Source organism: Hydrogeniiclostridium mannosilyticum, from assembly GCF_003268275.1.
In the GTDB taxonomy this organism is placed as follows: domain Bacteria; phylum Bacillota; class Clostridia; order Oscillospirales; family Acutalibacteraceae; genus Hydrogeniiclostridium; species Hydrogeniiclostridium mannosilyticum.
Map to the genome: position 1 here is coordinate 1 of NZ_QLYR01000012.1, position 57,671 is coordinate 57,671.

The window sequence follows — 57,671 nt, forward strand, 5'->3', positions numbered from 1 at the left end:
CAGTATGGTCAGAACGCTTCCAACCGCTGCCAGGGCCGTGCAAATCTGAGTGATATTCCCGATTAATTCCATTTGCGCCTCCCTTATACGGCCTGCACGCCGCTCAGGGGGACCCAGGAATAAATCTCCTTCAGCAGTACCCGGCCGCTCTTGACCTGCTGGACCGTGTAGGTGTTCCCTTTAACATAGGAGGGAATCGCCGCGCCGTTGATGTATTGGCTGCCGGTTACCTTCACCTTGCCGCCTACCTCGATCTTTTTCGGCTCGGAAGGAGCGGGCGCGGCGCCTGGAAGATGGACAACCTGTCCGGCATAAATTAGGTTCGGGTCTGTAATCTGAGGATTGGCAGAAAGCAGCGCCTTGAGGGAAATACCGGCTTTTTGTGCAATCCCACTGAGCGTATCTCCGGATTTTACGGTATAGCCTGTAGCAGAATTGTCCGGCTTTACAGGCTTTGCGGGTTCTTCTTTCCTTCCATATTCTTTAAAGCAGGTGTCCAGGTCCACGTTTCCGTTGATTCCATTGACCCTACCGCTTGAGGAAGTCTGCTGGATCGCGCACTCGTAGTCCGGCCCGCCACTGTAATCCGCCAGCCAAAGCTCATAGCCGGAGAGCTCATCCAGATCCAGGCGATTGACGATGTAATCCTTATTGGTGTAAACGCCTACCAGTCTGTACCGCTGCTTCATTTTCTCGCAAAAGGCCCGAACCACCGCGGTCCGGCTCTCCCGTGTGTAGCGGACACCCGCCTTCTGTGCGTAGGCTTCAGTGTCGTATTCAAAGTCGTAAAAGACCGGGTATGTAAGCTTGTCCCTATAGGGCGCAAGAATTTTGTCACAGACCTGCGCCTCCAGAAGCGCATCGCCGGCATCCAGCGCATAGCAGAACCAATAGGCCCCCACCGCAATACCGTTTTCCAGTGCTCCTGTAATATTGGCCTCGAAGCAAGCGTCCTTTTGCTCCTCATACTTACCGTACCCAGCGCGGATAATCGCGAATTTTACTCCCTCTGACGCCACCTTTTTCCAATCAATTGCTCCGTTGTGCTTACTGACGTCAATTCCTTTTTGTTCCATTTTTCACACTCCTACTTATATCTTCCGATGGCCATCCAGCTAAACATTGACGATGTATTGGTTATCAGCAAGCCGCTGTTTGATGAGATCTTCAGCTTCGCGCTCCCTACCTTTTTATCGCCTATAACTAAAGAGGGCAGATAGAGCGGCGAGTAGAAGCTATCCCGCGTAATACTGACTACATATTGAGTGTCCCTAAACGGCTGCTCGAAGACGATTTCTGTTTGCCCCTGGGCATCGATCTGATAGGTTCTTTCCCCCCACTGAATCATGGTACCATCCGGAAATTTTGTCCAATAAATATTCAAACCTTTTTCGTTGTCCCCGCTCTCAATATCCAGGCCGCCGGAGGGGCCTTGCGGGCCCGCTGGTCCCTGAGGGCCCTGTGGTCCAGCGGGTCCGGTGTCTCCTTTATCCCCCTTTGCCCCCTGCGGACCAGGGTTTCCCTGGGGACCCTGCAATCCTTGTTTTCCTTGAGGCCCCTGACTGCCGGTATCCCCCTTCGGGCCCTGTACGCCTTGCTTGCCCTGCGGCCCCTGCGCGCCCGTATCGCCTTTGTCGCCCTTCGGGCCTTGCGGCCCCATGACATTTCCAATAATGTATTCTGCCATCCTTACTCCTCCTCAATGGTAAAAATCAACTGGCCGTCGCGTAGGGAAAGGGGCGGCTTTTCCGTATGGTCGGCAACAACTACGGTCAAATCGCCGTTGGCGGCCACATACATACTGTAAAAGCCGTTGACAGCGGCGGTAATACCGCTGTCGCCGCGCTCCCCTTTTTCTCCCTTGTCGCCTTTTGGGCCCTGTATGCCCTGTGTCCCTTGCGGTCCTACTGCGCCTTGTGGCCCTACCGGACCTTGCGGCCCCTCCGGCCCCCGTTCACCCTGTTCACCTGTCTCGCCCGCAGCGCCTGCATCTCCTTTAGGCCCCTGGGGGCCAACGGGACCTGTCTCGCCCTTAGGGCCCTGGGGGCCACGTTCTCCCTGGGGGCCGTTAAAAAATCCGGAATCCCGTTTTTCTATCAGGTCCTCCTTAACAGCTGTTGCCTCCGCGACCTGTTTGGCCGATTCATCACAGACCTCCTGCAACTCCTCTGTCAGAGAATTTACCTTTTCCAAGGCCGAGGTTAAAACCGAAAATTCGTTGCTGCTTTCAATCGCCTGGTCCGATACCGAGCTCAGAATCCTGATAACCGGGCAGGTTACGCGTAAATTAGACTGATCCTGAAATTCCACCCGGATTTCAGCATCGGTAACCCTCCCCGCCGCCGCACAGCTTTGCGAGGTCAGCAGCACGGACACTCCGCCGGGCTCTCTGTCCTGATCTAAAAGCATTGCCGGTAAATACTCCGATCTGCCGTCCGGTTTTGTAAAATAGAACGTCACCATCGCCCCTGTCAGATCGACCGGCTCAGAGCTCGCCAAAATTTTAAATCTCAGTAAACGGCTTTGCACCTCCCCTTGTTTCACCAGCACATGCGGAAGCTGCTGTGTGTTGTCGGTCCAAACCTCCAATTGAATGTCTTTTTGTACCATATTCCCCCTCCATTTCTACCCGGTACGCATACAAATGATTTCAGCCTCTCCTCCTTCCTATAGCATGTCAGGCCGGCTGCGGATTTCATAAAAGGCCCGAAAAAACTCATTGACCGCATCATAACCCGATCTTAAATTCTGTCTTCGGCCAAATAAGCGCCGTGCCGTTCCCTTTCCAAAGGCCGTATCAAAAAAGCGGCAAATGGCGCCCATCTGCTCACGGAGGCTTTCACACCAGTCTACATCCTTTCGCTCCAGCGCCCCGAGCTCCTGTGACAGATTGCACAAAGCTTTTTGAACACGTCCCGCAGTCTCCAGATCATAGAGGTCCAACGGCAGCTCAACACCGTTAATCCGCATTCCTTCCTCCCCCTTTTAGGTTACTAGCTTTATTATAAGACTCAATAGGCGGACAAAACGGACCTATTCCGTATAGGTCTTTAAAAAACGGTCCGCCGCCTTTCGTACACTGTCCGCCGTATTACCCCCACCAACCTGAAGGGCGACTTGGGTCCAATTCTTTCCATCAACGTAACGGCCCGTAAGTATTTGGCGTATCAGGCTGTCATCAATTAACGCAATAAACCGCTGCAACCGCCTATACTCCAGCAAACACAGCTGTAGGTGGCTGTAAAGCTCCCACCTGTAGCCGGACAGCTGCTTCTCCAGGCAGAGCATCTCAAAAGCGCCGTCGCCCGGCGCAGCATTCCAGGCTCTTAAGTCTGACTTCAACACATCCAGCCTGGACAACCGTTGTTCATTTTGTTTGATCTCACGTCCTATGTCCCCCAGCTGTGACAGCTCCCGCTTTGTCATTATCCTCTCTCCCTTCTTTTTAGGCGCGCCTGCTGTTTCTCGTGTACCAGCTCATCTCCTTCCGATAAATTTCATTGTGGAAATAAAAAATAAAACTCCCTGTTTAAACATTCATTTAAACAGAAAGTTTCGTCTATCAATAAGCTTCCGGTATCTTCTACCCTAAACAATTTATGCGGTGTTGTCAATAGGCTGCTTAAACATTATTCATCATCGTCTTTTGTATTCACCCTTTAAAAAATAATGCTGCAATTAAGCCCCTTCAAATAAAAAACCGGCAGACCTTTGACGTCTACCGGTACTGCATGGCTCCCTGTCAACCGCTGCGCGCGGGCGTTCATTATTTAGCCGCCGGGTCGGAGGAAACCAGTTCCTTGATGGAAGTAGTCAAGCCGGCAAGCCCCTGTATGTTGGAAGGAATAATAATCTTGGTTGCCTTGCCGTCCGCCACCTTTTGGAAAGCCTCCAGGCTTTTAATTGCCAGAACCCCTTCTCCGGGATTGGCCTCGTTGACCAGACGGATACTATCCGCCATTGCCTTTTGCACTAGAATAATCGCTTCCGCTTCGCCCTGCGCCTCGCGGATGCGGCTCTCCTTTTTTGCGTCGGCCGCCAGGATTGCGGACTCCTTCTGGCCCTCCGCAATCAGGATAGCGCTGCGCTTTTGACCCTCTGCATCCAGGATGATTGCGCGGCGATCGCGCTCTGCCTTCATCTGTTTTTCCATGGAGTCTTGAATCGCCGGCGGCGGCAGGATATTTTTCAGTTCCACGCGGTTCACCTTGATGCCCCAGGCATCCGTGGCCTCGTCCAAAATAGTCCGGATTTTCGTGTTGATGACGTCACGGGAGGTCAGTGTGCTGTCCAGCTCCAGCTCGCCGATAATATTACGCAGCGTCGTCGCCGAGAGATTTTCAATAGCTGAAATCGGGCGCTCCACGCCGTAGGCATAAAGCTTCGGATCTGTAATTTGAAAATAAACGACGGTGTCAATCTGCATCGTCACGTTATCTTTTGTGATAACAGGCTGAGGCGGAAAATCGATCACCTGCTCTTTTAAAGAAACCTTCTTTGCTATCTTATCCAAAAAAGGCACTTTAAAGTGCAAGCCTGTTCCCCAGGTAATGCGGTAAGCCCCGAGACGTTCCACAACAAACGCATGCGCCTGCGGCACAACCTTAATATTTGCAATTAATACGATGAGCACCAAAACCACTAACGCTAAAAAAATATATAACGCTGTTGGCATAACTACAACCTCCTCAATTTTTAGGAATTGGGTTTACAACTAATTTCACACCAGTGATTTCCTTCACCAGAACACTGCTGCCGGCGGGAATTACGCCCCCGTTTTCAGAACGGGCCGACCAAACGCTGCCCATGACCTCAACCTGGCCCTTCCCCTCAGAATTATTCACCTCTACCAATATGGTACCTGTTTTACCGATGTAACGGTCTGCGTTCGTGTCTTCCTTTTTTAAATGAAGTAATTTTCTGGACAGGGGTCTCGTTGCCAACAGTGTCACTGCGCTAACCAAAACATACAAAAGACATTGCAGCCATAGCGGCGCATCAAATAAGCTGACAATCAACGCCACAATTCCCCCGGCTACAAACCAGATGGAAACCAGTTGATTGGTCAACGCTTCAATGATGACTGCCAGTACAATTGCTGCAAACCAAACAAGCGCCATTGGCATTGCTATCTTCCTCCATTTCTCATTTTTACCACACAGCACAACCTTATTCTGCGGTGCACCGCCCAAGCCGGCATTGCCTGTTGGTATGTGGATAGTATAGCATAAATCGGAAGCGAGCACAAAGTCAAAAAAACGTGTAAATCCACCGTTTTTTATCTTTTTTAGAAAGCTGCTCATTCTACCACCCCAGGGAACAGCCAGGCGTCACCAGGGTCAGCCCCCCATTACTTTAAAGGAAAAAGAGCCTTCTCTGCGAAAGCTCTTTTCTTTTTATACCCGTATAAATGAAGCTGAGGCATAGCCTACCGTCCCATTATAATTGACCACATACCAGTCTTGCCACCTGCCCAGCACAGTAACGGTTGCCCCTTTTGGGATTTGGCCAACCACCTGTGCATCTGTGCTTGGCCTTGCCCGGATGTTCAGCGGGCTGCCTTGTGTGACCACTGTCCCCTGTTTGGGCGCTTCCACATTACTGATAAAGGGAAGCCCAAAATATTCCGTCAGGCTTTTCACAATATTTTTTGCAATGGCATCGATGTTGTTGCGAATCCAATCGGCATCCTGAACATTATCATGGTAGGCGATTTCAATTAATACTGCAGGCGCGTTTGTCTTTGTCAGTTCAACCAGCGTTGTCGTCGGCAATGCCCGGACCTTGCTAGGATCCGGATAAATTTGTTTAAAATTCTGGGCAATAATGTCGGCAGCCCGCTTACCTGCGTTACTGTACTGGTAATAGTAGACGTCCGTACCCTGAAGCTTTCCGCTCAGGTGTTCCGGCGCTGCGTTGGAGTGGAGCGCCAGGTGCAGGTCATAGTAACCGGAATTAGACTCCCGAATGGCCTGAGCCAGACTTGTGCCCACCGTATTGCGGCTGTACTGGATACCGTTGGCCCTCAAATATGGAACCATTGCATCCGCTACCAGGTTCATATAATACTGTTCGTCTCCCCCGCCTACATACTTGTTGTAAGGCTGTAAAGAGGGGCTTAAATAAATAGTTGGCATAGCTGCTTCTTCCCTTCAATCTAATATTTCACCAAAAAATTCTGCGCTGCTCTTTTTACCGGTGCGGAGGAACCTGCCAAGCTCATATAGGCTCTCCGGGTTTCTGCTGATAGTATTGACCTTGCTTTCGCAGGTAAATGTACAGCGAAATCCCATCTCTTTAATCAGCTCCGCTGTTTTTTCACTTTTCGCGCCAAACGGGTACACAAAGCACGAGGGCTCATATCCTGTGTTTTCCTTCATTCTCTGCTGCATCTTCACAACATCTCCGGCCAGGCGTTTTTGATAGGCCTCATCTGTTTCACCGGCCATCTTTTTGACCCCTACCTTTCCTTGCTTGTTGGTGTGCAGATCATAAGTATGGTTTTGAAACTCCACCAACCCGCTTGCCATCATCTCCTTGATTTCATCCCATGTAATATGTGAATACGGAATATGTTCGTCTGTTGTTGCGCTGAACTTATCCGTACAGGAGCCAATGGGCGCTATAACGATTTTCATGTTATACTGTTTAGCCAGAGGGTATGCGTAATAATAATTGTTGTAATAGCCATCGTCAAAGGACAGGATGACCGGCTTTTCCGGCAGTTCTTTTTTTCCGTCCACAAAATCCAGTAAATCCTGCACGTTTACCGCTGTGTACCCCTTCTCTTTTAAATATTTCATATCATTTTCAAGCACTTCTGGAGAAATCACATATTTTCCCTGCAGGTCCGGGTCCTTCAATAAGCTGTGATACATAATAATAGGGATTTGAACTTCCCTCTGTTTTGAGGCTACATTCTGGGCGGACTGCAAGTAAGAGGCTGCCAATACGCCCGCTATACCGGCCGCAACCACCAGCAAGCCCGCCAAAGCCCGCTTCAGCTTAAAAATTAAATACATCGCCCTGCCCCCTTACCCTACTAAATATATCGCCGGGCGGTTGGAAATATGTAGCGGGACAGGTCATAAAAGTGAAAAAACGGGCATCATCTTCAAAGATGACGCCCGTTTTTCAAGTAGCTTTTTCTTTATTCAGGACTGAACAATCCTGTAATAGGCATGTGCTGTTATCTGATACACAATGAAATATACCAATGCAAAAACAACCGCTGTTGCCAGCGTACACAGGAAAAACAGACCGGTATTATATAGGTTGAACGCAATCAATACCTTGCAAAGCACCGGAAAGGCCACGGCTGTGTGCAAAAAGGCCAACCCTAGAGGCAGAAAGAAAACCATTAAAACCTGCTTTTGTATGGTTTTCCGAATTTCACTATTGCTCATACCGACATTTTTCATAATATGGAACCGCTTATTATCGTCGAACCCTTCTGTAATTTGTTTATAATAGATAATTAAAACCGTTGCAATCATAAACATCAGCACGAGGAATATGCCCACAAACAAAAGGCTGCCATACATCCCATAAAAATCCTGCCGGGCATCATCGATATTATCGACAATGGAAAGACGGTCAACCCGTTCGTTAAATGCATCCCGCATCGTGTTGTAATAAGCTTCTCGGTCCCCCTCACCTTCTACGTCAAAATAGTAATAGTACTGAAGATACTTCTCCCCGAACATTTCCGGGTCCGGGTTGTTTCGGTTATAATCAGCTACTATTTTTTCAAGATCGTCCAAAGACGGCAGGATGACAAGCATCCTGTTTTCGAGCCCCATCTGGTTATATTCCAGCGAGGCGTCGATGGCGTCCAAGGTTTTCGCAACGCTGAACGAAGTCTCCCCGATCTGGATGGCAGCGTCCAGCGGCTGCTCATAAGTGGAATAGACCGCCGCCTCCCCTTCTTGAAGCGAAATACTCTCGCCGGTATATTCCTCATAGTACTCTTTTGTAATACAACTCAACAGTCCAATGTAATTGTAGTCAGCGGAACCATCCGGAAAAAGATTCAAGCCCTTTTCTGTATATGCAATGGCAAAATTAACCATGCTGTAGCCGATTTCATTTTTAATGCTGAAGCCATATCGGGCAGCATGCTCTTCAGCCGCCTGGTCCAGCAAGGGGCGGGGATTTTTGGTATCCATACAGGTCACCTGTACTTCACGCGGGAACCTTGATTCAAGGATATCCTCCTCCCCTAAAAACAGACTGAAGCAGGTAGACAACGTTACCAAAACAGCGGTAGACAAAATACAAATTGTCGCCAATCCAACTGCATTTTGTTTCATGCGGTAAATCATACCGGACACCGAAATAAAATTGGAAGGCTTGTAATAAAACCGCCCGTTTTTTCGCAGCAGCTTCAGCATCGCAATGCTGCCGGCAATAAACAGACAGTACGTTGCCAGCACCACAAGGAGTACGGCCAGAAAAAATATTCCCACTGCCTCTTGAGCCGATTTCACGGACAGTGCCAAGCCATACCCCCCTGCCAGGAACAGCGCGCCTGCTCCTGCCAGAAACCAACGGGCCTTGGGCTCTCGCTCGCCAGTTTTATCACTGTGCAGCAGCATAATGGGATCCGAGCGAAAAACGCTTACAATATCATAGAGCAGCACCAGGCCGAATATCACGGCAAACAGCACAAAAGTCCACCAAATGGGCCCTACCGGAATTTGAAAGGCAAGCTGAACCGTAAAATGGGCAGCCTTAGAAAATAATAAAAACATAAGTTGGCTAAACAGCGCCCCGCATATGATTCCCAGTACCATGCTCAGCACCGCCGTGTAAAGAACCTCCCACAGCATTACAAGGGATATATGGCGCTTTTCCATGCCCAGAATACTGTAAAGGCCGAACTCCCGCTTTCTGCGTTTCATGACAAAGCTGTTGGCATAAAACAGAATAACAAGCGCCATAAACGCACAGATCGGCACAGAGGCCTGCAAAATCGTCCCCATCGACCGGGCGCCTTTCATACCGCTTTCCACCACCATGATCTTAATGGCGCTCAGCATGTAATATAAGGAAACCACCAAAATGCCGGACAGTAAATATGGCAAATAAAAGCTTTTATTCTTACGCAAATTTTCCGCCGCCATGCGCGGGTAAAAAAGTCTACTCACCATCCTTCCCTCCTGTAGCCAGCACGGTCAAAGTGTCCGATATTTTCTGGTACATCTCCTCGTTGCTGCGGCCTCCGCGGTAAAGCTGGTGATACACACTGCCATCCTTAATAAATAGCACCCGGCCCGCGTGGCTGGCCGCCTTGGTGCTATGCGTAACCATCAGAATAGTCTGCCCCAGCGCATTGATCTCTTCAAAAATCCGCAGCAGGCTGTCCGTGGTCTTGGAGTCCAGCGCGCCGGTCGGTTCATCCGCTAAAATCAGCTGCGGCTCCGTAATTAACGCCCGCGCCACAGCGGCCCGCTGCTTTTGTCCGCCGGATATCTCATAGGGGTACTTATTAAGAATATCCTCTATCCCGAGCATACGTGCAATGGGTATAATCCGCTTGCGCATTTCAACCACCGGTGTCTTGGCCAAAACAAGCGGTAAGAAGATGTTATCCTGGATCGAAAAGGTATCCAGCAGGTTAAAATCCTGAAAGACAAAACCTAAGTGATTGCGGCGGAAGGCTGCCAGCTGTTTTTCCGGGACCTCTGATAAATTCTTCCCGTTCAGAAGAACCTCCCCCGCTGTAGGCCGGTCTAGCGAGGCTAGAATATTGAGCAGGGTTGTTTTTCCAGAACCGGATTCGCCCATAATTGCAACATATTCTCCCTCCTCTACTGAAAAGCTGACATCTGCCAGCGCCTGTACCTGCGTGCCGCCGAAACGGGTTGTATAGATCTTTTTTAGCCGGTTTACTGTAAGAAGTGCCATAAACAGGCTTCCCCCTTTATCAAATTCATTACCCTCTTAGTATAAATGACCGCCGCCGGCGCTACCATCGATTTAGCTTACATTTCTTCTCGCCTAACTTACGCTCATGTAAGAATCCGGGGGCTTTGCGGTCAGCCGGCAATAGCCGCCGCCTTCTCGCCGGTAAGGTAGCCGCGTTCTACCATCTGTTTTATTACCTGCTTTTGGCGCTGCTTTGCCAGGCCTGGATTCACCGTCGGCGCATAAACGGAGGGTGCGTTCGGAATCCCCGCCAGCATGGTGCACTCGCTGTCCGTCATCTCTCTGGGCGTTTTGCCAAAATATCCCTCGCAGGCATCGCCAACACAATAATAGCCATTGCCAAAATAGATCGAGTTTAGGTAAAGCTCCAAAATCTCATCTTTGCTGTAGGTATGCTCTATTTTAAACGCCATAAAAATTTCCGCAAATTTGCGGGTAAACTCCTTTTTTTGCGTAAAAAAAAGATTTTTAGCCAACTGCTGTGTAATGGTACTGCCGCCCTCTACCAAGCTCATTGCTTTGATGTCATTCCACACGGCGCGGGAAATAGCGATGGGGTCGATGCCGCCGTGCTTATAAAACCGGTGGTCCTCCACAGCGATAACCGCGTCTAAATAAGTTTTAGGCAACGCGTTCAATGGGGTATAGTTCGGCTTGCTGCGAACCTTTTCCACTGTCTCCTCCAGGCTCGCCTCTTTCAGCGCCTGGTCATACATCTCATACCCCTTAAACGCCAACCAAACAAACGTACCAATTGCCACAATCAGCAGCAACCCAACGCACCACTTAATCCACCTGAATATTTTCATTGAATCACACCCTTTGACCCTTCTATCTATGTTCCAGGCGGCGGCCTCTTCCGCCGCTCTACAATATTATCATAGACCTAACAACGGCGGTATTCCATTGATTTCACTTACATTTAAAAAAGAAACCTTACATCGGTGTAAGGTTTCTTCCCATTTTTTGTATCAGCGCGCAGAACTGCTGATATGATCGCCAAGCCGAAAGGTCTGGTTCCCCCGTGCTTGTACAAAGACCCCTGTTAATTGGAAACGGGGACTTTCATTTCTGCGGCGCGATGGCTTGGCATAAACCAGCTGCCCATCCGGTTTTTCTGAAAGGCTATCCGCACAAAAGATTGCAGTCGGACCGTTGCAGCCGCCGATCATTCCTATGCTGCCGGCCTCCATACAACCTTCCTCCTGAAAAGAGCTGTCAAAGGCCAAACGAATCTTCTGCGGCGGTGCAGGTGTGCAGGTGTAGACAGCAGAGGCGATATAGAGCGGCGCGTGGTTGAGCATGGCTTCCTCCTGCACAGGATGCTGAAAAGTAAAAGTGAGCTCTTCTCCTGTAAACGGATACTGCCACTTTATCAATTTTTTTTGCCGTAAACCAGCTTCCAAGGAAAATGAAGCTGACAATGGATAGAAGACCTCGCGTTCCCGAACTGTCAGGGCCAGAGAGCCGATATTCTCCTGCGTGCTCCGGTGTTTATACGGCAGACAGAAACGCTGGCAGGCAAAGAATTGCTGCTGTAAGCAATCCGCATAAGCCTCCCGCCATTCCGCCAATGCCTCCTGGTTCCACGGCGTTCTGGCGGAAGCACTGCTTGAAAAATCCGTACAGACAAGGCCATCCACACAAATATTCTGTAAGGATAACCGGCGGACGGGTGACTCCTGCTCTATTTGATGTTCGAGTGCAGAAAGCAACGGGTCCCCTTCCCCGTCGTAGCGCTGGTATTTTTGATAAAACAGGTTGAGCTCTCTTTCGCTCAAAGGTTGAAGTACATCGAATACTAAGCCCTGCTCAAAGTGATAAAGCGCCGGAATGGTGTATAAGCACCCATCGCACCGAAATGCCCAATACACCCACTGCGGCCTGCCGGCCTTGCCTTTAGGCTCCCGCCACAGACTGGAATCAAATGAAACGTTCATCGGCATCGCCACGGCCACTACTTCTTTTGAGCCGCAATAATCAGCATCATCGGCCGGCGGAGCTCGTCACGCATGCCCGGCACGGTGTCGAGCAGACGAACCGGCGGCTGCGGCTCCTGCAGGCCGGTAATATGAAAGCCGTGCTGCAGCAATACGTTGATGTAAGTTGTCAAGGTGCGGTGGTATTTCACCACCTGTTCCCCTAAAAAATGTGCCTCCCGTTTACCTTCGTAAAAATAGCGGTCCACAGGAAAATGCAGGATGTTCCCCTGGCCGTCATAGATCCAGTCCTGCGTGCCATAGGCAGTAAAAACCGGATGCTCCACCGAAAAGACAAAATCTCCCCCGTGCGGCAGCATAGCAGAAACCTTCGCCACAATAGCAGCAAAGGACTCCAAATAGTGAAAAGCCAGCGAGCTCAGGACAATGTCGAACGAATCCTCTGGAAAAGCAATATCCTCCATGGGGATGCGGCAATAATGAATAACCTCATGGGAATTTTTAGCGCGTGCAGCCGCAAGCATCCTTTCAGAAATATCAATCCCTGTCACTGCAACAGCACCGTGCTCCGCGGCGTAAAGACAGTGCCACCCATAGCCGCAGCCTAAATCCAACACCCGCTTCCCTGCAAAATCCGGCAGCAGCGCCTGTAGTGTTTCCCATTCCCCGGCTCCCTCCAGGCCCTTTTGTGAACGCTCCATTTGCTTGTATTTTTCAAAAAACACCTCATCGTCATATTTATTTTCCTTCATATTCTTCACCCTTTATTTCAAATATAATTTGCATTTACAACCATATGCTATTCAATTTCGATTTGTTCATGGGTTAGGCACAGGTAAACCCGTGTTCCCACACCCTTGGTGGATTCAATGCGGATGGAATGTCCCAGCATATTCGCCGCCTGCCTGCACAGCGCAAGGCCAATGCCTGTTGAACGCTTGTCGAGACGTCCGTTGCCACCGGTATAACCCCATTCAAAAACCCGGGGCAGATCCTCGGCAAGAATCCCGATTCCGCTGTCCTCTACCACCACGGTGCATTCAGTCCCCTCCTGCAAATAAACCGAGACCGTCCCCTGGCGGGTGTATTTAACCGCGTTGGTCAACAGCTGCTCAAAAATAAATACCAGCCATTTTTCATCGGTCAGTACCGCTTTTTTAAGATTTCCCAAGCGAAGCTGAATCCTTTTATAAATAAACAGCGGAGCCACTTTTTTCAGGGCCTGATTGACGATCTTTTCAAGAGAATATTCCCTTAGTACCAGGTCCTTGCCGTCTCCCTCAAGCCGCTGATAATGTAAAACCATCTCCACATATTGTTCGACCTTCATCAACTCGCGTCCCAGCGCCTCGCGGTCCAGGCTCTCCTCTTGCAACAAAAGCTGCGCCGCTGCCAATGGCGTTTTAATCTGGTGGCTCCAGCGGGTATAATAGGCAAGCGCGGTATTTTCCCGCTCGCGTAATTCCCCTTCCCGGGTGTTTGCATAGGACTGAAGCAGCTTTGTCAGATCCTGGTAGGCCTGCTCCACCGGGTCGCCCGGTTGTGGAAAGCCCTCAAAATAAGGCACTTGTTTTTTCAAAAACTCCAAGCCTTTTCTCTTTCTCTGAAATTTATAGAAGCCAAGGGACAAGGCCAGCACCCCAAGGCAAGCGATCAATATACAGGTATAAAAAGCAGGCCCCCATGGCAGGCCATACAAGCCGTACACCACGCATAAGACCGACAGCAGCGTTAAAAAGAACAGAATTACAGCCAACCGGCTCTTCAAATACATCAAAAACAGCCGCATCGCCTTTATTCCTCCACCAGATAGCCAAGCCCCTTTTTGGTGGTAATAAACCCGGTCAGGCCGGCCTCCTCCAAATGCTTGCGCAGCCGGGCAATGTTGACCGTGAGGGTATTGTCATCCACAAAGCTATCCGTCTGCCAGAGCTCCTGCATCAGGCTTTCACGCGTAACCACCGTCCCCTTATTTTCGAGAAGCACCTGTAAAATTTTAAGCTCATTACGGCTCAGCTCCAATGTTTGAGTGCCATAGCTCAGCAGCGCGCTGTTCAGGTTGAGGGTTACGCCCTTGTGCGTTAAGATGCTGGGATCCATGCCAAAGGAATAGGTCCGCCGCAAAAGAGCCTGTATTTTTGCCAAAATAACCTTCATTTGAAACGGCTTGCTGACAAAGTCATCCGCTCCCATATTAACAGCCATCACCAAATTCATTTCATCGGTAGCAGAAGAAATAAAAAGGATGGGAACTTTACTGACCCTTCTGATTTTCTCGCACCAATAATAACCATCGTAAAAGGGCAGTGAGACATCTAATAAGACCAAATGCGGCTCAAAAACCGTAAATTCTTCCATAACCGCATCAAACGCCTCTACGGAGTGGACCAGATAATCCCATTGTGCAAGCTGCCGGTCCAGCACGCTCACAATGGTTGGGTCGTCTTCCACTAAAAATATCTTATATATCATTGCCGCAGCGCATCTCTTTCTTTTTTCAATTCAAGCCTCTTTTAAAATGTTAGCGCAAGCTTCAAGCCAAAAGAGGGTTTATGATCTGCCATTAAATTTTACCATAAATTCACCCTATATGCTATAATACTTTCATGGCATAAATCTTAAATTTATCTGAAGGGATTATAAAATATGAAAATTATTTTAGCACCCGACTCTTTCAAAGGCAGCCTTACCGCAGCTGAAGCTGCCTGTTCCATGGAGCGGGGACTGCGCCGCGTCCTCCCGAACCTTGAAATTTTAAAGCTCCCTGTTGCAGACGGCGGCGAGGGAACCATCGGCGCCTTTCATCAGGCTGCCGGCGGAAGCTTTCAGGAAGTTGATGTCACCGGCCCGGTCGGCGACAGGCGAAACGCACGTTTTCTAGTGCTGCCTAACGGCACCGCAGTCATGGAAATGGCTGAAGCAAGCGGAATTGCCGGACTGACACGCCATCAGCTGGACCCGCTTCACGCCACCACCTTTGGTACAGGCGAATTACTGCGGGCCATTTTAGATCACGGCTGCCGCAGCATTATCATGGGCATTGGCGGTTCCGCTACCAATGACGGCGGAGCAGGCATGGCGCAAGCGCTCGGCGCCTGCTTTCTAAATGCACAGGGTCGCGAGCTGGCTCCAGGCGGCGCCGCCTTGCTTGAACTCCAGCACATTGACTGTACCAGGCTGGATCCACGCCTGCGGGAAACCAGCATCACCGTCGCCTGCGACGTTACCAACCCATTATGCGGCGAGCAGGGAGCTTCCGCAGTCTATGGACCTCAAAAAGGGGCCACTGACCAAGATGTAGCGCTGCTTGACCGGGCGCTTGCCCACTATGCCGGGGTGCTCAACCGGGAGTTTGGAATAGATGTTGCCACCGTTGCGGGCGCCGGAGCGGCCGGCGGGCTGGGCGCCGCTTTACTCGCCTTTTGCAATGCCGCCATCCGGCCAGGCATTACTGCTGTGCTTGATGTTATCGGCTTCGATCAGGCGCTCTCAGGCGCAGGCCTCATCCTGACTGGGGAAGGGCGGATCGATGCTCAAACTGCCAATGGCAAGGTTCCCGTTGGGGTTGCGGAACGTGCAAAAGCGCACAGCCCTGGGATCCCTGTAATCGCTATAGCAGGCGGGCTGGGGGAGGGCGCCGAAGCTGTTTTCGCGCATGGAATAGACGCTATTCTGCCGATTGTCGACGAAGCTATGCCGCTCGAGCAAGCAATATTACAGGCGGGAACCCTGCTGGAAAAGGCTGCTGAACGTGCGTTCCGCCTCCTGCTTACCGGGCAAAAGCTTGCTCTATAGACATCCTCCGCATCACTCATTTTAAGTCTTCCTGTTCCATAGGATCGCACTGCTCTGTAAGCGTGAAAAGGGATCGGACCACACCGGCGGTGTAAAAATATTTCTGCGGCGGCAGCTCTGGAAATTCTCACAGACAGTACCCGGTAATCCCACACAGCGCAAAAAAGACTTTCCGTTTTCTTCCTGTGAAGGAGCGGAAAGTCTTTCTGATATCCATAAAAAGCTCACACCCTACGCCGGCGTCAAAACAAATTCACGGGCGGCGCCGTAATAAGCGGCATTTGTCACATATTGATTTAAACGCGGCGTCAATGCGTCTTCATGGGACATATGGATATGCCCGGCCACTACCGCTTTTACCTGAGCATCGTGCGCGCGAATCCAATCGCATATGCGCAGCGTCGCTCCCTCCGGCACCAGAAACGGATGGTAGGGGTGAGAAAGATCCAGACACTGCATTGGGCAGCCACACATCAGCGGGCTTTTCCATTTACCAAGCACATCCGGCAGCAGGCTCTCTACAAAGAGCGGTACATGGAAAAATAGTAGCATTGGCAGCTGTTTCGCCGCGGCTTCCTCCAGTGCCCTCAACTGCTCCTCGCTGAATTGGTTTCTGGAGTTATCCAGGCCCACCAGCATAAGCCCATTCATTTCTTTTACATCAATGGTAAAGTCCCCTGATAAAAACCGGCGGAAAAGCGGAAGATATTTTCGTTTTGTCTCCAACGATTCTTCTTCATGGGGCGGCGCGTAGTCATGATTGCCAACCATATAGAAAACCGGAACCCGCATTTGCCGGAACGCCTCGCCGAGGTATTCCAAGTTTTTGCGGGACGGAAAATCAATGATATCCCCTGTCATGACAATACCGTCCGGTTTTGACTTCTGAATATAGGAAAGTAGCGCCGTAAAGGCCTCCTCGGGCGAAACCCCTCTTCCATTCTCTGCTGTAAAATTTGCGCGGCGGCGGACGCCATGCTTTTGCAGGCGAGCCTCCTCACGGCTGTCCACATAACATAGGTGGGCATCGGTAATATGCAGCAAACGGGTGATCTTAGTAATATTGGGAACAATTATTTTGGTCTGCTCAATACGCAACCAAACCGCCTTCTTTCCGAAGCAGCCTTACTCCTGGTTACCTGAATGATCCAATGGGTCCGGCTGCGTTTCCAGAACATCTTCGTTCAATTCCTTTTTGGGGTCGAAGGCCTCAAAAATAATCAGGCCGCGCGCATCCTTAATCAGCTGCGCCTGCTCCGGTGAGCGGACAGTCCAGCTTACCTCCGTCACATTGTAGATGAGCCTGCAAAGCTGAAACGCATGCATCTCCCGGTGTTTAATATCCATCGCGATAAAATCGGGCGCTGTCAAAAAATTTGTAAGCAGGTTCTCCTGCAAAAATCCCAGAACCGGGTGCGGTGTTTTTTGGCCTGTGTATTTGGTGATTAAATGGCCGCGAACCGTGTCCGGCCGTTTCCTGCGAAACCAAAATACGGCTCTTGGATCAAAGGACTCGATACAGGCCGCCCCCTTATATTTGTCCAGTACAGCGGCCACCTTCGCGCAAAGCATATTGACATTGCCGCCACAGGTCTTAATCTCGACAATCAGCGGAGTTTTGCCGGCGAAAATGTCCAGAACCTCCTGCAAAGCCGGGATGCTCTCCTCTGTCCCCTGAAGCCGGTATTGCTTAAGCTCTTCCATAGTTAAATCACAAACGTTCACCTCTACGCCGCACATTCTCTTCAAGCTTTCATCGTGAATAACCGCAAGCTCGCCGTCTTTTGTTAAATGAACATCGAGCTCGGCCCCGTAGCCGCAATCAACCGCGCGCTGGAAAGCGGCAAGAGAGTTCTCCGGTATTTTCGCCTGCTCGTCATGGTAGCCCCGGTGCGCGTAATCCCAAATACGAAAAACTGTCATATCCGGCTTATGAAACACACGCGGCATGAGAACAAAAAGAAAAATAATAATTAAAAACAGCAGAATATAAAAAGGTACTGCAACGATCCATCCCATTTTTTGAACCTCCGTCCGGTTGGTTATGAAATTTTTACCATGCTATGTTCTCTATCATAGCACTCCGGGGCAAATAGTTCAATGTGTTTCAAACGGATCCCTACTAAAATAAGTATCAGAAAAATTATTTCAGCTGAATATTCTCCGTAAAGGCACCGTCCTGAATATTCGCCGTTTCCCACGCCTTAATTGCCTTGCCGTTTAAAAAAAGGCCCTCAATGGTAATATTCCGGGATTTATGCTGCTCATCAAAGCCACTGAATAATGAAGGCGGCATTTGCGAGGCCGTTACCTGAATATCTTGAAAATGTATGTCATGATTTTGGCCGCGCCGGATGGCATCCGCGGAATATTCCGCGTGATAAAATACACTGGCACTCATTAAAAACGGCAGATACCCATCCCCCGGTTTATCCTGATAGCTTTGATCCTCCGCGGTCTGGAGGACGGGTGTAGGATTGTCGCCATCACATTCTACCCGGATGTCCTTGTAATAAATATCATGAATATCGGCGTAATCAACATTCTGAATATCCAAAGCCTTATGAGTCGCATGAATGACGTCACAATTCTGGAAGGTAACATTGCAGATTTCCTCTGCACGTGTTTCCGCCCCGATTTCCAATGCAATTCCCCAGTCGCACCACAGGACACAATCCTCTACCAAGACCTGTTCAAAGCGGGATTGCCTTTTTGAAAGTACCTCAAGCGCATCTTCATCTTGTGTATAGTCAAATCCCTTTACACAAATACAATCATCAAAAGTACGCACAAAGCAATGACGGATGGCAATATCGTAGCAATTATGCATGTCGATTCCATCACTGTTGTAGCGCCAGTTACCGACGATTTTAACATCGACAATCCGGAGCCCTTCGCAACAGACCGGACGGATATTATACACCTGTGAATCCCGTATGGTAATTCCATCAATCAGAACATCCTTGCAATATTCAAGCTGTACAGTATGGGTACGAACCGCATTATCAACGGCATAATCCCGGTTAGCAGGCTCCACCTCAAATAATATAGTTTCTTTGTTTTCACTGCAGTCCAAAATCCCTCTCCCCAAAATCCGGATATGGTCCGCATGCCGTGCATAGACTCTGCTATGAACAACCGCTCCCTCTGCGATATACAGCGTTTGATTGGTTTTCAGTTCAATAAGTCCTGGCCGGTGAACACCGGGGCCAAAATATAGGATGTCCGGTGCGGCCTGTGACACGAAATAATCTCTCGGCTCCTCGGCAAACAAATGGACAACCTGACGGCAGCTACCCAAATCTACGGTATAAAAGCCAGGGCCATCTAAGTGAAACGACACTTTATTTCCCTGCAATTTCGCGGAAACTTTTTTGGACAGCGGGCGGACTACCGCCTGCTGAAGCAGGTTCTCGCCTGTAAGCGTAACGTCAACAGGCCCGTCAATGGTAAAGGATGCAAAAGCAATCAGCTCACTTTGCTCAATCGGCCGCTGATGTCCAGGCCAACGCCGATTGAATGGAATCGCCGAAACACGCGCTTCATGCAGTGGAATTTTTACCCCCTCTACCTCTAGCATATATTCCTTTCGCTCCTCTTCACCCACCGGAAACGGAACAAATGATACAGCCATCAATTAACTCCTCCCAAAACATCTATTTATGTACGGCTGTATTTTATCCCATTTCCCAACAAATTACAACACCCTCAATAGGTTCATTTCAGATTTAAAAATGTCCTGTACAATCCAGATGAAATTTGTTATAATGAAAGATAAACTACTGTATGATTATCAATCTGTAAAGGAGAGCTTGATATGGGAAGAAAAATGCTGTCAATCCGAGCCATAAAGGCGGTCGCCGGATGTTTAGCCGGTATTCTGCTCACGCTTCCAATGGCGGGCTTGAGCAGCTTGAGCTCATCTGCGGAAGAAACCTTTTCCACCGTTTTTTCCGGCGTCGTTTTATCCCATGAAAGCTCAGCGCCTTCCAGTACCCCTTCTTCCTCTGACGCGAGCTCCGATATTGCCTCCGCTGAAAGTGTTTTGTCTACTTCAGAGGCCTCTTCTGCGCCGGCAGAAAACGACTATAAAAAAATTGAAATAAAATCCGAAACCCAGGTGGCCGGAAAAAACAGCGCCACAGCACAAAAAGAAGACCCCATGAACCATAAAAACAATATGGGCTCCGGCGGCGTCAACGATGATTCCAACCGGCAGCCTGAGGGTTCGTCCCCTTCTTCAGGCTCATCCTCTTCTTCTTCCTCTTCCGTTCCCCTGCCGCCGTCTCCTTCAGAGGAAGAAGACGGCACGCTCTCCCCGCTCCCTCCACAGGAAATTATAAGCACCAGGCTGGTGTATGGCATCGATATTTCCTATTATAACCGGGTGACAAACTGGAAGGCCGTCAAAGATTCCGGCATCGAATTTGTTATGATCCGTGTGGGCTACCGTGGATACGGCACCGGGGTGCTTGTTCTGGACGACCAGTTCGAAAACAACATCAAAGGTGCAAAAGCCGCCGGCTTAAAAGTAGGCGCTTACTTTTTTTCACAGGCGCTAAATGAAGCGGAGGCCCGGGAAGAGGCCGCCTTTATGCTGAAATACCTGAGCAAGTACAGCCTTGATTTTCCCGTGGCCTATGATATGGAAAATTTTGACCCCAACTACCGAACCTATTCCCTGAATGGCAACCGGACGCAAATCACAAATAATGCCATCGCTTTTTGCGAGGTGGTTAAAAACGCGGGCTACACCCCTATGGTTTACTACGGCAGCGGCAACCTTAACAATTTTGATACTAATCTGCTGAGCAGCCGTTATAAAATTTGGTTTGCGCGGTACCCCAGCTACTGGGACGAAAACACAAAGCTCAATTACAACGGCCATTATGACATCTGGCAATACACCTCTGAAGGCTCCGTCCCCGGTATAGCCGGAAACGTAGATAAAAATGTGATGTATGTTGACACGGTTACTTACCGTTATTACCTAACCTATCACGCCAACGGCGGCGTCAACGCGCCCGTGCATTCAACTGCCTATGATAAGGGCGCCTCCGTGTCTGTCGCAGGGCCCGGTTCTATGAGCCGCGAAGGCTACACCTTTACCGGGTGGAATACAAAGCCGGATGGCAGCGGGACAAAATATGCCGCCGGTTCAACCTACACCAACATTACCGGCAGCGTCATTTTATATGCCCAATGGCAAAAATTAGAGCAGGTTGGCATTCTGTATGATGCTAACGGGGGCCAAAATGCCCCTGTCGACGCCAAACACTATTATGCCGGCGGCAGCGTGCCGGTGCTCGATGCCGGCAATATGAACCGGGAGGGCTATGTTTTTACCGGATGGAACACAAAGCCGGATGGCAGCGGATCCTCTTATGCGCCGGGCAGCAATATTCAAGGTATGAAAACTTCCCTTACGCTCTATGCTCAATGGAAGAAGATGGCTTCTTCCGGCGGGCAGCCCGAATGAGGCCGCACAAACAGCCCGTGGAGCAGCAACACGCTGAACTGCTGTAAAATCGGCTGCCCTCGGTTGGTTTTGAATGCATACTTCGCACGATTTGTAATGCGGCAAAGAATACTATAAAATTTAGAAAAGGGATATTCCAATCGTATGGATGGAATATCCCTTTTTCTAATTTGTTCGGCATGCCTGCCGGCCATGCTTTGTGTTACATAGCATATCGGGAATTGGTAACCGAATGGAACCGTTCGAAAAAGAATAAAAATACCACCCTGTTTATGTTGAAAAGCTATGTAATATATATTAGCCTGCACCCTTAACGATATTGCCGCATTCATAAAAGAAATTCCAACCGATAAAAGCATAGAATAGCTTCACAATCAGCTAGGATTAAATCTCGCCCTTTCTTTTCAAATATTATTATGGCCGTGAAACAAGCCGGCAAGCAATAAACAGGCGGTATGCTGCCTTCTCTGGGAGCATACCGCCTGTTTTGTTGTCTGATGTTTCCAGCACACGGCTTTACAAATCAAAGCGTGGTGCGTATGCAACTACCGGCATTGTTGTAACAATATTGCCGTCATATGGAATTTAGAGCGGCAAAAAAGGATTTGCAGCCATGTGACAGGGGGCTAACCGCATTTCTCGGCGCTTTCCCCTAATTGACCTCCCGCAAACCGGGCAGCGTTTTCAATAGCAGCGCATGAAATATATCGTTCATTTTAACCGTTGACCAAAGCGGCTGGGTTTATTATAAATCCACCTCACAAGTTTTACAATTTCTACTTGAATAATAGAAAGCAAGGCTAATCCAAGCGTAATTAGCCATTGCACACCATTTAGCCGGGTAAGTTGAAAGGCCCCCCTCAAAGCTGGGACAAACAAAATGCACGCCATTAACAGGGCTGAAGCCACAAAAGAAATAATAAGCCACGGGTTTACTCCTTCAGCCCGTACCCAAACAGGTTCCGTATTAGAACGCTGATTGAAAGCGCGCAGCATTTGTGAGAACGCAAGCACGCAGAACGCCATCGTCTGTCCTGCCGCATGCCCTCCTGACTCTGCGCCTATCCAGTATGCGCAGGCTGTCATAGCCGCCACAAAAACACCTTGTACAACAACACGCTGTATCAGAGCTTTTTCAAATAAAGTGCCCGATTTTACCGGCTGATGCTTCATCACGTTTTTTCCGGCCGGGTCAACCCCCAGTGCCAGTGCAGGCAACGTAGCCGTAGCGAGGTTTACCCACAAAATGTGAACCGCCAGCAGCGGCGCCTCCCAGTTGAACAGTGTGGCTACAAACAACGTTAAAATCTCCGCAATATTGCCTACCAGAAGAAACTGTATGACCTTTTGGATATTTCGGTAAACGCGGCGGCCCTCTTTGATGGCATAAGCAATCGTGGTAAAGCTATCGTCTAATAAAATCATGTCCGATGCGTCTTTTGCTACGTCCGTTCCGGCAACACCCATAGCTACGCCAATATCCGCCGCCTTTAATGCAGGGGAATCATTTACACCGTCACCGGTCATAGCGGTAACCTCGCCAGCACGCTTCAGGCTTTGGATAATTCTTAGCTTGTCGGCCGGTGATACACGGGCAAAAACAGTAATGCTCTTAACGGCCTTGTCGAGTTCATTATCCCTCATACCATCAAGTTCGTCGCCGGAAATTACAGTGTCGCCATCTTGGTAGATTTCCAGTTCTTTTGCAATGGCAAGCGCCGTTATTTTATGGTCGCCGGTAATCATAACCGTGCGGATGCCAGCCCGGCGGCAAGTGCGTACAGCTTCGGCTACTTCCCGGCGCGGTGGGTCTATCATGCCTGCTACACCGATAAAGGTTAGGCCAAGCTCTACATTTTCATCATCTTCTACCGGAAGAGCCGCCAAGGAGCGCATGGCAAACCCGAGTACGCGCAACGCGCTTTCCGACATGGAAAGACAAAGACCTGCAATATGGCTTTTGTCAGATTCCGTAATAGGCCGCACCCCGTTTGGGGTCAAAATATGTGTACAAAGCGGAAGCATTTCATCTACCGCACCCTTTGTATAGGCAGTCAGGCAATTGCCGATTCGGTGAACCGTTGTCATGCGTTTTCTGTCTGAATCGAATGGTTGTTCAAATAAACGGGGGTGTTCATCTTCCAAGCGTTCATGGTCAATGCCAAATGCCTGCGCCATATAAATCAGCGCGCCCTCTGTAGGGTCGCCAATTACTTCTCCCTTCCTGTCCGGGTCAAGGCTTGCATCATTACAAAGAGCGGCGGCATAAACTAGTTCTTGATATACACTCGAGCGCTCCTGCACGGCCTCCTCAACCGAAATGCTTTTCCCGGCTTCAAAACCGCCGTTGACTGCAATATGGGTCACGGTCATTTTGTTCAGTGTAAGAGTACCGGTTTTATCGGAACAAATAACCGTGGCGCTCCCCAGGGTTTCTACAGCAGGCAGTTTTCGGATCAATGCATTTTTCTTTGCCATACGTTGCACGCCTAACGCCATCACAATTGTAGCTGTTGCAGGCAACCCTTCCGGGATAATGGAAATTGCCAGAGAAATCGCAACAAGAAGCTGCGGGATAAGGGGGCGCTGGTATAATGCGCCAATTGCAAAAATCAAAACACAAACAATGAGCCCTATTCCTGTAAGGGTTTTGCCAACCGCATCCAGCTTCCGTTTAAGCGGAGTATCCATATCGTCTTGATTATCCAGCATACCGGCAATATTTCCCACCTCTGTGTTCATGCCGGTTGCAACCACAACGCCTGCCGCACGGCCATAAGTTACAATAGCGGAGGTATATGCCATATTGCAGCGGTCACCAAGCGCACAATCCTCTGGTAAAATAGCCGCCGCTTCCTTTTCCGACGGAACAGATTCACCCGTTAAGGAAGCCTCCTGTACCTTTAAATTTGCAGACTCAATTAACCGCAAATCAGCCGGAACCATATCCCCATCACTCAGCATTACAATATCGCCTGTGACCAACTCTCTGGCCGGGATGATGCTTTCCTCACCCTGACGCAGTACGCGGGCCGTGGGGGCGCTCATATTGCGCAGAGCCTCCAGTGAAGATTGTGCTTTTTTCTCCTGTACAATACCGATAATCGCGTTAACAATAACGATAATAAAAATTACCGCCGCTTCCGTCCATTCCTGCAAAACAGCAGAAAATACAGCCGCCCCTATTAGAATGAGTACCATCGGGTCAACAATCTGTGCTTTCAGCATTTGCAAAACCGTCTTCGGCGGTTTGGCGCGCAGTTCATTGCGCCCGTTCTTTCTAAGCCTTTCAAGCGCCTCGGCATCGCTCAATCCATCCTCAGAGGTCTGTAAAATATTATAAACCTCTGTAAGTTGCTGAGCGTACCAAGGCCTTTGTTTGTGATTATCCATATCGGATAAACCACTCCTTTCTAAATTAAAAAATAATATATTCCGACCGCCTTTCAGCGGTAGCCGGCAAAAGAGAAACATAAAAAGACATAGCCCGCTGTCTAATGGTTAGACGCAGGTTATGCCTCCTATATAAAACGTATTCAATAATTTACGGTAAGTGTTACTTCGGTCAGCGTCGCTACTGTCGGCGTCGTCCACGATTTAGGTTCAATCTCCTTTTTCAAATGTATTTGTGGATGATTATACGGGATAGCCATCCATCTGTCAATAGTTTTCTTAAAAATGATGCACACTGCATTTCCTCCGGGTATTGATTCTCTCATAGATGTGGGCGGGCATATTCCCGCCCCTATAATTTATACGCCCTTTGGTGCACATAGATTCCGGAATATGACCTATATTTCTTTCGGTGTGCCGCTATTCCCTTTCAGTGTCTTCTCAGCTGCCGTTTGTCAAAGCCAAAGCGCCATGCATATAGGGCTTTTTTAGTTAGCAGGCGGTTTATTTAATTTTCAGCGGGCCGCCTCTTCCCCAGTCTATTGCCGGAACTATTTTCTCTCGTCGATAACTTGCGGCAGCCTCTCAAAATAGTACGAAACCCTCTTGACAGGATGAACGGGTTGGTGTAATATAACATCGTTATATTACACTGTTATATGGAGGCTGCTATGCAGGAAGATTCACCGGGCACACTGGAGAAAATTGAACAGGCAGCATTGGAAGAGTTTTCTGAAAAAGGTTTTCTCGGGGCTTCTCTGCGGCAGATTGTAAAGCAAGCCGGTGTGACCACCGGCGCCTTTTACGGCTATTTTTCCAGCAAGGAGGCCCTGTTTGCCGCTATCGTAAACCGCACGCACGCGCTTTAATGGGCCGGTTTATGAAAGCACAGCGTTCTTTTGCCGAGCTGCCTGCAAATGAAAAGCCGGAGCATGTAGCGGTGGAATCGGGCTCCTATCTTCATTGGATGGTTGAGTACATCTGCCATCATCGGGCGCCAGTAAAACTGCTGTTGTGTCGGGCAGAAGGCACCGGTTATGAAAATTTTATTCACGACATGGTAGAGGTCGAGGTAGAGTCCACACTGCAATACATACAGGTGCTTCGCTGCCTGGGACGAAGCGTACCGGAGCTGGACCGTCAATTGTGCCACATTCTTGCCAGCGGGATGTTTAATGCCATCTTTGAAGTGGTCATCCATAACCTGCCCTACGAGCAGGCGATGCGTTATGTAAACCAGCTGCGAGATTTTTATACCGCTGGCTGGTTAAAACTGATGACCCCGTGATTCATATGGAGCTAAGGAGGACGAGGTTCTTGTTTTTTTGATTGTTAGTTAGTTCAAGCTAACTAAATATATAAGGAGGTTCCTGCAATGAAAAAAAAGAAAAAAAGCGACCTGGCAACCCTGCTTGGGTATGCGGGTGGTCACAAAGGCTTGACCTTTCTGGGGCTAGTCTTGTCAGCGGTAGCCATGCTGTTAAGTATGGCGCCATATATCTGCATCTGGCTGGCAGCCAGGGACTTAATCGCTGTAGCACCGGAGTGGACTCAGGCACAAAACGTCACCCGGTATGGCTGGCTGGCCTTTGCCTTTGCAGTTGGCGGCATTGTGATATACTTTGCCGGCCTAATGTGTACTCATCTGGCAGCATTCCGCACGGCGTCCAACATCCGCAAGCAAGGTGTTGCCCATGTAATGAAGGCTCCATTGGGGTTCTTTGACTCCAACGCCTCTGGATTGATTCGCGGCCGCTTGGACGCAGCGGCGGCTGATACCGAGACGCTACTTGCCCACAATTTAGCGGATATTGTCGGCACGGTCGTCCTGTTTGTAGCCATGCTGGTGCTGATGTTCGTTTTTGACTGGCGGATGGGCGCCGCCTGCCTGCTGGCGGCGGTGATTTCAGTTATTGCCATGTTTTCTATGATGGGCGGCAAAAACGCCAAGCTAATGGCGGAATACCAGGCTGCCCAGGACCGTATGACCAAGGCGGGCACCGAGTATGTCCGTGGTATTCCTGTGGTAAAGATTTTCCAGCAGACGGTCTCTTCCTTCAAGGCATTCCAGCAAGCTATTGAAGATTACAGCAATAAATCTGAATATTATCAGGACAAAGTGTGCCGGGTCCCCCAGTCTATCAACCTGACCTTTACTGAGGGCGCTTTTGTCTTTCTCGTACCAATGGCGCTGTTCCTGGCGCCCGGTGCTTTGTCCGGCGGTGATTTTGCCGGGTTTGTCACTAACTTTGCTTTCTACGCAGTGTTTTCGGCTATCGTCTCTACTGCGCTGGCTAGGATTATGTTCGCTTCCGCCGGTATAATGCTGGCCGGTACTGCTTTAGGCCGCATCAACCAGGTGATGGGCGCCCCTACGTTAAAGGAGCCCGCTCATCCGCAGCGCCCCAAGGGAAACCGGGTAGAATTTAAGGATGTAAGCTTTACCTATGACGGCGCAGAAACCGCCGCGCTCTCTCATGTCTCTTTCACGGCAGAACCGGGACAGACCGTAGCGCTCGTAGGGCCTTCCGGAGGCGGCAAGACTACTGCAGCCAGCTTGATTCCCCGGTTTTGGGATGCGACCTCAGGCACTGTGAAAGTTGGCGGTGTAGATGTCCGCCAAGTAGAGCCCCATGTGCTTATGGAGCAGGTAGCTTTTGTGTTCCAAAACAACCGCCTGTTCAAAGCATCTATTTTGGAAAATGTGCGGGCTGCCCGTCCGGACGCCACACGGGAACAAGTACAGGCAGCGCTCACGGCTGCCCAATGCGATGATATTTTGGAAAAGTTGCCAAATGGTATTGATACCCAAATTGGTTCCGAGGGGACCTATCTCTCTGGCGGCGAACAGCAGCGCATTGCACTGGCACGGGCTATTTTGAAGGACGCCCCCATCGTGGTGCTGGATGAAGCAACCGCCTTTGCCGACCCCGAGAACGAAGCGCTAATTCAAAAAGCCTTCGCCACACTGACCAGGGGCCGCACCGTCATTATGATTGCACACCGGCTTTCTACCGTAGTGGGAGCGGATAAGATTCTTGTCCTGGACGAGGGAAACATTGTTGAGCAGGGTACCCATGCGCAACTCACCGCCGCGGGCGGACTGTACGCCCGGATGTGGGCCGACTATAACCAGGCGGTCCAGTGGAAGATCACCGGTGAAAAGGAGGCGGAGTAAATGTTCAGCAAAAAGTTTCAGAGAAAATATGCCCTGACCGACCAGGGAATTCGCAACACCAAAAAGGGTGCCTTCTGGACAGTTATCGTCAATCTGGTCGTAATGGGCGGCATCAGCATCCTGTACCTGATGATGTCCGGTTTTATGGAAACGCTGACAGACGGAACGCCGCTGCCCAGCGTGGCGCTTCCGATCGGGCTGGCGCTCATATTTGTTGTCTTGTCTCTCGTGACCCACCTACAGCAATACAGAGCCACCTATGGTCTGGTGTACAATGAAGTCAAAACCACACGCCTCAGTCTGGCGGAACGGCTGCGCAAGCTGCCCCTGGGCTACTTTGGCAAACGAGATCTGGCCGACCTCACTGAAACCATTATGGGAGACGTCAACCGTATGGAGCATGTCTGGTCCCATGTACTTGGGTATCTTTACGGCTCTTACATCTCCACGGCCCTCATCGCAATTTGTCTGTTGGCGTACGACTGGCGGCTCGCCATTGCCTGCCTGTGGGGAGTGCCGGTAGCTTTCGGGCTTTTATTCGGCAGCCGAAAAATTACCAGCCGCAGCGCCGAACGGACAAAACAGGCAGCGCTCGCCGTCTCGGACAGCATTCAGGAAGCCCTGGAAAATGTGCGGGAAATCCGCGCTACCAACCAAGAGGATCGGTATTTGGAAGGGCTAAACCGTAAAATAGATGAACATGAACGGATTATGATCCGCGGCGAACTGGGTACCGGGCTTTTTGTCAATGCCGCCAGCGTTATTATGCGTTTGGGCGTGGCAACCACTATCCTTGTGGGGGCCAACCTGATTCTTTCCGGTAGCATTGATTTTATGCTGTTGTTTTTGTTCCTGCTGGTCATCACCCGCGTCTATGCGCCTTTTGACCAGAGCCTGGCGCTCATCGCCGAGATGTTTGTCTCCCAGGTATCGGCGGACCGTATGATGGAAATCCAAGATACCCCCACTGCGGAGGGTACAGAAACCTTTAATCCGAAGGGGCATGACATCGTATTCGATCATGTGGGCTTTGCCTATGATAAGAAGGACGTCCTACGCGACGTGAGCTTTACCGCAAAAGAGGGCGAGATTACCGCGCTGGTAGGGCCCTCCGGCTCCGGTAAAAGCACCTGTGCCCGCCTGGCCGCAAGGCTGTGGGATGTCACCAGAGGCGCTGTTCGGGTAGGCGGTGTAGACATCTCCACCGTGGATCCAGAGATGCTGCTGACAGATTACTCCATGGTCTTCCAAGATGTAATGCTGTTTGATGATACGGTAATGGAAAACATCCGCCTTGGTAAGCACGGCGCTACAGACGAGGAGGTGCTCGCTGCAGCGAAAGCCGCCAACTGCGACGAATTTGTCCGCAAGCTGCCCAAAGGCTACGGCACGCCCATCGGAGAGAATGGTACGAAGCTCTCAGGCGGAGAGCGGCAGCGGATCTCCATCGCCCGGGCGCTTTTAAAGGATGCCCCTATTGTATTGCTCGATGAAGCGACCGCAAGCCTGGATGTGGAAAATGAAACCAAAGTGCAGGAGGCGCTCTCCCGCTTGCTGGCAGGTAAAACCATATTAGTGATCGCCCACCGGATGCGCACCGTGGAAGCGGCTGATAAAATTGTAGTCCTTGCCGGCGGCAAGGTAGCAGAGGAAGGCTCCCCGGCGGAGCTGATGTCCAGAGGCGGGCTCTACCGCCGCATGGTGGAACTACAGCAGCAAAGCGCACGGTGGAGCCTGGAATAAAGCGGATCTCATATTTGCAAAACAGCTTGGAAGGAGCCGGTCGGGTCCTTTCCGTAAAATGGCTATATGCAATAAACAAAGAGACGGGGCCTATAATCGGGCAACCCCGTCTCTTACCTATATGCTCCCTGTTTTTTCAGTCCTGGAGTTACTGCTGGACGGTAATGAAGCCTTTATAGCTGCCCCGCATTTTCCCAGCCGTTCCCAATTAAACTGGCGAATAAAGAGCTCCTAGACAACGGCTAAAAAATAACAAGCAAAATACGCAGTTCCTCTGGGCCCGCAGCCTAGTGGTAAAATCTTGTTGCCGCGAATCATTCTCCCGCGCATAAACGGGAGGATTTGCCGCCTCATTTACGCAAAACTACCTGCATAGATTGACAAATAAATTGCATGCATCATATAATATTTTTCACGGTTAGAAATAGAGGAATAAAAGGTGCTAAATCAAATGAAAGCAAAAATATTCAATATTCAGAAATTCAGCTTACATGACGGCCCGGGAATCCGAACCAGCGTATTTTTCAGCCGCTGTAATTTAAATTGCCGGTGGTGTGCAAACCCGGAGTGCCATATTGCGGGCGGCTCCTGCAGCGCTGCTGAGGAATACGAGCTCGACGATCTGGTAAGGGAGGTATTAAAAGACCGAGCCTTTTATCAAAAATCCGGCGGCGGAGTCACGCTGACGGGCGGCGAATGCCTGCTGCAATTTGAATTTATACAGGCGTTCTGCCAGCGGCTCAAAGAAAATCAGATTCACATTGCTATTGAGACAGCCGGAGCAGTTCCCGACAGCCAGTTTACCGAGGCTGTGAGCCTTGCCGATTTCATTTATCTTGACTGCAAGCACTATGACGCCGGCAAACACTTCCACGGCACCGGCGTTTCCAATGAACAAATTGTCAGAAATATGGAATGGCTTGCAAAAAGTTCCAAAGCTTACTGTGTCAGAATCCCCGTCATCCCCGGTTTCAATGATGCTGCCGAGGACGCGCGCGGCTTCTGTTCGCTTTTTCAAAAATCAGGCGTCAACCATATTGAGCTTCTGCCCTTCCACCAGTTTGGTGAGAGCAAGTATGCCAAATGGAAACTGAAGTATGATTATGCCGGGATAAAACAGCTACACAAGGAAGACCTGCAATCCTATAAACAAGTGTTTATCGATAACGGATTTTCGGTTATCTTAAATTAACTTTCCGGGCAGCCGCCTTCTGTTTATAAACAAAAACCTTATATAAACATAGAAAGAGGAAGATCGAACCATGAATAAAGATTTTGGCAGGCTTTCCAGCCGAACCGCCCAGCTCCGGGACGAAATTTTAGCGATTCGCCCCGAGGTCTGCGTCGAACGCGCCATTTTGACGACAAAGGCCTATCAGGAACACGAACAGGACCAGGTTGTACTCAAACGCGCCTACATGCTGCGAGAAATCCTGACAAGCATGACTATCTATATTGAGGACAACACCTTGATTGTTGGAAACCAGGCCAGCAAGAACAGAGCCGCCCCTATTTTTCCTGAATATGCAATGGACTGGGTAATCCGTGAGCTCGATGATTTTGAAAAAAGAGACGGCGACGCCTTTTATATTTCAGAAGCCAACAAACAAATTTTGCGCAGTCTCTATCCCTATTGGAAGGGCCGCACCTTACAGGATAAGGGTTATGCCAGCTTTCCAGAGCAGGCAAGAAAAATATACGACAACGGCATTATACGAAACGAAGGAAACATCACCTCTGGGGATGCCCACCTTGCTGTTGACTATGCCAGCCTATTGAACCTGGGCTTGAACCACTTCAAAAACAGGACGCAGGAGCGTCTGGAACAGCTGGATTACACCGACTATGAAAGCCTGAAGGCCAGCTACTTCTACCAGGCTGTTCTGGTCGCAATCGAGGCCGTTGAAATTTACGCGCGTCGTTTTTCAAGGCTGGCAAGGGAAAAGGCCGAACAAGCGCTGGAGCCGCGGAGAACCGAGCTTCTGGAGATTTCCCGCATATGTGCCAAGGTTCCAATGCAGGCGGCGGAAACCTTCCAAGAAGCCCTGCAGAGCCTATGGTTTATCCACCTGATTCTGCAAATTGAATCCAACGGCCATTCACTCTCCTTCGGACGCTTCGACCAATATATGTACCCTTTCTATCAGCAAAGCAAGCAGCAAGGGATGGATGAGCGCCAGTGCCTAGAGCTTTTGGAGAACCTGTGGCTCAAGAGCCTGACCATCAACAAAATCCGCAGTGCGGGGCACTCAAAATATGCCGCCGGCAGCCCCATGTACCAAAACATTACCATCGGCGGGCAAACGCCTGACGGTAAAGACGCGGTAAATGAGCTTACGGTTCTGACATTGTCCTCAATTGCCAGAACCCGGTTGCCGCAGCCGAATTTGACCGTACGCTATTTTAAAGGTATGTCCGAGGAATTTATGCAACGCTGCATTGATGTCATCAAGCTGGGGTTTGGCATGCCGGCCTTCAACAACGACGAAATTATCATCCCCGCCTTGATAAAGCAGGGGATTACAAAAGCAGACGCCTACAATTACAGTGCCATCGGCTGTGTGGAGGTTGGAATACCCGGTAAATGGGGATACCGCTGCACCGGTATGAGCTACCTAAATTTTCCTAAAACGCTGATGATTGCATTAAACAACGGCGTTGACCTTTTAACAGGCAAGCAAATTTGCAAGGGTGTCGGCCAATTTGTGGAAATGCAAAGCTTTGACGAGGTCTTTGCCGCCTGGGACAATACCGCCCGGCAGTTGATCCGCCAGGGAATAATTCTGGACACCTGCGCCGATATGGTCGTCGAACAGGAGGTCCCTGATATTTTGTGCTCCGCATTGGTTGACGACTGCATCGCGCGGGGTAAGCATCTAAAAGAGGGCGGGGCACATTACGATATTGTCAGCCAGCTACAGGTCGGCATCGCCAACCTGGGGGACTCCCTCGCGGCGATAAAAAAATGTGTGTTTGAGGATCAAACCATTACCAAAGAGGAGCTTTGGGAGGCACTGGCCCATAATTTTGCGGGCGAAAACGGAGAAGCTGTCCGGCAAAAGCTACTGGCCGCCCCCAAATACGGCAATGATATCGACTATGTGGACGAGCTGGTTGTGAAGGGTTATGACACCTACCTCGATGAAATCAAAAAATATAAAAACACCCGCTATGGACGCGGCCCCATCGGCGGCGGTTTTTACGCCGGAACCTCCTCCGTCGCCTCCAATGTTCCGCAGGGCGCCGGCACCTGCGCTACCCCGGACGGCCGTTACCAGGGCGACCCCCTTGCCGAGGGCAGCTCCCCCACCCATGCCGCGGATACCAATGGGCCGACCAGCGTGTTTAAGTCCGTCAGTAAGCTTAAAACCGAGGAAATTGTCGGAGGGGTGCTGTTAAACCAAAAGCTGACGCCGCAGGTTCTTGGCAGCGATGAAAACTGCAGTAAGTTGAGCATGCTAATCCGAACCTTCTTTGACGAATTAAAGGGCTTTCATGTTCAGTATAATGTGGTTTCCAGAGAAATATTGATCGACGCGCAGAAACATCCTGAAAAGCACCGGGATCTGATTGTCCGGGTCGCTGGGTACTCCGCTTTTTTCAATGTTTTATCAACACAGACGCAAAATGATATCATCGCCAGAACCGAACAGGCACTCTGATTCAAATTTCTCCGGAAATGCAACTATACAGATGAATTGAAAGGCTTGGTGAAAAAATGACAAAACAGAATTTAAGCGGACAAGTGGCCGTCCTAACCGGCGCTGGAGGAGGCATAGGCCGGGCCGCCGCCGAAAAGCTTGCCCAGGAAAAAATGAAAATTGTCCTGCTGGGCGGAAATCGTCTGGAAAAGCTGGAGGAAACCCGTTCCCTGGTCATGCAGTACACGGACTGTCTGATGCTGCCTGGCGATTTGACCGATCAGGCTTTCCTTGATGAGGGTGTTGCCCGTGTTATTCAGCAATACGGCCGGACCGACGTCCTGATTAACAACGCCGGCATGGCGCTCAACTGTTCTTTTGAGGATGTAAGTGAAGATCAATTTGATAAAATTATGAAAATCAATGTAAAAGCCCCCTATTTCCTGACGCAAAAATTAATTCCAAGCCTAAAAAAATCAAATTCTGCAACCATTATCAACATTTCCTCCGTTGTCGGGCATGCCGGGTATCCGTTTCAAAGTGCCTATACCGCCTCTAAACACGCGCTGCTCGGATTTACGAAGAGCCTGGCCAGCGAATATTACCAGGCGGGCATCCGGGTGCACGCTATCTGTCCCGGCGGCGTATACACAGATATGGTTAAAATCGCGCGTCCGGACTTAACGGACGAGGGCATGATCCTGCCGGAGGATATCGCGGATATCATCTATTTTTTTCTTGCCCACAGAGGAAACGCTGTCGTGGATGAAATCATCGTCCACCGGGTCAACAAAGAACCTTTTTTGGTCTAAATACAGTGGCATTCTCCATTGAAAAATCTCCTTTCACCGGCAATAAACGTGGAAGGGGATTTTATTTTTATTACTTGTAAACATACGGTAATCTGGTTATAATGGCTATCACCGGGGCTCCGGCCCAAATGGCTTTTAGGAGGCGTCTATATGGAACAATTACTCCATCAGAAATCAGATACTCATTGGTTCCGCCGCTCAGGATACGGGCTTTTCTGCCACTACTTAGATCATTCCAGAATCAAGGACTTCGATGTCGCACGCTTTGCCGACAATGTCGTGCAGACCGGAGCCGGCCATGTTTTCTTTACATTGGGGCAAAACTCCGGTTACTTTTGCGCACCCAATGCCACCTATGATCGTTACATGGGCTATCAAGCCGGAGAACGCTGCGCAGAGCGCGACCTGCCAATGGAGCTTGCCGGCGCACTCATGGAAAGAGGAATCCGTTTACTTTTGTATCTTCCCTGCGGTGCGCCGGCAAATGATGAAAAAAGCCGCAAAGCATTTGATGTTGATAAACCCGCAGGCGCATTTGACTGGATCGCAAGCCCAACCCTAAGGGACCGTTGGGCGGAAATTATCGAAGAATGGGCACAACGCTATGGCGACAAGGTAAGCGGCTGGTGGTTTGACGGGTGGTTCGAGAACAATGGAATGACCGAGGACATCGCCCAGGCCTACGCAAAAGCTGCAAAGGCGGGGAATCCCGAAGCCATACTGGCTTTTAACCGGAACATTGAGTATGGGATCCGCCCTTCCTGCGTCTACGAGGATTACTGTGCGGGTGAACGCTTTGGCTACTTTGCCTATGAAATTCCCACTCAGCCATTGGTTCATGGAACCCAGTGGCACGTTCTTTCTTTTCTGGGATCCTTTTGGGGGAAACCGGATATCCGCTATCAAAACGCCTATTTAGCCAATTATGTCAAACAGTGTATGGCTGGCGGCGGAGTCGTCAGCTTTGACATCGCCACCAGCCTTACCGGTGAATTTGCTCCCGAGCAAATGTGCCAGCTTTACTATATCCGCAAGGCTGTCCGCGAGGCAAGCGCCTTTACAACTCAAACCGTTTTACCAACCTGATTATTCTAAAAGTTACCCCTCATTCCAGGCGCAAGCTTGCGCCTGGTTTTTTTCTGCCCTGGAGCGTTCTTCTTATTCAGCCCGCCGAAACTGGGGATAGCTAGGCAATATTTGTATTATTTTACATAAATTAATTAACATATAAAAAATATTTATTTCTGTTCTTTTATTTCGACACAAATATACACCGAATAGTCTTATGATATTAATAAATTATTCATTTTTTTAGGGAAAGGAGAACGTAAAAAGCAAAAACGAGGAAGATTGAGGTGTATTTATGAAAAAAGGAATCATCAAAACGCTGGCAATGACCTGTGCAAGCGCTCTGCTGCTGCAAATGGCGCCGGTGCGCGCACTCGAAACGCAAGCCCGAGAAACAGAACCCAACCTACCATTTTCTATCATCGACCTGGAAAATGGCGCGGCCGGCAGCAAAGATCCCTTCGCCGAAGCGGACATCCTCACCGAGGACCCTGACAAGCGAAGCGCAGATAGCAAATACTTTCTGATGTCGGACGGCTCCTTCCTTGCGGTTCAATACCCCATTCCCGTCCACTATCAGGACGAGGATGGCGCCTGGCAGGAATATGACAACTCCATGAAGGAAGTCCCTGCCAATGAGAACACGGAAACAACCATGGAGAAACCCGATGAAGAAGATTCTATTCCGGCCGAACCCTCCAGCACCGGCGATGCCTCTTCCAGTAAAGCGCCAGAGGCGGAAAGCTTCGCTGTAGAAAGCGAGCCTTCCACCAACACGGCCGCCCTGGCGCCGCTGGAGGACACCGGAGAGGCCCCCTCCTCTAACACTTCAGAGCCTGGAGCAGCAGACGCATCGTCTGCCCCGGCAGAGAATGGGCAAGTAGAGACGGACAGCGCTCCTGCCGCTGACGAGGCTGCCCTGGCCTCTTCCCAGGATGACGCCTCTGAATACGCTAATAAAAAGAGCGACCAGCAGATCCGTCTGGCCAAAAAGGCCAAGGCTAATAAGATGTTTACCATCAAGGGAGAGCATCCGCTTTCCTGGGGATATCTCAACGCCAATAAAAGCCGCCTGGAGCTGACCGAGCAACAGGAGGCCACTGACAAAAACGGAAAATTCCTTCAGTTGAACCAGGTGGTTCAGGAGGGTTGGTACCGGAATCTTTTTTCCGGCGTCGATCTGCAAGTATTGGTCTCGTCCACCGGCCTGAAGGAAAATCTCATTCTCAGCGGCAAGGACTCTGTTCGTTCGTTTGAGGTAGCCTACAAAACCGACGGCCTCACCCCCGTTCAGGTGGATGCGCACACCATCGTGCTCAACGACCGCAGCGGCGACCCCGTCTATACGCTTCTTGCCCCTGTCATGACCGACGCGCAGGGCAATGTCAGCAACGCCGTCTACCTCACGCTTACAGAAAGTAAGAATAAAAAATTCTCCATCCGGATTTCTGCCGAAGACGGTTGGCTGGATGCCGCAGGCCGCGTCTACCCTGTCACCGTGGATCCTCTCATTCTCACCGACAAAAAGGAAGCTGCCGTCGACAACGCCACCATTGTCACCAAGCTCCCTGCCAACACCTACCCCTATGGCTCGCTCTACGTCGGTAACGTCTATTCCTACGGCGAAACGCAATCCGTGGTTCAGGCCACCATGCCCGCCCTCGGCCCCGGCGACATGGTCATCGGCGCACAGCTCTGGATGGTCCAGGTCGATTACTCTGGCAATACAGATGTGCAGGTCAATGCCAGCAAGATCACTTCTTCCTGGAAGCGCTCCGACTACACCAACAAGGCCAACCCCACTCGCCCCTCCCGCGAGTCCGCTATTGCCGATTATGTCATCGGCAATGCTTCCACCAACATCACTACGACAAGCGGCACCCTCAAGGACAGCGAAATTACCAAATGGGATATTACCCGCATTGTCAAGGACTGGTACAAGGACCCCTCCTCCAACCACGGCATCTACCTATGGCAGAATAACAGCGGCAACGCCGCCTATGTGCGCTATGTCGCCAACAATATCGGCAGCAGCTACCCCAGCTGTTACCCCCGTTTCTTCGTCCAGTACGTCAACAACAACGGCCTGGAGGACTACTGGAGCTACCACAGTCAAGATGTCGGCGTAAAAGGCGCCGCCTATATCAACGACTACACCGGAAACCTGGTCATTACCGAGGACCTTTTTTCTTCGAGCGGCAGCCGTATGCCCAACAATATCCAGCTTGTGTACAACAGCCGCAACTACAACAAGGAATTTCCTAATTCCGAGCTCGGCATCGGCTTCCAGTTCAACTTTAACCAACGGGTGGACGACGTCAGCAGCACCCTCAAGCAATACGGTTACAAATACAAATACACCGACGCGGACGGCACCGAGCACTATTTCCGGCAGAAGCAGGGCTCCTCAACCGTCTGGGTCGACGAGGACGGCCTCAACCTGGAGCTGACGGAAGCTGACGGCGGCATCTATATCCGGGATAAAGATGGAAATGAGCTTCATTTCAGCACCCCCTATTATGGCGGCGCTCTCTTTCATGCAAAGGACAGCAGTGGAAACCGCCTGCGTTATTACGCAACCAACCGGCTGATCACATCCATTGAGGATGGAGCCGGACGCGTTACGACCATCGAATACGGGGACGTCACGAGCGCCTCCGGCGCCAAATACAAGCACCCGCTTTCCATCACCGGTCCGGACGGCTACAAGGTCACCTTCGGCTACAACGACAACAATAAGAACCTGCTCAACCGAATCACCTACCCGGACGGCAGTTATACCGACTATTGGTATGACGGAAACGACCGGGTTGCAAAAATTCGATCCAGCAAGGACCGCCGCGTCCACTTTGACTACGCCGGCGGCCGCGTTGTCAAAACCACGGAGTACGACTCGAATTTCGGCAGCAATACCGGCGATTCTCTCTCCATCTCCTATAACAATGACAACACTACAACCTTTACCGACCACCTCGGCCGCAAGGAGGTCTACCAATTCGACAACGCCGGGCGTACCGTAAGCATCCGCCACGACGACGGCTCCGTCTCCAACGCCGATTATGAGGACAACAAAAAGTCCACTACCGGCGCCACCTCCTCGCCCGAAGCCCAGAAGAACAATAAGCTCAACGCCGCCAACGGGTCGGATAAATATGTCCGCAACTACATCAAAAACCCAAGCGCCGAGAACGGCGGCGGCTTCTATAACTCCATTTGGGACGATTCCGGAAAGGTTGGCCTGAGCCGGGATTCCACAGTCGCCTACTTGGGCCAAAAGTCGCTGAAGGCCGCCAACACCCAGGCCGGCATGACCTTTCAAGGCCATGCGCAGCAGCTCTTTATGCCGGACCTGCCCAGCGACCGTAATTTGACCCTTTCCTGTTATGTAAAAACCGACAAGGTCACCGCAACCAGTTCAGGCGGCGGCGCGGGCATGTACTTTAACTTCTACAAGAAGGACGGCACCCACCTAAGCCAGCCGGTACAGCCGAATAAGGTAACCGGCACCAACGACTGGCAGCGCATCAGCTTTTCCACCACTGCGCCGGCGGGTACCTATGAGGTACGCGTTTACTTCGGCCTGCGGGATGCCACCGGAACCGCCTGGTTCGATTGTATGCAGCTGGAAACCGGCGAAAGCATGAGCGACTGCAACCTGCTGGAGGACAGCTCCTTTAACGCCACTGATATTTGGAAGACCGGGAACAACTTTACCTCTCAAGATGCCTACACAGGAAACGGCAGCGTCAAAATTACAGGCGGCGCAAACATGAATAAATTCATCTATCAGGTTATTCCCGTCAACAAAAAGAGCGTTTGCTTCAACCTGTACGGCACCCTTTCGGGCAACTCCGTCCCCATCACCAACAGCAACCGCATGCTTGCCTTGGAGCTGGACATTACCTACGCCGACGGAGGCCATGAATATCAAAGCCACTCCTTCAACACCGCGACGACCGCCACTCAGTCCGTCAGCTTTGTCGTACGGCCCAAGCGGAACGCCATTGTAAAGCAGGTCGGTTTTTACTTCATCTCGCGCCGTCAGGCCAACGCCGTCACATTAAAAAATATGATGATGACCTTTGACGAGACGGGCGCCACCTACAGCTATGACAGCGACGGCAACCTTCAATCCGCCAAGGATAACGCCGAGCGCAACCAGACCTATACCTACAACAACTCCGACAAGCTGACCCAGACCGCGAACCCCAAGGGCGAGACGTACAAATACTTCTATGAAAGCGATATTAAATCCGGCGGCAACAAGCACCGGGTCGCCGCAGCGCGCTCCAACCAGCTCGGCAACGGCTTCACCTACACCTACGACAGCTACGGCAATGTGGTTGAATCCAAGGCGGGGACCGTGGACACCGGCGGTAAGCTCGACAGCTCCAAGCCCTACCTCTCCGGCTCCACCGCCTACAACAGCACGGGCAACTATGCGGTGTCCCAGACAGACGCCCGCGGCAACACCGCGACCTATGATGTCAATGAAACCAACGGCCTGGTCCGCTCGCTGACCTCCCCGGTGACCGTCTACCAAAACGGCAAGGCCGCCGACACCACCGCTACCCTCTCCTATACCTATGATTCGGACAACTACAACCTGCTCTCGCTGAGCGGCACGGGCAGCGCCGGGGCCGTCGCCAACACCTACGCCTATAACGACGCCAAGGGCCTGCTGACCGCCATCAACCACAACGGCTTCAGCTACACCTTCGGCTATGACAGCTGGGACCGCCGCACCACCACCAGCGCCGGCGGGCAGGTACTGGCCACCAACACCTATCTGCGCAGCGGGCGCTCCAGCCCCATCAGCAAAATGACCTACGGCAATGGGGACTGGGTCTCCTACAGCTACGACAAATACGACCGGCCCCTGACCTCCGTCTATGATTCGGGGTATTCCGTCAAAACCTTTTATAATGCCAAGGGGCAGGTTTCGCGTTCCCAATACCGGCAGAGCACCACCCGCCCGCTGGAAATCACCACCTACTCCTACGACCTGCTCGGGCGCATGGTTTCCTCCCAGCAGTCGGGCGGCTATACCCACCGCAGCACCTATAAATATGATAATATGGACAATCTGATCCAGCAGTTCATTTATATGGACAGCGAAACCTGGCTGCTCGGAAACCAGTACACCTATGGCAAGGACAATCTGCTCACCAAGGTCTCCCAAGGCGCGGTTACCCATGAGTTTACCTATGACAGCCTCAACCGTGTTACGCAGGAAAAGCTTGGCAACGACGGGACCACCGACAAAATCACCGTCGACTACGCTTACACGCCCGGAGCAAACGGCTCCACAACCACCTTGGTCAGCTCACTGACCTTCAAGCGCAACGGCGTGCAGTTTGACAAATGGGAGTACGCCTATGACAAGGCCGGCAACATCAGCCAGGTTAAGCGCAACGGCAAGCTGGCCGCCACCTATTACTACGATGCGCTGGGCCAGCTGGTAATGGAAAAGGACGCTGCCGCCGGGGTCACGAACGAGTTTACCTATGACCAGGGCGGCAACCTCACCCAGAAAAAGCAGACGCCTTCCTCCGGCGGCAGCGCCGTGACGGCCCGGTACACCTACGGCAACAGCAAGTGGAAGGACCTGCTGACCGCCTACAACGGGCAGGCTATCACCTACGACGCCATCGGCAACCCGCTCACCTACCGCGACGGCATGACCCTATCCTGGGAACGCGGGCGACAGCTTTCGTCTTTACAAACAGGCGGAAAACTTGTAAACTATGAGTATGACAGCGACCGGCAGCGGACAAAGAAGGTGGTAGCGGGCGCGGAGACCAAATTTTACTGGGACGACCGCGGCGTGATGACACAGCAGGACATGCCGGACGGCAAGAGCCTGTGGTTCTACAGCAATCCGGACGGCTCCATCGGCTCGCTGAATTACGAGTACGTACGGTACACGCTGGTCAAGGACCTGCAGGGGAACGTCATCGGGCTGGCGGACAAAAACGGCAACCTGGCGGCAAAATATACCTACGACGCCTGGGGCAATATTCTCTCCGTCACCGACGGACAGGGCAACGATGTCTCGGGGAACCCCGGCCACATCGCCAACGTCAATCCCCTGCGCTACCGCGGCTACTATTTCGACCAGGAAACCGGCTTCTACTACCTGCACACCCGTTACTACGACCCCAAGGTCGGGCGCTTTATTAATGCGGATGGGTATGTAACCACAGACAGCGGCCTCAGCGGCGCCAACATGTTTGCCTATTGCAAGAATAACCCGGTGATGATGACAGACCCCGATGGGAACAAACCGTTTTACAAAATTCTTGAGGAGCAGGCGAATACTGCTAATGCCATTATAGAAGCCGCTAAACCAAAACCGCGCTCTGCCACAGCAAGGTTTGTCTCTGATATTATGCAGGACTTCAAAAATTATGATATAAATAATGAAAGCGAAGAAAAGGTCTTGCAATCAAAATATTTCTCTGCTTATAAAGGTGTTCCTGTCGTGCGGATTAATGGCGACCGTTCCGGATCTTTTGGTATGATTTTTTTAACACGAAAAACCAACTCTATGAAGAATCCAGAAGATACCATCCGCCATGAATATGGACACACAAAACAGCTGCAGCAGCTTGGGGTTCTCGGTTATGCGATGTGCATCGGCCTGCCATCCTGGCAAAAGTGGGGCAGTGGCGAATATTACAGTAAGCCGTGGGAAATAACCGCCGATATTTACGGCGGCGTACAGTCCAGGTCCCATACCCAAGACAATATCGATGCCGGTTTTCAATATTTGGAAACCAGTAAATATTTAGGCCTATTCGCATGGCTTCTTATTCAATAAAGGAGGAATTATGATGTCTAAAATCTCCTTGCGCAGCCGCAAATCCATTGTTTTTATTTTAGCTCTGTGCCTAGCTTTTCTTTTATCCTCCTGTTTCGGCTACACCTTGAAAGAGAAAATGTACTACTCTCAAAAAGATAATTACGTGAATGCTATAGGAACAATCGATCACATAGCTTATACTGATGATCTAACAGAATTATACTTAGGGTTTACGGATCTAACTCCCAGATTTGATGGTCCCACTTTCAAAATTGTTGGCGACAACTTGTCAATTGTAGAAGACCGTGGAATCAATCAGAAAATTAAAGTTGGCGACCGGGTTGAATTTATAACGGCACCAGAATATTTTGGCGACGGATATGTGATGCCTATTGTGGCAATATCAATCAACGGCGAAGAATTACTCACCTTTGATGAAGGATTTCCAAACCTGCTAAAATGGCTCAGTAAACAATAAAAGGTAGATTAGAAAACCTAGGATTATATAGTTATTAAACAATACCCTACCAAGCTAACCCGCTTGGTAGGGTATTGTTCTTTACTTTTCTTCCCTTTTCCGCTATACTGAAACCAACAAAACGATTTCATAATTTTATATATTTTCAGTTCTAGCACACAACAAAAGTGAAACTCCATCGGCTCGCTGAATTACGAGTACGTACGGTATACGCTGGTCAAGGACCTGCAGGGGAACGTCATCGGGCTGGCGGACAAAAACGGCAACCTGGCGGCAAAATATACCTACGACGCCTGGGGCAATATTCTCTCCGTCACCGACGGGCAGGGCAATGACGTCTCGGGGAACCCCGGCCACATTGCCAACGTCAATCCCCTGCGCTACCGCGGCTACTATTTCGACCAGGAAACCGGCTTCTACTACCTGCACACCCGTTACTACGACCCCAAGGTCGGGCGCTTTATCAATGCGGATGGGTATGTTTCTACTGCACAAAGCCTCAATGCGCTGAACATGTTGGTTTATTGTAATAACAACCCCGTTATGTTGGTTGATTCATCTGGAACGTATAGTAATACAATTTACGATATTATTAACAGACAAATAGAGACGGCTAATAGTATTATTCAATCCTCTAATCGTATTTTACAAACCACTAGTAGAAATTATCGTTCTCTTGAAGAGGCAACTACAGACTGGGCCAATAAATATCGAACGAAAAGTAAAGAACGAGAGTATGGAGCGATTCTTTACAAATCAAAAAATGCTAAAACCAACACCGTATCTTATTCATATGGAATAACTTATAAAGGCTTTGAGAATAATACAATCCCCGGCTTTATTGTTGGCTATATTACTGGACGCTTCAAGGTTACGCTGGATCCAAACATAGAAATGGTCGGGTTTATTCACACCCACCCTCAATCTGAAAAAGGGTACCACAATGATTATCCCTCTGATCCTGATTTATTCCTCTTAAATCTACCAGGAATCAATGAGGTATACGTTGTTCCTTACAGTAGATGCAGCGGAACTTCTGCCGTAATTGAAGGCTCTATAAGCATCACTTGGGATTATGAAAATCATATTGCTAAATAGTATTATAATGAAGAAGGTGTTCATATGAGATCACGAAAAAATATTTTTTACTATTTCTAATGATAATTTTTACCACAATCCCCCTTGTATCCTGTGATATCGATCCATATGTTGGTAAAAGACCTAACGATTATATTAATTCTAAATGGTTATGCTATAAGTATAATGTGAGTTTTGAAGTCGATTCATCTGGCGAAATAGTGCAAAGCTACATGAATACAAACGGCCAAAGCATTCCCGTGCGATATCTTTGGGCACAATATAACCCATCTGTAAACATTTATTATACAGTAAACGGGAAAGAATCTCTCTTATTTTCAGGAAGATGTGAATTTCATTCAAATCTTTTTACAGTTTACGATAGTGATGGATCTAATTCCGGTTCATTTATACAAGACAAATTTATAGAATTTCAACGACTTTCATAAATTTTTTAAGCGTCACGGGTTTCCAAGTTATACTCGTGACGCTTTTTAATTTTCCCTTTACTTTCCTCTTCCCTTCCGCTATACTGAAACCAACAAAACGATTTCATAGTTTGCTATATTTTCAGTTCTAGCATATAACAAAGACGAATTCCATCGGCTCGCTGAATTACGAGTATGTACGGTATACGCTGGTCAAGGACCTGCAGGGGAACGTCATCGGGCTGGCGGACAAAAACGGCAACCTGGCGGCAAAATATACCTACGACGCCTGGGGCAATATTCTCTCCGTCACCGACGGGCAGGGCAACGACGTCTCGGGGAACCCCGGCCACATTGCCAATGTCAACCCCCTGCGCTACCGCGGCTACTACTTTGACCAGGAAACCGGCTTCTACTACCTGCACACCCGTTACTACGACCCCATGGCCGGGCGCTTTATTAATGCGGATGGGTATGTAACCACAGACAGCGGCCTCAGCGGCGCCAACATGTTTGCCTATTGCAAGAATAACCCGGTGATGATGACAGACCCCGATGGGAACAAACCGTTTTACAAAATTCTTGAGGAGCAGGCGAATACTGCTAATGCCATTATAGAAGCCGCTAAACCAAAACCGCGCTCTGCCACAGCAAGGTTTGTCTCTGATATTATGCAGGACTTCAAAAATTATGATATAAATAATGAAAGTGAAGAAAAGGTCTTGCAATCAAAATATTTCTCTGCTTATAAAGGTGTTCCTGTCGTGCGGATTGAAGGTAACCGTTCCGGATCTTTTGGTATGATTTTTTTGACACGAGAAAGCAACGGACGCGAGAATCCTAAAGATATTATCCGCCATGAATATGGACACACGAAACAGCTGCAGCAGCTTGGGGTTCTCGGCTACGCGATGTGCATCGGCCTGCCATCCTGGCAAGAGTGGGGCAGTGGCGAATATTACAGTAAGCCGTGGGAAATAACCGCCGATATTTACGGCGGCGTACAATCCAGGTCCCATACCCAAGACAATATCGATGTCGGTTTTCAATATTTGGAAACCAGTAAATATTTAGGCCTATTCGCATGGCTTCTTATTCAATAAAGGAGGAATTACGATGTCCAAAATCTCCTTGCGCAGCCGCAAATCCATTGTTTTTGTTTTAGCCCTGTGTTTATCTTTTCTCTTATCCTCCTGTTTCGGCTACACCATGAAAGAGAAAATGTACTACTCTCAAAAAGATAATTACGTGAATGCGACTGGAATCATAACGCATATTAATGAGGGTACATCTGCATTATATCTAGGCTTTTCAGATTTATCCCCGCAATTTGATGACAATAGTTTCAAAATTGTTGGCGACAACTTGTCAATTGTAGAAGACCGTGGAATCAATCAGAAAATTAAAGTTGGCGACCGGGTCGAATTTATAACGGCGCCAAGATACTTCGGCGACGGATATGTGATGCCTATTGTGGCAATATCAATCAACGGCGAAGAATTACTCACCTTTGATGAAGGATTTCCAAACCTGCTAAAATGGCTCAGTAAACAGTAAAAGGTAGATTAGAAAACCTAGGATTATATAGTTATTAAACAATGCCCTACCAAGCTAACCCGCTTGGTAGGGTATTGTTCTTTACTTTTCTTCCCTTTTCCGCTATACTGAAACCAACAAAACCATTTCATAATTTGCTATATTTTCAGTTTTTGCACACAACAAAGGCAAATTCCATCGGCTCGCTGAATTACGAGTACGTACGGTATACGCTGGTCAAGGACCTGCAGGGGAACGTCATCGGGCTGGCGGACAAAAACGGCAACCTGGCGGCAAAATATACCTACGACGCCTGGGGCAATATTCTCTCCGTCACCGACGGGCAGGGCAACGACGTCTCGGGGAACCCCGGCCACATTGCCAACGTCAACCCCCTGCGCTACCGCGGCTACTACTTTGACCAGGAAACCGGCTTCTACTACCTGCACACCCGTTACTACGACCCCATGGCCGGGCGCTTTATCAATGCGGATGGGTATGTAACCACAGACAGCAGCCTCAGCGGCGCCAACATGTTTGCCTATTGCAAGAATAACCCGGTGATGATGGTCGATCCTGATGGCAATAGGCCCATTTGGGAAATTCTTGAAGAACAAACCAATACTGCAAATTCTATTATCGCTGCTACTAAACCAAAAAAGTCTGTAGCAGATAAGGTTTTAGATACCTTGTGGTCTGGTCTTAAAAATTTTACCCTTGATGCTGGGTTTGGATCCGGTTTTGGTGGATACGCAAAAATCTCAAACATAAATGTAGATGTTATAGCTAGTGTTGATATGTTACATGTTAGATACGCTAAAGGTAATCTTGACATAGGCTATGAGGAAAGATATGGTGTTAATTTTTCTTTAACCGATCATTTGGGCATTGGATCAACAGGTGGTCTATTCCACTCTTTTTTGTGTAAGCAATATGAAGGCTATCCTAATCCTAATCACGACATATATCGATGTTCTAACTCTATCAAATACGATGAATCTCTTGAAGAAAACTTCGAGATACTAGGGGTGGGCGCTTATTGCATTGTCGGTCTATCTTTCAGTATTGGCTATAATTTTGGAGGACTATTAAATGATATCGAACAAATCTGGTTCTAATAAAAATAGGGCTTTACTTATTTTATCGATTTATGTTATTTTATTTATCGAACTTTCTTTAATAAATTTTATTTCCTCTTCCTTAGGGATTGCTAAGGAACAGCCTATACTTTTTTTTATTTCTTTTTTAATTGTAGGATTTACTGCTATCTTTTTCTTCTGGCTACTTGGAGGTGTTTTAAAAAAAAGATTTGTAACCTTAGGAAAAATATTTCAATATTGGCCCATAGTTCTCTATAGTATTGGTGTTATTTTAACATTTATCAATATGTTTATTCCTTTTTTATCTAGCTATTAGGCACGGCTCAAAAAGGGCTCTACAAAACAATGTAGAGCCCTTTTCATTTATTCCCTTTACTTTTCTCTTCCCTTCCGCTATACTGAAACCAACAAAACGATTTCATAGTTTGCTATATTTTCAGTTCTAGCACACAACAAAGGCAAATTCCATCGGCTCGCTGAATTACGAGTATGTGCGGTATACGCTGGTCAAGGACCTGCAGGGGAACGTCATCGGGCTGGCGGACAAAAACGGCAGCCTGGCGGCAAAATATACCTACGACGCCTGGGGCAATATTCTCTCCGTCACCGACGGGCAGGGCAACGACGTCTCGGGGAACCCAGGCCACATTGCCAACGTCAACCCCCTGCGCTACCGCGGCTACTATTTCGACCAGGAAACCGGCTTCTACTACCTGCACACCCGTTACTACGACCCCAAGGTCGGGCGCTTTATCAATGCGGATGAACTGTTAAATATGAATTTGGGACTTCTTGGAGCAAATATGTTTGCGTATTGTTGTAATAATCCGGTGATGATGACAGACCCCGATGGAAACAAACCGTTTTACAAAATTCTTGAGGATCAGGCGAATACTGCTAATGCCATTATAGAAGCCGCTAAAACAAAACCGCGAGAATCAACAGGCCAAAAAGTATCTGATAGTTTATGGTATGTCTTGTCCGGTCTCAACGCTCAAGTTGGATTCGGATCTGGATTAGGGGGTTCTGCAACAGTGGAAAATATAAATGTTGGCCTTTGTTCAAAAAACGATTTAGTTGCTAGAGTAACCCATGGTAAGTTGGATTTCGGTAAAGAGTCTAAGTCTAGCGCTTCTATCGGAATTGAATCTATAAAATATTTGAATTTAAGTATTCAAGAGGGATTTTATCACTCGGATCTATGCAATCTATATGACGTTTATCCCAACCCTAATCATGACATCGCTTCCTGTCCCAACACAATTAAATATGATGAAACTCCCGATCTGTCTTTTGATATTATTGGGGTGGAACTTTACTGCATTGTCGGCTTTTCATTTAACTTAAGTTATGATTTTGAATACATATTGGAGGGACTTTATGGCACATGGAGCTAACAAGTTTAAAAAATATATTATCCCTATTTCTATTTTTCTAATTTTGGTTGAAATATTTTTCATCAATTTGATTTCTGATATTATAAAAGTTCCTCCAAATGATCCGACTAAACTATTATGGGGCTTTTTATTGGTTGCACCAGTAGAATTTGTACTATTTTGGTCAATCGGGACTACTTTGAAAAACAAATCACAAAAACTAGGAGTATTCCTTCATATTATTGCCATATGGCTTAGTTTGGGTCAAGTCGCATTTGCTATACTAAATTTGGTTAAAAAAATGTAGTTTTGTCCCCGTAGGTATATCAAAAACCTACGGGGATTTTATTTAGTTTTTCCCTTTACTTTCCTCCTTCCGCTATACTGAAACCAACAAAACAATTTCATAATTTGCTATATTTTCAGTTCTAGCACATAACAAAAGCGAGCTTCATCGGCTCGCTGAATTACGAGTACGTGCGGTATACGCTGGTCAGGGACCTGCAGGGGAACGTCATCGGGCTGGCGGACAAAAACGGCAACCTGGCGGCAAAATATACCTACGACGCCTGGGGCAATATCCTCTCCGTCACCGACGGGCAGGGCAACGACGTTTCGGGGAACCCCGGCCACATTGCCAACGTCAACCCTCTGCGCTGCCGCGGCTACTACTTCGACCAGGAAACCGGCTTCTACTACCTGCACACCCGTTACTACGACCCCAAGGTCGGGCGCTTTATTAATGCGGATGAACAGCTAAATATGAATTTGAGACTTCTTGGAGCAACTATGTTTGTGTATTGTTTAAATAATCCTACCAACATGATTGATACCGTTGGACAGTTTCCGCGATTTATTTATGAACAAAATAATGATACAGAAGTCTCTGGTACCAAAAAGACTATGGGTAATATTTCGTGGGGGCGTGGTAATATAGCTGCAAATGGCTGTGGGATTATTGCAGTATTTAATTTAGTTGTTACAAATACAAGCTATAATTTTATGCAAGTACGTATTTAGATATTATGTCTTTTACGCTCGGTAGCCTCATCAGCCAGCTAGAACACGATGGCTTCACCCATGAACAGACCGTTTATGGTGCAGAAGCAAAGGGGTACTAATTAAAAAATCCGCCCCTCCCGTCTGACGCCAGAAAAGACGGCCCAAAATAAAAAGCAATTTATCCCAAAGCAATAGCACACTTCAATCAGTGAGGTTAAATTCCACCTTCAGGGCAGGTTTTACAAGCTTATGCCCTGAAGGTGCTTTTATACCTAAAATAAGGCCAAAAGAAAGTTACGCTATCGACCGGGGAGCAACAAGTTATATTTCGTTTGATTTTTGCAGACTGGCGCAGAAAGATCACAGAAGGGAGCCGCACTTTTCGGTACCACCCCCTAAAATGAATACTTTCCTAATCTCCATAATCGCCCAGTGTACCCAGGCTTTGGGCCTTTAAATAAGCATTAATAAAGCCGTCTAGGTCGCCGTCCATAACGGCATTGATATTACCGTTTTCAAACCCGGTCCGGTGATCCTTCGCCAAGGTGTAAGGCATAAAGACATAGGAACGAATTTGGCTGCCCCAGGCAATTTCCTTTTGGTCTCCCTTTATATCCTCAATCCGCTCCAGATTTTCACGTTCCTTGATTTCTACCAGTTTAGACTTCAGCATACGCATGGCCACATCACGGTTCTGGTACTGACTGCGCTCTACCTGGCACGAAACGACAATACCCGTGGGAATATGAATCAGCCGTACTGCCGACGAGGTCTTGTTGACCTTCTGTCCGCCCGCACCGCTGGCACGGTAAACCTCCATCTTAATATCATCCGGGTTGATTTCCACATCGACGGAATCGTCAATTTCCGGCATTACCTCCAGAGAGGCAAAGGAGGTGTGCCGGCGTCCGGAGGCATCGAACGGCGAAACGCGCACCAACCGGTGCACACCGTTTTCACTCTTTAAAAAGCCGTACGCATTCTCGCCCTCAATGAGGATGCTCGCGCTTTTCAGCCCAGCCTCGTCGCCTTCCAGATAGTCCAGCGTTGTCACCTTGTAGCCATGGCGTTCACTCCAGCGGCAATACATCCGGTAGAGCATTTCCGCCCAATCCATCGCCTCCGTTCCGCCTGCACCAGCATGAAACGTCAAAATCGCATTTTTTGAGTCATACTCTCCGGTCAATAATGTTTCCAGCCGCTGGCTCTCCAGCGAATCCCGAACCTTTCCCAGTTCCTCCTGTGCCTCTGGTAACAGGGAGAGATCTCCCTCTTCATCCGCCAGCTCAATCAGTGCCATCGTGTCTTCATAAGCCTGCTTCAGCCCTTCATAAGCGGCAATTTTATTTTTCAGCATGCTGGAACGCTGCAAAACCTTCTGAGAACGCTCCTGATCATCCCAAAAATTGGGCTCTGATGCCTTCATATCCAGCTCTGCCACCTCGTTTTGCATCGCCTTCAACCCCAGCGCCCCCTCCAAATCCCGAATACTCGGTTCCAGGCCGCTGAGCTCCTGCTTTAACTCTTCAAATTGAAGCATAAACAACCATCCTTAATCATCAAATCATTCATCCGGTCCCGAATGTCCGCACAGTCCGACACTTATTAAAACCCAAAAAACGCTGAACAGCCGGCCGATTCATCATATACCAATCTCGCTTTATTTTTATATTATTCCAAAAAAACAAACAGATGTAAAGAGCCCCTTAGTTCTCCCGCTCTCCCAGTTTTACCGCCAATTCTTTTAAAAACCTGCTGTCGCCGTCAAACGATTCCAACGCTTTGACGGCCTTTTCCGTCAGGCTGGCAGCTAATTTCCGGGCACTGTCCAGCCCCAACAAGCTCACATACGTACATTTTTTACTTTTTTGATCGCTCAATACCGGTTTACCCAAAACCTCCGGGTCGCCGGTGACATCTAATATGTCGTCGATGATCTGAAACGCCAACCCGAGCGCCAACGCATACTCCCGGGCGGCAGAAACCTGCTCATCACTCCCGCCTGCAGCGATGCACCCCATACAGCAGGCCGCACTGATTAATGCCCCTGTCTTGTATTCATCCATTGTCCGCAGCGTTTCCAGCGGAATTTGGCGCCCCTCGCTCATCAGATCAATCTGCTGTCCGCCGACCATACCATATACGCCTGCCTCACGAGCCAGGATATACGCCGCCCGCACAGCCCGTTCCGCGCCGCAGCATGCGACAGTGTCCGGCTGCAATATGGCCTCAAAAGCCATTGTCAGCAGGCCGTCCCCGGCCAGTAGCGCGGTGTCCTCCCCAAATACCACGTGATTAGAAGGTTTACCCCGCCGCATGGTATCATTATCCATGCAGGGAAGGTCGTCATGAATCAGCGAATAGGTGTGAATCATTTCCACCGCACAGGCAAATGGCAGTGCCTGCTCCTCCGTACCCCCGCAGAGCTCACAGAAAGCCAGCGTCAGCATTGGGCGAATCCGTTTTCCTCCATCTAAAAGGCTGTACCGCATGGCGTCGATCACATCGGATTGCAGCACCTTGTCCTCCTGGATATACGCTGACAGTTTATTTTCTACCGCCTGCTGAAATTTTCTTTGCCGATCCTCATATTGGCTCATGGCTCTCCTCCATTTTACTCAGTCCTCGGCCTCTTCACCGGAGTCCTCCTCCAGCGTAAGCTCCTTAATTTTTTGCTCCGCCGCATTAAGCTTCTGATAGCAGTATGCCGCCAGAGCGGTCCCTTCCTCAAACAGCTTTAAGGAGGCATCGAGAGACTCCTCCCCGCTTTCCAGCCGCTCAATCACGGTATTAAGCTTTCCTATCGCCGTTTCAAAGGTCGTCGTTTTGCTGATTGCCATTATTATCCCTCTTTTCCTCCACTTTAGCCAACAGCGTTCCGTCCGAAAGAATGATTTCCAGGCGCTCCCCTCTTTCCACATCCCGGGCACTTTTTAGCGGCTGATGGTCTCTTCCGTAAACAACGGAAAACCCTCGCCCCAGTACCGCCAGCGGGCTCAGTGCCTGCAAATGCTCAGCCGCCTGCTGCAGTTCTTTTTTCTTCTCGTCGGCAAGCGCCTGTTCCGCACGCTGCAGCTGCTCCCATAGAGCCGCAAGCTCCTCCTTTTTCTCCGCCGTGAGCAGCTCCGGCCTTTGCAGCGGACTTGACAGCAGCAAGTAATCCAGCCTTTGCCGCTGAGACTCCAACATGGCTCGTAAATTTTGTGCCATTCTTCGCTGCTGATAGCGCAGCGTAAATAAAATTTCCGTCTGCTCCGGTACAGCCAGCTCGGCAGCCGCAGAGGGCGTCGGCGCACGTACATCCGCCACAAAATCACAGATTGTATAATCCGTCTCATGGCCGACAGCCGAGATTACAGGAACCCGCGAATCCGCCACAGCTCTGGCTACACTTTCCTCATTAAAGGCCCATAGATCCTCCAGTGAGCCGCCGCCGCGGCCAATAATGATGATCTCTACGCCACCATACCGGTTCATTTGCCTTAACGCCCGTACCAGCTGAGGGGCCGCTCCCTCTCCCTGTACCAGCACCGGGCAGAAAACAACCTCAGCGACCGGAAAACGCCTGGCCAGGATGGAGAGAATATCGTGCACAGCCGCCCCGGTAGGCGAGGTAATTACGCCGATCCGCTGCGGATAGAGCGGCAGTGTTTTTTTTCGCTCCTGGGCAAACAATCCTTCTGCTTCCAGCTTTTTCTTCAGCTGTTCATAGGCCATATTCAAGGCACCGAGGCCGTCCGGCTGCATATCCTCTGCATAGATCTGATACTGCCCGCCAGCCTCATAAATGCTGACTCTGCCCCGCACCAGAACCTTCATACCATTTTCCGGCACAAAACGCAGCCGTCTGGCATGCTGTGCAAACATTACTGCCTTTACTACCGCCCGGTCATCCTTCAGGGAGAAATAGAGATGCCCGGATTTATAGTGATTGGTAAAATTAGAGATTTCACCCACTACAAAAATCTGGGACAGCAGCGGGTCCTCCTCCATTTTAGAGCGCAAATAGGTGTTTAATTGTGAGACCGTTACCGTAAGAAAGCGATCCGCCATTGCTCATCACTCATTTCCCATTATATGGTTTAATCGAAGCGAAGCCAGCAAGGCAACCCCTGCAGCATTATCTGAAGAAAAATCGGGCTCCGCAAATTTCGCCTGATATTTCCGGCTAAGCCGCTCCCTTAAGATGGAACAGCCGCTTACTCCCCCTGCAAAAAGTATAGGTAAGCCCGGATGCTTTTCCGTCAGCGCCGCTGCCATTGCATCCAGCGCCGCGTGAACAGACAGCAGGCAATACAACGCCACATCCTCTTTTGGGGCGCCCTCCCGCAGCAATTTTTCACACTGGTTCTGAACACCAGAAAGAGAGCAGTTCCCCCCTTTCATGGATGCCCTCGGGCGAAACTCGGCCTTTGAGGCAAGCGCCAGCGCTTCCATTGCACGGCCCGACGGAAAAGGAAGCCCCAAAAGCCCGCCGACACGGTCAATTGCTTGTCCGGCCTTTAAATCCAGCGACGTTGCTGCAATATCCGCCCGCAAAATCCCCTCCGGGTCCGGGGTTACCCGGACGGCTTCCGTCGTACCTCCCGACACATGAAAGGCCAGAAATGGCCGTTCCACCCATTCCATACAGCCCGCCGAATAAAGCGCCGCAGCGATATGGCCGGCCTGGTGCGAAAAATAAAACAGGGGAATTTTCAGTGCCGCCGCCAGGGAGCGCGCCACACCCGTCCCCACCGTGAAGCATGGCATATAAGAGCCCGCCTGATCCCGTGGGCGGGAAGAAACGCCCACGGCTCCAATGCAGCCGTCCGACTCCTTCAGCAAGGCCTCCACCAGCTCCGGCAGCTGCTGAACATGATGAAAAACCGCATCGCTCTGGCGCAGGCCGAGCGCTCCTTCCCGTACCGGCAACAGCTTCTTTCGCTGCAAAATTCCTTGTTTACAGTATAACGCGGCTGAAGTCGTATAATTGCTGGTGTCAATTCCCAGACAGTCAGGCATGCTTCTCACCCAGGGCTTTATCTAGTGACCCTAAAACCCCGTTGATAAACGGAGCATCCTCCGCCCCGCCGTATTTCTTTGCCAGCTCTACCGCCTCATTAATAGAAACACTGTTCGGGATTTCCTCCTCAAACAGAATTTCATAGACAGACAGCCTTAGGGTGGAAAGCGCTACCTTGGACAAGCGCCCGATTTTCCAGCCGCGAATATATTTTTCTATCATCTCATCGATTGCGGCCTCATGGTTTTCGACCCCCTGCGCCAGGCGTTCGGCAAAATCATCCACCAATAAGTCGCGGGATAAGCCTGCGGAGTCAATCAGGTCCTGAGTCGGCTCGTGGTTGATGGTTCGTTCAAATACCAGAGCAAACGCCTGCTCTCTTGCTTCGCTTCTTTTCATTAAAAGCCCTCCTGCCAGTCAACAAAAAAGCCCTCCACTATGGTGGAAGGCTACTGAATTACCGTTTAATTTTCAAGCGTCCACATAGTTATTATACCACACAAGCACAAACCGGGGCAACTTAAATTTTATTACGAAGAAAAAGCCCTTTGGAAACGGTTTTCCCGCTTCCAAAGGGCTATGGCTGCCTGAAGGCCGTCCATTATTCACTTTCTACAATCTTAATCTTATCATAGGTGATACCGGATTGACCCGCGACAATATCCTTGATGACAATGGCATAGTTCTGGTCGTTATCTCCCCGTTTTACCACAACGCTGCACTCACCGTTCTGAATAAACACCACACAATCCGGGAAGCCCTTGGCCTTAATCAAATTTTCGATATTATCCTCCTGCAGCATATTCTCCGCCATTGCCTGCGCCTTCGCCAAGGCTTCCTTTTTCACCTCATCGCTGCTCTCTGAATTTTTCAGGGCTTCCTCCAGCAAGGTCTTTGCCTCGTCTCTGGATTTCTGGCGTGATAGCCGCGCCTGTGAAAAATAATCGCTGCTGGCCGGCGATCCGCTTTCCGCTCCTGCAGCGGACTCTGTGCCCGAGCTCAGCGCCGAACCGTTCACCAGCTGCGCCTCCCCGATATTTTTTTCCGAATTTACCGCATTAGTAGCCAGCAGGTCGTCGTTGCCTGTGAACTGCCAATTTAAATATACCGCCGTTCCTAAGGCAACCACTAAAGCCGCCAAAATAAGCTGCCGCTTTCCGAAACCCATAAATTGCTCCTCCTGTACCTAATGATATTTATTTTGCTTTTATTACACACACCTTTACAGATGTGATATTCAACGCTGTTGTAACGGCGTCAATAACGTTTTGCTGCACAACCGGGTTATCCGCCCCCGAGCAGACCACAACCACCCCTTTGACCACGGGCTGAACCTCCGTCACCTTTATGGCCCGCTGGTTGCCATTTGCATCCTTTACAATAATATAATTGGTCTCGCGGTTATCATTGGCGTTGCTCTGCGCTGTCTGCGTGCTGATTTTCTCTTCCGTCGCATAGACTTGCTCGGCGTCTTTTTCCAGCGTCACCAGAACCGTGGGATCCCCTACGCCCTCTATTTTCCCCAGCAACCCCTCCAAGCTGCTTTGCAGCTGCTGCGCGTAATCCTCCGCAGAAATCTGCGAAACGCAGGATTCCTCGTTTTCGCTTTTACCGGTGGAATCCAAAGAAAAAAAAGAGGAAAGGCAGATCAGTCCTATACCGACAAGCCCTATCACCAAAACCACCTTTCGCCCCATAGGATTTTCTGCAATTTGTGCCAGCATTGTTTTTGCCTTATCCGTTTTCTTCTCCGCCATCGACGGTCACCTCCGTTTGCAGCCCCAGTACTGAGGAGAGATGCTCTTGTGCGTGGATAATATGCGCTTCCTCTCCGGAGGCCAGTACCACAATGACCTTATTAATTACTATGCTGCTTGTTTCATCTATATCCATTATTACAGAGACATTTTTACAATTAATTTGTAATTTACTCAATTCCGCTGTAACCAGGCTGCGGATGCTCTGCTGTGCAGCGCTTTGAAGCTGCTCATCCACCGTACTGCTAAGCCGGTCGTCCGGTTCTGCCTGTGACTGCTGCTGAAACAGCGCTGAAAGCTGCGGGGCAATGTTAGCGACCGGCGCCACCATTACACACAGAAAAAAAGCGCCCGTCACAAATTTTGCCATTCGTTCCATTGAGCCGCCGGGCAGTAAATATTGCAGCAGCGCCGCAATTAAAGCAGCCATACAAATAGCCAAAGACCATGCGCGAACCGCACTCATGCCGCCGTCCCTCCCCCGAGCATCAACATTACCACACTGGAAATCGTCAGCACCGCCATTGTGCACAGCAGAATCGCCAGCAGTGTTTCCATCACCTTACCCGCCGCCGATAGCAAATCCGTGATTTCCTTGAGCTCAAAAATCTGCCCAATGCCCACGCAGACCCAAAGTGTCAGCTGCCACAGCACGCATTCCAAAAGGACCGGCAGAAAAAGGGCGCCCTCTGCCAGCAGCCCAAAGGCAGTTACCCCGGATTTAATCATTTTTACGCAGCCTGTAATAGTTCCCAGCGCTTCCCCTAAGGCCCCGCCAACTACCGGTACAAAGCTGCTAACCATAAAACGTGCCGCGCGGGCGCCGGTGCTGTCCACCGCCGATGTCACCAGGCCGTGAATGGTTAGCAGCCCGGAAAATATCGTCATGCAAAACGTAAGAATCCACTTGACAGCTTTGGAAAAGGAGTTGCTGATGCCGCTTAGATTCACACTCGGCGATACCGTACCGACAACAGAAAAGGCCAAAAATATATTCATCAACGGAGCCAGGATCGTGGAGGACAGCAGAGTAACAGTATTGCCGACTGCCACCATAATCATTTGGAAAGAGCCCGCTCCTGCCGTCTGCCCGGCAGCCAGCATAATCGCTGCCAATACCGGCACACAAGCCAGCAAAAAGCCTGCCGCCGTGTTAATAACCACTGTCACCTTTTCAATGCATGCCACCAGCGGCTGCACCACCAGTACACAGATGCAGAGGGTTCCAACCAGACCGGCAACGCTGCTCATCGTGCGCTCCTGAAAGGAGCTTTTAACCCCGTTCATAAAAGCACAAAGCAGAATTACAGCCACAACGCTCAGGGCAACCTTCAGCGGGTTTTTCGAGGCTTCTCCAACCATACCGGCAACCTGATTATAAAGCGCCTCCGGTGTGATGGAGGTAATACTAGCCCAATCCGCGCCCTCCACACCCAGGCCGCTCAGCGCACTGCGCGTCTCCTCAGGCAGAGCAGCGGGCAGGTCATTAGCCCCGCTTTCTTCCATCTGCTGTTCATAATACCCCTGCAGATCCTCATCTAGTCCAAGATCCTCTGCATGGACGCAGGGGGCCGCGACCAATAAAAAAAGAAGAAAGAATAAAAGAAAGAGCACTCGTCTTTTTTGTTTCATTTTCCTATCAATGACGCTGCAGTGGAGGCGATGGACTCAAAGAGCGGCAGCGCCAATAGCAACACTGCAATTTTTCCTGCAATTTCTACTTTGGAGGCAAGCGCATTTTCCCCTGCATCGCGGCAGGAGTCAGCCGCAAATTGGGCAATATAGCACACGCCAAGGGTTTTAAACAGAATCAGGGCATATTCTCCAGAAATACCCGAGATGGAAAACAGTGTTTCCATCTGCTGAAGGATGGGCGCCACCGTCTTGAGCAATTCGATTAAAATAACAGCGCCCGCTACAATTGAAACAACAACCCCAAGCTCACTGTTGTAGCGTTTAAGCATAACGGCCAGCAAAGCGGCAATTAACGCCAAAGCGGCGATGGCGGCAATATTCATGACGACACCCGCCTACAGGCCGAAAATGGACTTTACCGCTTCAAACAGGGCATCGATTTGCTGAATAATCATCATTAGTACTACAATTAGTCCCGCCAGCGTCGTCATCA

51 protein-coding genes and 3 pseudogenes (1 of these 54 running past the window's edge) are annotated in these 57,671 nt (G+C 49.8%); 21 read left to right on the plus strand and 33 right to left on the minus strand.

Annotated elements, in window-relative coordinates:
• Window positions 1-83: 83 nt before the first annotated feature.
• From DPQ25_RS12640 to DPQ25_RS12715, 16 genes are all read right to left on the minus strand, one after another.
• On the minus strand, window positions 84-1,076 hold the full coding sequence (locus tag DPQ25_RS12640; protein WP_112333541.1) for a GH25 family lysozyme: 993 nt from the start codon (window positions 1,074-1,076) through the stop codon (window positions 84-86).
• 11 nt (window positions 1,077-1,087) lie between these two features.
• Window positions 1,088-1,687: a gp53-like domain-containing protein gene (locus DPQ25_RS15350; protein ID WP_112333542.1), complete on the minus strand. Its 600-nt coding sequence runs from the start codon at window positions 1,685-1,687 to the stop codon at window positions 1,088-1,090.
• A gap of 2 nt (window positions 1,688-1,689) precedes the next feature.
• Window positions 1,690-2,610, minus strand: coding sequence for a BppU family phage baseplate upper protein (locus tag DPQ25_RS15240; RefSeq protein ID WP_262510523.1), 921 nt, complete (start codon window positions 2,608-2,610; stop codon window positions 1,690-1,692).
• A gap of 57 nt (window positions 2,611-2,667) precedes the next feature.
• A complete protein-coding gene (locus DPQ25_RS12655; protein ID WP_112333543.1) occupies window positions 2,668-2,970 on the minus strand; it encodes a DUF6673 family protein in 303 nt (100 codons plus the stop codon).
• A 63-nt stretch (window positions 2,971-3,033) separates the two neighbouring features.
• On the minus strand, window positions 3,034-3,426 hold the full coding sequence (locus DPQ25_RS12660; RefSeq protein WP_112333544.1) for a hypothetical protein: 393 nt from the start codon (window positions 3,424-3,426) through the stop codon (window positions 3,034-3,036).
• 340 nt (window positions 3,427-3,766) lie between these two features.
• Window positions 3,767-4,675: an SPFH domain-containing protein gene (locus DPQ25_RS12665; RefSeq protein ID WP_112333545.1), complete on the minus strand. Its 909-nt coding sequence runs from the start codon at window positions 4,673-4,675 to the stop codon at window positions 3,767-3,769.
• 13 nt (window positions 4,676-4,688) lie between these two features.
• Complete coding sequence (locus DPQ25_RS12670; RefSeq protein ID WP_112333609.1) at window positions 4,689-5,126, minus strand: NfeD family protein; 438 nt, start codon at window positions 5,124-5,126, stop codon at window positions 4,689-4,691.
• Window positions 5,127-5,396: 270 nt separating this feature from the next.
• Window positions 5,397-6,137 (minus strand): SH3 domain-containing protein, encoded by a 741-nt coding sequence (locus DPQ25_RS12675; protein WP_112333546.1) that lies wholly within the window; start codon window positions 6,135-6,137, stop codon window positions 5,397-5,399.
• A gap of 15 nt (window positions 6,138-6,152) precedes the next feature.
• On the minus strand, window positions 6,153-7,022 hold the full coding sequence (locus DPQ25_RS12680) for a polysaccharide deacetylase family protein (RefSeq protein ID WP_112333547.1): 870 nt from the start codon (window positions 7,020-7,022) through the stop codon (window positions 6,153-6,155).
• A 132-nt stretch (window positions 7,023-7,154) separates the two neighbouring features.
• Entirely contained in the window at window positions 7,155-9,149 is a 1,995-nt protein-coding gene (locus tag DPQ25_RS12685) for an ABC transporter permease (protein WP_177577080.1), read from the minus strand.
• On the minus strand, window positions 9,142-9,909 hold the full coding sequence (locus DPQ25_RS12690; RefSeq protein ID WP_112333549.1) for an ABC transporter ATP-binding protein: 768 nt from the start codon (window positions 9,907-9,909) through the stop codon (window positions 9,142-9,144). Before DPQ25_RS12690 ends, DPQ25_RS12685 begins: the two co-directional genes overlap by 8 nt.
• Before the next feature lie 131 nt (window positions 9,910-10,040).
• Entirely contained in the window at window positions 10,041-10,739 is a 699-nt protein-coding gene (locus DPQ25_RS12695) for a transglycosylase domain-containing protein (protein ID WP_112333550.1), read from the minus strand.
• Between the two features lie 162 nt (window positions 10,740-10,901).
• Window positions 10,902-11,882, minus strand: coding sequence for a hypothetical protein (locus tag DPQ25_RS12700; RefSeq protein ID WP_112333551.1), 981 nt, complete (start codon window positions 11,880-11,882; stop codon window positions 10,902-10,904).
• A 5-nt stretch (window positions 11,883-11,887) separates the two neighbouring features.
• A complete protein-coding gene (locus DPQ25_RS12705; protein WP_112333552.1) occupies window positions 11,888-12,622 on the minus strand; it encodes a class I SAM-dependent methyltransferase in 735 nt (244 codons plus the stop codon).
• 47 nt (window positions 12,623-12,669) lie between these two features.
• The gene (locus DPQ25_RS12710) at window positions 12,670-13,659 is read right to left on the minus strand and encodes a sensor histidine kinase (RefSeq protein ID WP_112333553.1); all 990 of its coding nucleotides are present in this window, start codon (window positions 13,657-13,659) and stop codon (window positions 12,670-12,672) included.
• Window positions 13,660-13,664: 5 nt separating this feature from the next.
• On the minus strand, window positions 13,665-14,339 hold the full coding sequence (locus DPQ25_RS12715; protein ID WP_177577097.1) for a response regulator transcription factor: 675 nt from the start codon (window positions 14,337-14,339) through the stop codon (window positions 13,665-13,667).
• A gap of 177 nt (window positions 14,340-14,516) precedes the next feature.
• Between DPQ25_RS12715 and DPQ25_RS12720 the strand changes: the two genes are divergently transcribed.
• The gene (locus tag DPQ25_RS12720; RefSeq protein ID WP_112333555.1) at window positions 14,517-15,665 is read left to right on the plus strand and encodes a glycerate kinase; all 1,149 of its coding nucleotides are present in this window, start codon (window positions 14,517-14,519) and stop codon (window positions 15,663-15,665) included.
• A gap of 231 nt (window positions 15,666-15,896) precedes the next feature.
• Here DPQ25_RS12720 and DPQ25_RS12725 read toward each other — a convergent pair whose 3' ends face one another.
• From DPQ25_RS12725 to DPQ25_RS12735, 3 genes are all read right to left on the minus strand, one after another.
• Window positions 15,897-16,763, minus strand: a complete 867-nt coding sequence (locus DPQ25_RS12725) for a metallophosphoesterase family protein (RefSeq protein ID WP_112333556.1) — start codon at window positions 16,761-16,763, stop codon at window positions 15,897-15,899.
• Window positions 16,764-16,790: 27 nt separating this feature from the next.
• On the minus strand, window positions 16,791-17,684 hold the full coding sequence (locus DPQ25_RS12730) for a glycerophosphodiester phosphodiesterase family protein (RefSeq protein ID WP_112333557.1): 894 nt from the start codon (window positions 17,682-17,684) through the stop codon (window positions 16,791-16,793).
• 124 nt (window positions 17,685-17,808) lie between these two features.
• Window positions 17,809-19,299: a glycosyl hydrolase family 28 protein gene (locus tag DPQ25_RS12735; RefSeq protein ID WP_112333558.1), complete on the minus strand. Its 1,491-nt coding sequence runs from the start codon at window positions 19,297-19,299 to the stop codon at window positions 17,809-17,811.
• 183 nt (window positions 19,300-19,482) lie between these two features.
• Between DPQ25_RS12735 and DPQ25_RS12740 the strand changes: the two genes are divergently transcribed.
• A complete protein-coding gene (locus DPQ25_RS12740; RefSeq protein WP_112333559.1) occupies window positions 19,483-21,144 on the plus strand; it encodes a GH25 family lysozyme in 1,662 nt (553 codons plus the stop codon).
• Here DPQ25_RS12740 and DPQ25_RS14545 read toward each other — a convergent pair.
• Window positions 21,102-21,476, minus strand: a complete 375-nt coding sequence (locus DPQ25_RS14545; RefSeq protein ID WP_146740567.1) for a hypothetical protein — start codon at window positions 21,474-21,476, stop codon at window positions 21,102-21,104. The genes DPQ25_RS12740 and DPQ25_RS14545 overlap by 43 nt on opposite strands.
• Window positions 21,477-21,855: 379 nt before the next feature.
• On the minus strand, window positions 21,856-24,537 hold the full coding sequence (locus tag DPQ25_RS12745; protein WP_112333560.1) for a cation-translocating P-type ATPase: 2,682 nt from the start codon (window positions 24,535-24,537) through the stop codon (window positions 21,856-21,858).
• A 671-nt stretch (window positions 24,538-25,208) separates the two neighbouring features.
• Between DPQ25_RS12745 and DPQ25_RS12750 the strand changes: the two are divergent.
• The 19 genes and pseudogenes from DPQ25_RS12750 to DPQ25_RS12830 all read left to right on the plus strand — a co-directional run bounded on the left by DPQ25_RS12750 (window position 25,209) and on the right by DPQ25_RS12830 (window position 48,799).
• A pseudogene (locus tag DPQ25_RS12750) lies at window positions 25,209-25,825 on the plus strand (TetR/AcrR family transcriptional regulator).
• An 87-nt stretch (window positions 25,826-25,912) separates the two neighbouring features.
• Complete coding sequence (locus DPQ25_RS12755) at window positions 25,913-27,715, plus strand: ABC transporter ATP-binding protein (protein WP_112333561.1); 1,803 nt, start codon at window positions 25,913-25,915, stop codon at window positions 27,713-27,715.
• Window positions 27,716-29,458, plus strand: coding sequence for an ABC transporter ATP-binding protein (locus DPQ25_RS12760; protein ID WP_112333562.1), 1,743 nt, complete (start codon window positions 27,716-27,718; stop codon window positions 29,456-29,458). It abuts the gene before it with no gap.
• Between the two features lie 451 nt (window positions 29,459-29,909).
• Complete coding sequence (locus tag DPQ25_RS12765; protein ID WP_112333563.1) at window positions 29,910-30,650, plus strand: glycyl-radical enzyme activating protein; 741 nt, start codon at window positions 29,910-29,912, stop codon at window positions 30,648-30,650.
• 70 nt (window positions 30,651-30,720) lie between these two features.
• The gene (locus tag DPQ25_RS12770; RefSeq protein ID WP_112333564.1) at window positions 30,721-33,120 is read left to right on the plus strand and encodes a glycyl radical protein; all 2,400 of its coding nucleotides are present in this window, start codon (window positions 30,721-30,723) and stop codon (window positions 33,118-33,120) included.
• Window positions 33,121-33,176: 56 nt separating this feature from the next.
• Window positions 33,177-33,911, plus strand: a complete 735-nt coding sequence (locus DPQ25_RS12775; RefSeq protein ID WP_112333565.1) for an SDR family oxidoreductase — start codon at window positions 33,177-33,179, stop codon at window positions 33,909-33,911.
• 150 nt (window positions 33,912-34,061) lie between these two features.
• Window positions 34,062-34,997 (plus strand): alpha-L-fucosidase, encoded by a 936-nt coding sequence (locus DPQ25_RS12780; RefSeq protein WP_112333566.1) that lies wholly within the window; start codon window positions 34,062-34,064, stop codon window positions 34,995-34,997.
• A gap of 277 nt (window positions 34,998-35,274) precedes the next feature.
• Window positions 35,275-41,802 (plus strand): RHS repeat-associated core domain-containing protein, encoded by a 6,528-nt coding sequence (locus DPQ25_RS12785; RefSeq protein WP_112333567.1) that lies wholly within the window; start codon window positions 35,275-35,277, stop codon window positions 41,800-41,802.
• Window positions 41,803-41,815: 13 nt separating this feature from the next.
• The gene (locus tag DPQ25_RS12790; protein WP_112333568.1) at window positions 41,816-42,262 is read left to right on the plus strand and encodes a hypothetical protein; all 447 of its coding nucleotides are present in this window, start codon (window positions 41,816-41,818) and stop codon (window positions 42,260-42,262) included.
• Between the two features lie 303 nt (window positions 42,263-42,565).
• Window positions 42,566-42,766: pseudogene (locus DPQ25_RS15355) on the plus strand (RHS repeat-associated core domain-containing protein); the annotation flags it as partial.
• A gap of 9 nt (window positions 42,767-42,775) precedes the next feature.
• Entirely contained in the window at window positions 42,776-43,360 is a 585-nt protein-coding gene (locus tag DPQ25_RS15110; protein ID WP_242978351.1) for a hypothetical protein, read from the plus strand.
• A gap of 706 nt (window positions 43,361-44,066) precedes the next feature.
• Window positions 44,067-44,267, plus strand: a pseudogene (locus tag DPQ25_RS15360) (RHS repeat-associated core domain-containing protein); the annotation flags it as partial.
• A 9-nt stretch (window positions 44,268-44,276) separates the two neighbouring features.
• Complete coding sequence (locus DPQ25_RS15120) at window positions 44,277-44,870, plus strand: RHS repeat-associated core domain-containing protein (RefSeq protein WP_242978355.1); 594 nt, start codon at window positions 44,277-44,279, stop codon at window positions 44,868-44,870.
• A gap of 13 nt (window positions 44,871-44,883) precedes the next feature.
• On the plus strand, window positions 44,884-45,324 hold the full coding sequence (locus DPQ25_RS12805) for a hypothetical protein (RefSeq protein ID WP_112333571.1): 441 nt from the start codon (window positions 44,884-44,886) through the stop codon (window positions 45,322-45,324).
• Window positions 45,325-45,365: 41 nt separating this feature from the next.
• Window positions 45,366-46,421 (plus strand): RHS repeat domain-containing protein, encoded by a 1,056-nt coding sequence (locus tag DPQ25_RS12810; protein WP_112333572.1) that lies wholly within the window; start codon window positions 45,366-45,368, stop codon window positions 46,419-46,421.
• Window positions 46,396-46,719: a hypothetical protein gene (locus tag DPQ25_RS12815; RefSeq protein WP_112333573.1), complete on the plus strand. Its 324-nt coding sequence runs from the start codon at window positions 46,396-46,398 to the stop codon at window positions 46,717-46,719. The genes DPQ25_RS12810 and DPQ25_RS12815 overlap by 26 nt, the downstream gene beginning before the upstream one ends.
• 175 nt (window positions 46,720-46,894) lie before the next feature.
• The gene (locus tag DPQ25_RS12820; protein ID WP_177577082.1) at window positions 46,895-47,800 is read left to right on the plus strand and encodes an RHS repeat domain-containing protein; all 906 of its coding nucleotides are present in this window, start codon (window positions 46,895-46,897) and stop codon (window positions 47,798-47,800) included.
• Window positions 47,784-48,086 (plus strand): hypothetical protein, encoded by a 303-nt coding sequence (locus DPQ25_RS12825; RefSeq protein WP_112333575.1) that lies wholly within the window; start codon window positions 47,784-47,786, stop codon window positions 48,084-48,086. Before DPQ25_RS12820 ends, DPQ25_RS12825 begins: the two co-directional genes overlap by 17 nt.
• 170 nt (window positions 48,087-48,256) lie before the next feature.
• Entirely contained in the window at window positions 48,257-48,799 is a 543-nt protein-coding gene (locus tag DPQ25_RS12830) for an RHS repeat domain-containing protein (protein WP_177577085.1), read from the plus strand.
• A 394-nt stretch (window positions 48,800-49,193) separates the two neighbouring features.
• Here the strand turns inward: DPQ25_RS12830 and prfB are convergent, their stop codons facing one another.
• The 12 genes from prfB to spoIIIAC form a co-directional block, all read right to left on the minus strand.
• Window positions 49,194-50,321: a peptide chain release factor 2 gene (gene prfB, locus DPQ25_RS12835; protein ID WP_112333577.1), complete on the minus strand. Its 1,128-nt coding sequence runs from the start codon at window positions 50,319-50,321 to the stop codon at window positions 49,194-49,196.
• Window positions 50,322-50,487: 166 nt separating this feature from the next.
• Window positions 50,488-51,381 (minus strand): polyprenyl synthetase family protein, encoded by an 894-nt coding sequence (locus tag DPQ25_RS12840; RefSeq protein ID WP_112333578.1) that lies wholly within the window; start codon window positions 51,379-51,381, stop codon window positions 50,488-50,490.
• Between the two features lie 18 nt (window positions 51,382-51,399).
• Window positions 51,400-51,621, minus strand: coding sequence for an exodeoxyribonuclease VII small subunit (gene xseB, locus DPQ25_RS12845; RefSeq protein ID WP_112333579.1), 222 nt, complete (start codon window positions 51,619-51,621; stop codon window positions 51,400-51,402).
• Window positions 51,593-52,834, minus strand: coding sequence for an exodeoxyribonuclease VII large subunit (gene xseA, locus DPQ25_RS12850; protein WP_112333580.1), 1,242 nt, complete (start codon window positions 52,832-52,834; stop codon window positions 51,593-51,595). Before xseA ends, xseB begins: the two co-directional genes overlap by 29 nt.
• 6 nt (window positions 52,835-52,840) lie before the next feature.
• Entirely contained in the window at window positions 52,841-53,785 is a 945-nt protein-coding gene (locus DPQ25_RS12855) for a tRNA (adenosine(37)-N6)-threonylcarbamoyltransferase complex transferase subunit TsaD (protein WP_112333581.1), read from the minus strand.
• Window positions 53,778-54,185, minus strand: coding sequence for a transcription antitermination factor NusB (gene nusB, locus DPQ25_RS12860; protein WP_177577087.1), 408 nt, complete (start codon window positions 54,183-54,185; stop codon window positions 53,778-53,780). The genes DPQ25_RS12855 and nusB overlap by 8 nt, the downstream gene beginning before the upstream one ends.
• Window positions 54,186-54,387: 202 nt before the next feature.
• Window positions 54,388-54,954, minus strand: a complete 567-nt coding sequence (locus DPQ25_RS12865; protein WP_112333583.1) for a SpoIIIAH-like family protein — start codon at window positions 54,952-54,954, stop codon at window positions 54,388-54,390.
• 28 nt (window positions 54,955-54,982) lie between these two features.
• A complete protein-coding gene (locus DPQ25_RS12870; protein ID WP_112333584.1) occupies window positions 54,983-55,543 on the minus strand; it encodes a stage III sporulation protein AG in 561 nt (186 codons plus the stop codon).
• Complete coding sequence (locus tag DPQ25_RS12875) at window positions 55,521-56,009, minus strand: stage III sporulation protein AF (protein WP_112333585.1); 489 nt, start codon at window positions 56,007-56,009, stop codon at window positions 55,521-55,523. Before DPQ25_RS12875 ends, DPQ25_RS12870 begins: the two co-directional genes overlap by 23 nt.
• Window positions 56,006-57,175, minus strand: a complete 1,170-nt coding sequence (locus DPQ25_RS12880; protein WP_112333586.1) for a stage III sporulation protein AE — start codon at window positions 57,173-57,175, stop codon at window positions 56,006-56,008. Before DPQ25_RS12880 ends, DPQ25_RS12875 begins: the two co-directional genes overlap by 4 nt.
• Window positions 57,172-57,561, minus strand: a complete 390-nt coding sequence (locus tag DPQ25_RS12885) for a SpoIIIAC/SpoIIIAD family protein (protein WP_112333587.1) — start codon at window positions 57,559-57,561, stop codon at window positions 57,172-57,174. The genes DPQ25_RS12880 and DPQ25_RS12885 overlap by 4 nt, the downstream gene beginning before the upstream one ends.
• Before the next feature lie 12 nt (window positions 57,562-57,573).
• Window positions 57,574-57,671 carry the 3' portion of a stage III sporulation protein AC gene (gene spoIIIAC, locus DPQ25_RS12890; RefSeq protein WP_112333588.1) on the minus strand. The gene runs 97 nt beyond the window's last position, so the window shows 98 of its 195 coding nt (coding positions 98-195); its start codon lies beyond the right edge, outside the window; it ends in the stop codon at window positions 57,574-57,576.

Coding starts and splice junctions, on each gene's coding strand:
- DPQ25_RS12640 (WP_112333541.1), bottom strand. CDS start 1,076: ATGGAACAAAAAGGAATTGACGTCAGTAAGCACAACGGAGCAATTGAT.
- DPQ25_RS15350 (WP_112333542.1), bottom strand. CDS start 1,687: ATGGCAGAATACATTATTGGAAATGTCATGGGGCCGCAAGGCCCGAAG.
- DPQ25_RS15240 (WP_262510523.1), bottom strand. CDS start 2,610: ATGGTACAAAAAGACATTCAATTGGAGGTTTGGACCGACAACACACAG.
- DPQ25_RS12655 (WP_112333543.1), bottom strand. CDS start 2,970: ATGCGGATTAACGGTGTTGAGCTGCCGTTGGACCTCTATGATCTGGAG.
- DPQ25_RS12660 (WP_112333544.1), bottom strand. CDS start 3,426: ATGACAAAGCGGGAGCTGTCACAGCTGGGGGACATAGGACGTGAGATC.
- DPQ25_RS12665 (WP_112333545.1), bottom strand. CDS start 4,675: ATGCCAACAGCGTTATATATTTTTTTAGCGTTAGTGGTTTTGGTGCTC.
- DPQ25_RS12670 (WP_112333609.1), bottom strand. CDS start 5,126: ATGCCAATGGCGCTTGTTTGGTTTGCAGCAATTGTACTGGCAGTCATC.
- DPQ25_RS12675 (WP_112333546.1), bottom strand. CDS start 6,137: ATGCCAACTATTTATTTAAGCCCCTCTTTACAGCCTTACAACAAGTAT.
- DPQ25_RS12680 (WP_112333547.1), bottom strand. CDS start 7,022: ATGTATTTAATTTTTAAGCTGAAGCGGGCTTTGGCGGGCTTGCTGGTG.
- DPQ25_RS12690 (WP_112333549.1), bottom strand. CDS start 9,909: ATGGCACTTCTTACAGTAAACCGGCTAAAAAAGATCTATACAACCCGT.
- DPQ25_RS12695 (WP_112333550.1), bottom strand. CDS start 10,739: ATGAAAATATTCAGGTGGATTAAGTGGTGCGTTGGGTTGCTGCTGATT.
- DPQ25_RS12705 (WP_112333552.1), bottom strand. CDS start 12,622: ATGAAGGAAAATAAATATGACGATGAGGTGTTTTTTGAAAAATACAAG.
- DPQ25_RS12710 (WP_112333553.1), bottom strand. CDS start 13,659: ATGCGGCTGTTTTTGATGTATTTGAAGAGCCGGTTGGCTGTAATTCTG.
- DPQ25_RS12720 (WP_112333555.1), top strand. CDS start 14,517: ATGAAAATTATTTTAGCACCCGACTCTTTCAAAGGCAGCCTTACCGCA.
- DPQ25_RS12730 (WP_112333557.1), bottom strand. CDS start 17,684: ATGGGATGGATCGTTGCAGTACCTTTTTATATTCTGCTGTTTTTAATT.
- DPQ25_RS12735 (WP_112333558.1), bottom strand. CDS start 19,299: ATGGCTGTATCATTTGTTCCGTTTCCGGTGGGTGAAGAGGAGCGAAAG.
- DPQ25_RS12740 (WP_112333559.1), top strand. CDS start 19,483: ATGGGAAGAAAAATGCTGTCAATCCGAGCCATAAAGGCGGTCGCCGGA.
- DPQ25_RS14545 (WP_146740567.1), bottom strand. CDS start 21,476: ATGAATGCGGCAATATCGTTAAGGGTGCAGGCTAATATATATTACATA.
- DPQ25_RS12745 (WP_112333560.1), bottom strand. CDS start 24,537: ATGGATAATCACAAACAAAGGCCTTGGTACGCTCAGCAACTTACAGAG.
- DPQ25_RS12755 (WP_112333561.1), top strand. CDS start 25,913: ATGAAAAAAAAGAAAAAAAGCGACCTGGCAACCCTGCTTGGGTATGCG.
- DPQ25_RS12760 (WP_112333562.1), top strand. CDS start 27,716: ATGTTCAGCAAAAAGTTTCAGAGAAAATATGCCCTGACCGACCAGGGA.
- DPQ25_RS12765 (WP_112333563.1), top strand. CDS start 29,910: ATGAAAGCAAAAATATTCAATATTCAGAAATTCAGCTTACATGACGGC.
- DPQ25_RS12770 (WP_112333564.1), top strand. CDS start 30,721: ATGAATAAAGATTTTGGCAGGCTTTCCAGCCGAACCGCCCAGCTCCGG.
- DPQ25_RS12775 (WP_112333565.1), top strand. CDS start 33,177: ATGACAAAACAGAATTTAAGCGGACAAGTGGCCGTCCTAACCGGCGCT.
- DPQ25_RS12780 (WP_112333566.1), top strand. CDS start 34,062: ATGGAACAATTACTCCATCAGAAATCAGATACTCATTGGTTCCGCCGC.
- DPQ25_RS12785 (WP_112333567.1), top strand. CDS start 35,275: ATGAAAAAAGGAATCATCAAAACGCTGGCAATGACCTGTGCAAGCGCT.
- DPQ25_RS12790 (WP_112333568.1), top strand. CDS start 41,816: ATGTCTAAAATCTCCTTGCGCAGCCGCAAATCCATTGTTTTTATTTTA.
- DPQ25_RS15110 (WP_242978351.1), top strand. CDS start 42,776: ATGTTGGTTTATTGTAATAACAACCCCGTTATGTTGGTTGATTCATCT.
- DPQ25_RS15120 (WP_242978355.1), top strand. CDS start 44,277: ATGTTTGCCTATTGCAAGAATAACCCGGTGATGATGACAGACCCCGAT.
- DPQ25_RS12805 (WP_112333571.1), top strand. CDS start 44,884: ATGTCCAAAATCTCCTTGCGCAGCCGCAAATCCATTGTTTTTGTTTTA.
- DPQ25_RS12810 (WP_112333572.1), top strand. CDS start 45,366: ATGCCCTACCAAGCTAACCCGCTTGGTAGGGTATTGTTCTTTACTTTT.
- DPQ25_RS12815 (WP_112333573.1), top strand. CDS start 46,396: ATGATATCGAACAAATCTGGTTCTAATAAAAATAGGGCTTTACTTATT.
- DPQ25_RS12825 (WP_112333575.1), top strand. CDS start 47,784: ATGGCACATGGAGCTAACAAGTTTAAAAAATATATTATCCCTATTTCT.
- prfB (WP_112333577.1), bottom strand. CDS start 50,321: ATGCTTCAATTTGAAGAGTTAAAGCAGGAGCTCAGCGGCCTGGAACCG.
- DPQ25_RS12840 (WP_112333578.1), bottom strand. CDS start 51,381: ATGAGCCAATATGAGGATCGGCAAAGAAAATTTCAGCAGGCGGTAGAA.
- xseB (WP_112333579.1), bottom strand. CDS start 51,621: ATGGCAATCAGCAAAACGACGACCTTTGAAACGGCGATAGGAAAGCTT.
- xseA (WP_112333580.1), bottom strand. CDS start 52,834: ATGGCGGATCGCTTTCTTACGGTAACGGTCTCACAATTAAACACCTAT.
- DPQ25_RS12855 (WP_112333581.1), bottom strand. CDS start 53,785: ATGCCTGACTGTCTGGGAATTGACACCAGCAATTATACGACTTCAGCC.
- nusB (WP_177577087.1), bottom strand. CDS start 54,185: ATGAAAAGAAGCGAAGCAAGAGAGCAGGCGTTTGCTCTGGTATTTGAA.
- DPQ25_RS12865 (WP_112333583.1), bottom strand. CDS start 54,954: ATGGGTTTCGGAAAGCGGCAGCTTATTTTGGCGGCTTTAGTGGTTGCC.
- DPQ25_RS12870 (WP_112333584.1), bottom strand. CDS start 55,543: ATGGCGGAGAAGAAAACGGATAAGGCAAAAACAATGCTGGCACAAATT.
- DPQ25_RS12875 (WP_112333585.1), bottom strand. CDS start 56,009: ATGAGTGCGGTTCGCGCATGGTCTTTGGCTATTTGTATGGCTGCTTTA.
- DPQ25_RS12880 (WP_112333586.1), bottom strand. CDS start 57,175: ATGAAACAAAAAAGACGAGTGCTCTTTCTTTTATTCTTTCTTCTTTTT.
- DPQ25_RS12885 (WP_112333587.1), bottom strand. CDS start 57,561: ATGAATATTGCCGCCATCGCCGCTTTGGCGTTAATTGCCGCTTTGCTG.